We start from the raw sequence: 54,437 nt of genomic DNA, 5'->3' as shown, positions 1-54,437 counted from the left end.
CCGTCGTACGAGACCAACTACCGCGGGTCGACGCCGACGATGCGCTCCGCAAACTCGTCGAGGTCTACGGTCTGCCAGTGCCAGGTCTCGGCCACGGCCTGACCCACCTGTTCCCCGGCCCGGAGGCGCTCACCTCCGCAGAACTGGTGGCGCCCTTGGCGGTTGAGGTTGCCAACGGCAACATCATCCTGGAGGTGGGCGAGGACGCGGCCGAGCTCGTCCGGTCCCTGGAAACCGTCACGAGCCCGCCCGCCGCCCAAGAGATCGCCCTACGACTGGGCGCCCGCGACGCCTGGCCGCTCCCCACCCCCGCCAACCACCTCCACCCCTGGCGCTCCCTGGCCACCACGTACCACCAACTCATCCCCGCGTAGCTACCCGAAGTCGGTCAGTGGTTGGTCAGCTGCTCGTAGGTGCCGGTGGTGAGGAGTTCACGGGTGGCTGCGGTTGCCAGCGCGTAGGCGGCGCTGGTGACCGCCGGCCCCAGGCTGATCCGCACCACGCCGACCTCGGCGAGTTCGCGGACGGACGGTGCGCCCGGGCCGACCATCACGTTCAGGGGGAGTGGCGACTGCATCACCAGGTCGGCGATTGCCGACAGGTCGACCACGCCCGGAACGAAGAGCACGTCCGCGCCGGCGTCGGCGTACACCTTCGCCCGTTCGATCGTGCCGGTTTTGTCGCCGAACAGGTACGTGTCCGTACGCGCGTTGATCACCAATTCGGCCCCACCAGCGGACCGCGCGGCCCGGATCCGCTCGGCATGCACCTCGGGATCGTCGAGCACCCGCGCCGTACTGTCCTCGAGGTTCACCCCGACGGCACCCGCTTCGACGACCTCCTGCACAGTCCGCGCGACGTCGCCGTACCCGGCCTCGACATCCGCGGTCACCGGCACCGACACCGCGGCGCAGATCGCCCGCACCGCGGCGACCGCCGCCTGTCGATCCAGCCCACCGGCATCGTCGACTCCCTGCGCCCAGGCAACCCCGGCGCTGGTGGTCGCGATCGCCCGTGCGCCACCAGCCTCGATCGCCCGGGCCGAGCCGGCGTCCCACGCGTTCGGGAGCACCAGCGGCGGCTGCTGGTGGAGTTCGCGCAGCCGCCGCGCCAGGTCGTTCACAGGCTGACCAGCAGTTCGTGGTCGATCTCGACGAACTCGACGATCAGGTCGGCGAACCGCCCCGCGATCAGTTCCTGGTACGCCGCCGACCCGGTGTGCGCGTCGTACGCCGCATGGTCCGCGAAGTGCTCGACGAACAACAGGTAGTCGGGCTGCGCCGGGTCCCGGTACACGCGGAACGACAGCGTCCCCTCCTCGGCCTCCGGTCCCTTCGGCGCGAACTCCTGCACGATCGCCTCCGCGGCGGCCTGGTTGCCGTCCTTCAGCTTGATCGGAAACACCTTTGCCAGCATCACTTTCCTCCTTGACGGTTCTTGCAGTACGTCAAGGTTCGCGCGCCGGCCGCACCCCGGTCTGGCCATATCCGGTCATGTCCATCGGACCGCATAGCGAGACGATATGTCTCATTTATCAAGACTCTGCGCTAGCGTGGAAACCGTTGGCGAGGGCAAAGGAGCCTGGGATGAACAACGTGTACACGCACGGCCATCACGAGTCGGTGCTGCGGTCGCACCGCTGGCGGACCGCGGAGAATTCGGCCGGATACCTGCTGCCGCAGCTGCGGCCGGGGATGTCGCTGCTCGACGTCGGCGCCGGTCCCGGGACCATCACCGCCGACCTCGCCCGGCTGGTCGCGCCCGGCCGGACGACCGCGCTCGAGGCCGACGCCGCCGCGCTGGACATCACCCGCAAGGCCTTCGAAAACGTGGATGCCGACGTGGAGTTCGTGGTCGGCGACGTGCACGCGCTGGACCTGCCTGACGACACGTACGACGTCGTCCACGCCCACCAGGTGCTGCAGCACGTGGCCGATCCGGTGCAGGCGCTGCGGGAGATGCGCCGCGTCTGCAAGCCGGGCGGGCTCGTCGCGGTCCGCGACTCGGACTACCACGGCTTCGTCTGGTACCCGGAGTTGCCGGAGCTGGACGAATGGATGGACCTCTACCAGCGGATGGCCCGCGCCAACAAGGGCGAGCCGGACGCCGGCCGGCGCTTGCTGTCGTGGGCACAGGCCGCCGGCTTCGAACAGGCCGAGGTGACCACGTCGACCTGGTCGTTCACCAATCCGGAGGACCGCGCGTTCTGGGGCGGCATGTGGGCGGACCGCATTCTCAAGTCAGCGCTCGCGGATCAGGCCCGCGCTTCCGGCGTACCGGAGGAAACTCTCGACGCGATTTCCCGGGCCTGGCGGACCTGGACGGAAACCCCGGACGCGTTCATCTCGATCCTGCACGGCGAACTACTCTGCACGGCGTGAGCGCTGCCGCGAGATCTCGTAGAGTGCGGCCGTTGCGGCGTTCGCGGCGTTGAGGGAGCTGGCCGACCCGGTGATCGGGATCCGTACGAGGTGGTCGGCCGCCTCCTTCCACGCCGTACTCAGACCGGCCGTCTCGTTGCCGATCAGCAGCAGGACAGGCTGCGTGAAGTCGAAGTCGTAGATGTCCGTCGTCCCGTGCTCGTCGGTGCCGACCACGACGACCGGCGTACGGCGTACCCACTCGAGGACCTCGCGGTGCGACGGCATCCGGACTGCGGGAAGGGCAAAGAGAGACCCCGTCGTCGCGCGCACTGCCTTCGGGTCGTACACGTCGGCGGCATGCCCGGTCACGATCACCCCGTCGGCGCCGAACGCGTCGGCGGACCGGATGATCGACCCGATGTTCCCCGGCCCGGTCGGCCGATCGAACACCACGCCGAGGAACTTCGGCCCGACCTTGATCCGCTCCAGGTCGTCGGGCGGCAGTTCGAGTACGGCGATCAGCTCCGGGTCGTCCTTCTCGCCGAGCTCGGCGAGCAGCTCGGGCGCCATCGCGACCCGTTCGACGTGTGGCAGCCGTTGCAGGAGTTCCGAGGCCCAGCGGGACAACGGCCGCGACGCGTCGTGAATGACGGTCCGCACCGGCCAATCGTTGTCAACGGCAACTGAAATCGGGCGCACACCCTGGACCAGGAACTCGCCGGACCGCTGTCGCTTGGTCCGATTGGTCAGCGACGCCTGCCACACCTGGAACCGAGCGTTCCGCGACGAGATCCGTTGCACACCCCCACCTTACGTTCGTTTGCGTCTTCGGCCGCGGTGCTTGAGACGAAGGCCGCCCCACAGCAGTAGCGGTGGCAGCCAGAGAGCCAGGAGCCAGGGGAGACGCCACCAGCCGGGCGAGCCGTCGAGCTTCGGCTCGCCGGTAGCGACCAGCGGGCGGGCCGACGTCGACCACGCCAGGAACGCGTCCCCGATCGGCACCGCACCGAACAGGTACCGCTTCGTCTTCAGCCCGCTGAACGGTAGCCCGACCAGCTCGCCGGTCCGCGACAGCCGATCCGCGAGCGGGTCGTGCTGCGCCCGCGCCGCGCCCATCCCGACCACGGTTGCGGACAGGCTCGTTCCGAAAACCAGCGGCCCGGAGTCGACGTCACCCTTCCCACTGGCTCCCTTCGGGTACTCGCGAACGCCGAGCCCGGTGACGAACTTGTCCTTGAACACCTCGTACTGCGAACGCGCGAACGTCGGATCGACGTCGACCAGGAAACGCTGGATCATCGCCTGCGACGAACCGCGCGCACCCGACAGCTGTGGTGACGTCTGGTGCGGCAGCAGCCCGGTCGCCGGGTCGAGCCGCGACTTCGCGGCGGTCACCCAGTTCCGCGCGACCTGCCCGAAGCGTGGCGCGACCATCGCGTCGTACAACCGCAGCGACGCGATCGCGACCACCGAGTCGACCGGCCAGGCCTGGTCCGGATACGCCGGCAGGAAGGGTGTCGTCGCCGTCCGGAAAGCGGTGGCGATCGCTACCGAATCGCTGGTGAACCGCGACCGGTCCGCTGCGTCCGCCTGCCCGAGCGCGATCAGCCCGCCGCGGAGCCAGTTGGTCCAGCCCGCGTAAAAGATCCCGTACTCCGGCTGCAGCGCCGCGTCGAACGGCGCGGTCCCGTCCGGCGAGGCGATCCGGTCGAGTGCCCACCGCACCTCCGCGGTCGCGTCGACGGCGTGCGCCGGATCCGCGGTTCCGACCTGGACCCAGGTCAGCCCGTACAGCACGTTCAGGAAGAAATACCCTTCCGGAAACTGTTTCTGCGCGTTCCGATCCGCGCCGCCCTCGATTTCCGTACGGAGGAACGCCAGCTGCTTCAGCACGCCACGGGTGGGATCGGTCCACGGAAGGACCAGACGCGCGGTGCCCACCCCAGCCACCACCGTGGCAATCACCGCCACGCCGATCACGAACTTGCGCAGCACCTGGATCAATCTAGAGGGTCTTCGGCAACCAGCGGCGGACGAACGGATGACCATCCGAGGACCGGACCCGTCGCTCAGCTGTGTTGACCTGGAGCTCAGAGGTACCTACCTTCGTGCAGGAAAACGTGTTCCGAATTTCCTAAACCCAGGAGCCACGCCCTATGACCTCTCGTAGCCCGGCCGCCACCACGAAGGGCCGCCGGCACCCCCTCGGACTCGGTCAGGCCACCGTCACCGGCGGTTTCTGGGCGCCGCGGCAGGCGCGGAACGGCGCCGACGCGATCCCCGGCGGCCAGGACCAGCTCGAGAAGGCCGGCAACCTGCAGAACCTCCGGCTCGCGGCCGGGATCGGCGAAGGCGAGGCGATCGGCCCGGTGTTCGCCGACTCCGACGTCTACAAGTGGCTCGAGGCCGCCGCCTGGGAGTACGGCCGCAACCCCGACGACGACTTGCTGAAGCGGATCCGCGACCTGACCGCGGTGGTCGCCGCCGCGCAGCGCGAGGACGGCTACCTCGACTCGGTCGTCCAGCTCCGGTACGGCGACGAGGGCCGCTACCGGCAACTCGTCTGGAGCCACGAGCACTACTGCGCCGGCCACCTGATCCAGGCCGCCGTCGCGCAGGTCCGCTGCACCGGCGACCGGGCGCTCCTCGACGTGGCGATCAAGCTCGCCGACCACCTGCACGCGACCTTCGGCGACGGCAAGACGGTCGACGTCGACGGCCACCCGGTGATCGAGATGGCGCTCGTCGAGCTGTACCGGGAAACCGGTACGGCGGCGTACCTGGACCTCGCGAAGTGGTTCGTCGACGCCCGCGGGCACGGGATCATCGAGCGGCACGGGCATTCCCCGGCGTACTTCTCCGACCGGGTCCCGGTCCGCGAGGCGACCAGTGTCGAGGGGCACGCGGTCCGCGCGGTCTACCTGGCCGCGGGTGCTGCCGACGTCGCGCTCGAGACCGGCGACACCGAGCTGCTCGACGCGTTGAAGGTGCAGTTCGACCACATGTGGTCCACGAAGACGTACGTCACCGGCGGGCTGGGTGCGCGCTGGGACGGTGAGGCGTTCGGCGACGAGTACGAGTTGCCGACGGACCGTGCGTACGCGGAAACGTGTGCCGCGATCGGTGGCATCCAGTGGGCCTGGCGGATGCTGCTCGCGACCGGCGAAGCGGTGTACGGCGACGCGATCGAGCGGATGCTGTACAACGGTTTCCTGGCCGGGGTCTCGCTGTCCGGAACGGAATACTTCTACGTCAACCCGCTGCAATTGCGCGGGGCGGCGCACCCGGACGAGGGGCGCAGCCCGGCGCACGGACGGCGCGGCTGGTTCGACTGCGCGTGCTGCCCGCCGAACATCATGCGCACCCTGGCCAGCCTCGACGGCTACCTGGCGACCACTACCGACGACGCCATCCAGCTCCACCAGTACGCCACCGGCGTGATCAAGTCCGGCGAGATCGAGCTGACGGTCGAGACCAACTACCCGTGGGACGGCACGGTCCGCGTCACGGCATCTGCGCCGACCGCCGTCGAACTGCGCATTCCTGGATGGGCGGAGGGTGCAACTGTCAATGGACGTCCGGTGGACGCGGGTGGATACGCGCGGGCCGAGGGGACCGAGATCGAACTCGTTCTGCCACTCGAACCGCGCGTGGTGGGTGCGGACCCGCGGATCGATGCCGTACGCGGGTGTGTCGCGCTGGAACGCGGTCCGCTGGTGTACGCCGTCGAGCAGGAGGACAACGCCGCGAACGTCGACGACCTGCATTTGTTGCCTGAGGCACCGGTTGTACCTCAGGTCGCCGAGGTGCTGGACGGGGTGACGGTGCTGTTGGCCCGCGGACGTGCCGGCACTGGGCATCGCGACGGGTGGTCGTTCACCCCGGAGGCGGGTGACTCGGTCGGCGACGAGGTCGAGGTGGTGGCGGTTCCGTACTACGCCTGGGCGAACCGGCAGATCGGCGCCATGCGCGTCTGGCTGCCACGGGTGTAGCGGTCAACCGCTGGCTTTGAGCACCGGTCAACCGTCTCGTCGGGCGTGCGGTGGTTGGTGGGTGCTCAGAGTCGGGGCCGGATGACGTGGTCGGAGTGGGCGGCGGCGTGGGCGTCGCCGACCTGGCGGCACAGCTCCATCAGGTCGGCCTCGTTCAGCACGTGCTGCTTGGCCTTCGGGCCGAGCTCGGTGATGTGGTCGCGGGCGCGCAGCAACCGCTGGAACACGCGCTCCCGCTCCGCCGGGTCGTCGGTGTACTCGGGGTCCAGGTACGCGGTGGCGTCCCGGCGGATGTGGGCCATCGCGGTCTGCGTCCGCCCGCGCGTGCTGAACAGGGACGCGAAGATCGTGATCACCAGCACCACCAGGATCACGGCCAGCGAGAGGCCGGTACTGATCTCGCCGACCTCGACGTGTTCGCCGTCGTTCACGAACGGCAGGTTGTTCTCGTGCAGCGCGTGCAGGATCAGCTTCGCGCCGATCAGGACCAGGATCGCTGCGAGCCCGAACGACAGGTAGATCAGCCGGTCGAGCAGCCCGTCCAGCAGGAAGAACAGCTGCCGCAGACCGAGCAGGCTGAACGCGGTCGCGGTGAACACGACGTACACGTTCTGCGTCAGGCCGAAGATCGCCGGGATCGAGTCCAGCGCGAACATCAGGTCGGTGGCGCCGATCGCGACCATCACCAGCAGCATCGGGGTCAGCATCCGCCGCCCGTCGACTCGGGTGGTCAGCCGGTCCCCGTCGTACTCCTCGGAGGTCCGGAACAGCCGGCGGGCCAGCCGGACGACCAGGTTCTGCGCGTGGTGGGACTCCTCGGTCTCCGGCTTGAGCATGTTCCCGGCGGTCAGCAGCAGCGCGATCCCGAACAGGTAGAACACCCAGGAAAACGTGTGCAGCAACGCGGAACCGACGAAGATGAACGCGGCCCGGGCGATCAGGCTGACCACGATCCCGACCAGCAGCACCTTCTGCTGGTTCTCCCGGGGCACCCGGAAACCGGTCATGATGATCAGGAACACGAACAGGTTGTCCACCGACAGCGCTTTCTCGGTGATGTACCCGGCGAAGTACTCCGAGCCCATCTGGCTCCCGCCGAGCACCAGCGTGCCGAGCCCGAACAGGATCGCGATCCCGACGTACACCGCCGACCAGACGGCGGCCTCGCGCAAGGTCGGTACGTGCGCCGAGCGGACGTGGAAGAAGTAGTCGAACAGCAGCAGGCCGGCGATCGCCGCCAGCGTCAGCACCCAGACCAGCGGCGAGACCGTCATGTCCTAACCCAACCATGGCCGGCTCCCGCGTCTGCCCACTTGCAGAAAATTGCCTAAAAGGCATCTTTGCTCTTTGGGCAATTTCTGCTACCTTCGAGACATGGCCGAGGGTTTGCGGGAGCGGAAGAAGCAGGAGACGCGGATCGCGTTGAGCTGGGCGGCGGTCCGGCTCGCCGTCGAGCGCGGGTACGGCAACGTGCGGATCGAGGACATCGCCGCCGAGGCCGGGGTCTCGCTGCGGACGTTCCGCAACTACTTCGACAGCAAGGCGGACGCGATCGCCGCGCGCGAGGTGGACCGCAGCCTGCGGATCGCCGAGGAGCTGCGGGCGCGCCCGGCCGAGGAGCCGTTGTGGGTGGCGATCCGTGCCGCGGTCGAGAAGCATTTCGCGCTCGGCGAGGAGGGCCACGCCAAGCCGCTGGCACCGGACGACAAGTGGCTCGCGGGGATCCGGTTGATGATGACCGAGCCCGCACTGCAGGGCGCGATCGTCCGTGCGTATACCCGGGCCGGTGAAGAGCTCACCGCGGCGATCGCCGATCGCACCGGGACGTCCGGGATGTACCCGCGGCTCGTCGCCGAGGTGATCGGTGCGGCCCGGTCGGTCGTGATGAACGAATGGATGCGGGCAGATCCGCCGCGGTCGGTCGCCGAGCTGCTCTCGTCGGCGCTCGACCAGATCGAAGCCGGCCTGCCGGTCCCCGAATAACCAACTCTGAATAACCAACTCGATTACTTGACCCCTGGCAGGTCGCCGGGGAGGTCAGTCATGCCCACATGGAGGGGTGTCATGGATACGGATGTCGTTATCGCGGGTGCCGGCCCGAACGGATTGATGCTGGCCGCCGAGTTGCGGTTGGCCGGCGTACAGCCGATCGTGCTCGAGAAACTTCCGGAACGAAGCACGGTTCCGCGGGCGAACGGCCTGGTCGGACAGGTCGTCCGGATGCTCGATCGGCGTGGACTCTACGAACGGTTGAGCGGTACGCAGGGAGCACCGCAGCCGGCTCCGGGTTTCGTGTTCGGCGCGATGCCGCTGCGGCTCGATCTCCTCGAGGAGAACCCCGTCTACCTGCTGCCGGTTCCGCAGGTGCGGATCGAGGAAGTACTGCAGGAGCGGGCGCTCGAACTCGGCGCGGAGATCCGGCGCGGGCATGAGCTGATCGGCTTCACGCAGGACGCGGATGGTGTGACGGTCACGCTTTCCGGGCCGGACGGTGAGTACGAGCTGCGGACGAAGTACCTGATCGGTGCGGACGGCGGGCACAGCGTGACCCGGAAGCTGGCCGGAATCGATTTTCCGGGTGTCACGAACGACACGACGGTCTCCCGGACCGGAAGCGCGGAGGTGCCCGCGGAGTACGTCCGGAACGGCCTGCTGCACATTCCGGGGTACGGCGCGGTGCCGCCGTTCCTGCACCAGCGGACGGATCGCGGCATGTTCGTGTGGGCGCCGTTCCCGGGCCGGCTGCCTGCCATCAGTACGGTCGAGTGGGACGCGCCGCCGGACGGCGAGATGACATTCCAGGAGCTGCAGGAGAGCACGGATCGGGTGCTCGGTGTCCATCTTCCGTTGGCCGAGCCAACGGGTGACGGGGTACGGCAGTTGCGGCGGCTGGTCGGCGGGAACAGCCGGTTGGCGTCGAGTTTCCGTTCCGGACGGGTGTTGCTGGTCGGGGACGCGGCCCACGTGCATTCCGCGATCGGCGGTCAGGGGCTGAACCTCGGGCTGCAGGATGCGGTGAACCTGGCGTGGAAGGTGGCGGCCGAGGTGCAGGGCTGGGCGCCGCCGGGGTTGCTCGACACGTACGAGTCCGAGCGCCGGCCGGTCGCCGAACGGGTGCTGATGCACACCCAGGCGCAGTCCGCGTTGATTGCTCCGGGCAACGATGTGACCGCGCTGCGGAAACTGTTCGGCGAGTTCCTGGAAGACTCCGGAAACGTCCAGCGGATCGCCGAGCTGATCTCCGGCGCCGACATCCGGTACGCCGCCGGCGCGCATCCGCTGGTCGGACGGTGGGCGCCGGATCTGCAGGTGGACTCGGTGCGGCTGGCCGAGTTGATGCGGTCGGGCCGTCCGTTGCTCGTCGACCTCACCCCGGGCGGGGCGTTCGCCGGAACAGCTGTTCCGGACCAGGTCGAGGTCGTGAGCGGGCAGGGCGTACGGCCGATCGCGCTCCTGATCCGGCCGGACGGATACGTCGCGTGGGCTGCCGAGCAGGACGGGGACGCCGAGCAGGAGGGACTGCGGGACGCGCTCGCGCAGTGGTTTCAGGCGCGGCCCTTGACCAACGCGACCAAGTAGCGGCAGGCCGTCGTGCCGGGGTTGTGGAACGTGGTCGCCGAGGGTGGGCCGAGCTGGAGGCAGTCGCCGGCGTGCAGGTCGTGAACCTGTGATCCCTCGTGGAAGCGGAGGTTTCCGTCGAGGATCCAGAGTTGCTGGTACTTGAAGATGTACGCGTCGGCCGGATACGACACCGACGCACCGGGCGGCAGCTCCACCTCGACCAGTTCGAGTGGACCGTCGGTCACCGGGGACACCGCACGCCGGTGGTACCCGGTGACCGGGTCCGTCCACACCGGCTGGTCGGCCGCCCGGCGGAGCAGGTCGCCGGTGTTCTCGGCGCGGGCGACCAGCTCGGAAAGCGTCATACCCAGCGCGCCGGAAAGCTTTCCCAGTAGTACGGCGGTCGGCTGCGCCTCGCCGCGCTCGATCTTCCCGATCATCGCGCGGGACACCCCGGACCGCTCCGCGAGCGCGTTCACGGACAGCTCCTGTGCGACCCGTGCCTGCTGCACGGTGGTGGCCAGGGAACGAGACAGATCGTCAATCACGTTGCCACTATAGCGGCCGATGTAGCTACTATCGTGGCATGGTTCTGATCAGAGACGCCTCGGCCGCGGATGCCGAGGCCTGCGCGGCGATCTACGCGCCCTTCGTCACCGGCACCGCGATCACGTTCGAGCTCGAGCCGCCGGCGCCCGCCGAGATGGCCGAACGGATCGCGAAGGCCGTCGCCACCCACGCCTGGCTGGTCCTCGAGGACGACGGCCAGGTCGTCGGGTACGCGTACGGCGGCCCGATGAAACCGCGGCCCGCGTACCGCTGGTCCTGCGAGGTCAGCGTCTACGTCAGCCCCACCCATCACCGCACCGGCGCGGGCCGCAAACTGTACGACGCCCTCTTCGAGCGGCTGATCGCCCGCGGCTACCGCACCGCCGTCGCCGGCGTGACGCTGCCGAACCCCGCGAGCGAAGCCCTGCACAAGTCGCTCGGCTTCGAGCCGATCGGCGTCTATCGCAACATCGGCTGGAAACACGACAGCTGGCACGACGTCGCCTGGTCCCAACGTCCGCTCGCCGAACTCCCGGATCCCCCGGAAGAACCGCGCTAACGCGTCGGGTCGGTCATCGCCGGGCAGGTGCCGCCGGGAGTGGTGCTGAGTTCGAAGTGCCAGATTTCGTTGGTGTAGGTGCGGCACAGGCCGTACCGGTTGCCTTTGCGCTGCAGCCAGTGGTCGGCGTCGGTCGGGCCGATGTCGACCGCATGGCCGGTGAGGTGGTGCGATTCGGTCGGATCGGCGACGTACTCGAGTGCCTTCTTCCTGCTGCCGTACTTGATGATCGCCTTCTGCAGCAGCTCTTCCTGGTACTTCCTGCTCCGCCATCCGCTGGTGACCTGCATCCGGATGCCGTCCGCCTTCATCGCGGTCTCGGCCTGCTGCACCGCGTGGCGCAATGCGGGATCGAGCTTTGCGATCCCGGGCAGGTCGGTGTCGTACGCGGACGTGTGGTCGGGCAGTACGCCGTCCTCCGCGTTCGGCGGGCCCTTGTGGGTAGGGGCCGCTCCGGTCGAGGTGCTCCTGGATGTCGATGTGTTCTTGGATGTCGATGTGTTCTTGGGCTCGTTCTGGGCCGAGACCGCCGAACACGCGGCCATGGTGAGACCGATGACGGCGGCAACAATTGCGAACCCGGAAAGGATGCTCAGCCGGCGTTCGCGAAGACGGTTTCGACTGGTCAGCATGCCGACAGTCCATCCGAGGCGATGTTGCCGCAGCGTCTGCCGTTTCCTCTACGTTTTCGAAACCCTGACCCGGCAGGCAGCTGGCCCGGTGGGCGGGCGAGGATGGTCCGGTGAGTGACGAGCGCCGTTCAGGCGACCACCGGGTGACCGTACGTCAGGCTGTCGACGAGGACGACGCGGCCCTGCTCGCGATCGAACGCGTCGCGTGGGACGCCACGTCCGGGTTCCCGTCGTACCGCGAGACCCTGCAGGACACGTTCTTCACCCGGAGCGGGCCGGAGGCACACCTGGTCGCGGAGTACGACGGGAAGCTGGCCGGATATGTGCGACTGCAGGACAAGTACCCGTTCCCGGAGGGCGCCGGGGTGCTCGCGATCAACGGCATCGCGGTCGCCCCGGACGCACGCCGCCTCGGCGTCGCCAACGCGCTGATGGACGCCGTCACCGAAGAGGCCCGCCGCCGCGGCGCCCGCAAGATCAGCCTCCACGTCCACCACGTCAACGAAAACGCCCGCCACCTCTACGAACGCCACGGCTACGTAGTAGAAGGCATCCACCCCGCCGAATTCCTCATCGAAGGCGCACCGGTAGACGCCCTCGACATGGCCAAAACCCTCTAACGACTGAGGTTTCTGGAACCCGCTTCGACGTGCGGGGGAGGGTTTGCGGTTACGGGTTGAGGCCGTGGGCGCGGAGCCAGGGTTCGGGGTCGATGGGGGCGCCGCCGCCGGGGAGGACCTCGAAGTGGACGTGCGGGCCGGTGGTGTTGCCGGTCATGCCGATCCTGCCGACCATCGAGCCGGCCTCGACCGAGTCGCCGACGGAGACGTCGAACTCGGACATGTGGCTGTACGACGTGACCGTGCCGTCGGCGTGCCGGACCTTCACCTGGCGTCCGTACGCGCCTTCCCAGTCGGCCTGGATGACCTCGCCGGCCATCACGGACAGCACCGGCGTACCCATCGGGGCCGCGAAGTCGAGGCCGGTGTGGTTGTGCGCCCAGCGGCCGCCGGCCTGGTTGAAGCGGGCGGTCAGGTGGTAGCCGGTGGTCGGCAGCACGATCTTCGGCGCGGCAGCCTTCGCGATCGCGGCGACCTTGGCGGCTGCCGCCTTCGCTGCGGCAAGGGCCTTGGCGCTGTCGGCCGTCTTCTTCGCCGCGGCCGCCTTGGCGGCGGCCAGGGCGAGCGCCCGGCGCTGCGTCAGCGTCGCGTTCGCGGCCAGCTTCTCGGCGCGCTCCCTCGCCGCGGTCGAGGCGGCCGCCTTCTGCGCCGAGTCGAGCGACAGGTCGATCCGGGACGCGTCCCGGGAGCCGAGGTCGCGGCGGTTGACCCGAGCGGCGACCAGGGCGTCGGCCTGGGCCTGGCTCAGACCGGTGCCGGCGTTCGGGGTGTCCGAGCCGGAGGCGGCCGAGCTGAGCGCGACGGTAGTGGTGCCGGCCGCGGCCGCCAGGGCGGCGGTCAGACCGATGAGCTGATTACGGCGGGTGAAGCCGCGACGGGAGAAACGGTGCTTGGCCACCCGGCGCGGAGCAGCCGGACGACTGGACGCCTGCCGATCTGTGTTCGGCGCGTCTTGGTGAGTGGGCACGAGAAGCCTTCCGGGGAGGGGAGAAAGGGGAGGGGCGGCGGTACGCCGTTGAGGGGGTACGGCGACTGAAAGACCATAACGACGAGGTCACGGCCGCCTCAAACACAGGTTGCGGAAAGTTCAACGAAATCGGCCACGCTCAGTGAGGGCGTCCTGCCGCGTGGTCGATGCTCAGGCGTGATCGCGGCGGGTAGGAACGGCGCCGGATGCGTGACACGGATCACCCGGCGGTTGGCGCGGAGCAGCCCCTCTGGACCGGCATAGCCCGTCCAGATATTGAGAGCTTTGTCGACCCACTTACTATTCTTTCGAACCCGTCCCATACTGAAATGACACGACCGACGAGAGGGGACGGGCATGACGCGCAAGCCGCCGTACTACCGCCTCCACATCGACCTGCTCCGGGTCTCCAGCGCGCTCTGTCCACGCTGACCTGAGCCGTCGTACCCGCACCGTCACCCGCTGCTGCCCTTCGCCGCCGAAGGGCCCGCGAAGCCTGCCCACCGCCAGGGAGTCATCGTGTCCACTACTTCAGTCACGCCTGCGTCCGGAACGACCGGACCACCTGCCACCGCCGTACTGCCCGAGTCCGAGCTGCCCGTCGTCGCTCGCCGGCACCCGTGGCGCTGGGTCGGTGTCGCCGCCGTACTCGTCCTGCTCGCGATGTTCGTGCACGGACTCGCCACCAACCCGGGCTGGGACTGGCCGACCTTCTTCCAGTTCTTCGCCACCCGCACGATCTTCTCCGCGCTCTGGGTGACCGTGCAGCTGACCGTGTACGGAACGGTGCTCGGCTTCGTGCTCGGCGCCGTCCTCGCGTCGATGCGCCTGTCCAGCAGCCCGTTCCTGCAAGTAGTTGCCTGGGGCTACATCTGGGCGTTCCGTTCGATCCCGTTGATCGTGCAGCTGCTGTTCTGGTTCAACATCGCCTATCTGTACAAGGAACTGAGCCTGGGCATCCCGTTCGGCCCGGAGTTCGTGCACTTCAGTACGAACAACCTGTTCGGCCCGCTCGGCGCCGCCGTACTCGGGCTGGCGCTGCACCAGGCGGCGTACGCCGCGGAGATCATCCGGGGCGGAATCATTTCCGTGGACGGTCGGCAGACCGAGGCGGCTGCCGCGCTCGGGATTCCGAAACTGCGGCAGTTCTTCCGGATCGTGTTGCCGCAGGCGATGCGCTCGATCCTGCCGAACGGCGCGAACGAGGTGATCAGCCTGTTCAAGGGCACCTCGATCGTCTCGGTGATGGCGATCCCGGAACTCTTCTACCAGGTGCAGGTGATCTACGGCCGGAACAGCCGGGTCGTACCGCTGCTGATGGTCGCCACGGTCTGGTACATCGTGCTGACCACGTTGCTGTCAATCGTGCAGTACTACGTTGAGCGCCGGTTCGCGCGGGGTACGACGCGATGATCGACGTCCGGGGAGTACACAAGAGCTTCGGGGATCTCGAAGTACTGAAGGGGATCGACCTCCAGGTACCGGCCGGCGACGTGACCGTGATCCTCGGACCGTCCGGGTCCGGGAAGTCCACGCTGCTGCGCGCGATCAACCATCTGGAGAAGGTGGACCGCGGGCTGATCCGGATCGACGGCGAGCTGATCGGGTACCGACGGCGCGGCGACAAGCTGCACGAACTGCGCGAGCGGGAGATCCTCCGGCAGCGCTCGCAGGTCGGGTTCGTGTTCCAGACGTTCAACCTGTTCGCGCACCTGACCGTGCTGGAAAACGTTGTCGAGGCGCCGGTGTCGGCGCAGCGGCGCAAGCGCGGCGAGGTCCAGGCGTACGCCCGGGAACTGCTGGAGCGGGTCGGTGTCGGCGACAAGGCCGACGCGTACCCGCGGCAGCTGTCCGGCGGCCAGCAGCAGCGGGTCGCGATCGCGCGGGCGCTGGCGCTGAAACCGAAGGTGCTGTTGTTCGACGAGCCGACCAGCGCGCTCGACCCGGAACTCGTCGGCGAGGTCCTCGACGTGATCAAGGAACTCGCCCGCGACGGCGCCACGATGGTCGTCGTCACCCACGAGATCGGTTTCGCGCGGGAGATCGCCGACACGGTGGTCTTCATCGACGGCGGCCGGATCGTCGAGTCGGGTCCGCCGCGCGAGGTGCTCGACAACCCTGTCCACGAACGCACTCGCGCGTTCATCTCGAAGGTGCTCTGACTGATGAAACGGTTTCTAGTCCTTTCCCTTGCGTTGCTGACGCTTGTCGGTTGCGGATCGCAGGCGACAGCCGCCTCGTCCTCCGATACCGGTGTGAACACGTCCGCTTCGCAGAACCGGGTGACCACGACGAAGAACGACGCGGCCGCCGCGCTGTTGCCGGCCGAGGTCCGCGACCGCGGCACGTTGGTGGTCGGCGCCGGGTTCGGCAGCGGGAGCGTGCCGCTCGGGTTCTACGCCGACGACAACAAGACGCCGATCGGGCTGGAGGTCGACATCGCGTACCTGGTCGCGGAGGCGCTCGGGCTGAAGCCGGAGATCGAGGTGACGAGCTGGGAGAACCTGTTCGTCGGCCTCGACTCGGCGAAGTACGACGTCGGGTTCTCGAACATCACGGTGACCGAGAAGCGCAAGCAGAAGTACGACTTCGCGACGTACCGCAAGGACGACATCGCGTTCGAGGCGAAGAAGGGTGCCACCTGGCGGGTGACCAGCGGCAAGGACATCGCCGGGAAGACGATCGCGGTCGGGTCCGGAACGAACCAGGAGAAGATCCTGGTCGACTGGAACGAGGCGAACATCAAGGCCGGGTTGCCGGCGGCAACCATCAAGTACTTCCAGAAGAACACCGACACCTACCTGGCGCTGAGCTCCGGGCGGATCGATGCGTACTTCGGCCCGAACCCGTCGGTCGCCTACCACGTCAAGACGTCCGGCGAGACGGAAACGATCGGAAAGTTCTCCGGCGCCGGACCGACGCTGCAGGGGCTGATCGCGGCCACCACCAAGAAGGACGACGGACTGGTACGGGCATACCAAGCGGCGCTGAACGCCGTGGTCGCGGACGGCAGCTACGCCAAGGTCCTGTCCCGCTGGAACGTCTCCAACGAGGCGGTCGACAAGTCCGAAATCAACCCACCCGGTCTCCCACTCACTAGCTGAGGACAACTGATGAGAAAACGCTTGATGCTGGTGTCGGCAGTTGTTCTTCTACTGAGTGCCTGTGCCGATCCTCAGACCAGTACGTCCTCGAAGGCCTCCGATGTCGTGTTCGATACGTCGGCGAAGCAGACGCATGTCACGTCTGCGAAGGTGGGCTCGATTGCCGCGGAGCTGCCGGCGGCGGTGCGGGAGTCCGGGACGCTGGTGGTCGGCAACGGATCGGCGGGTGGCGGGCAGCCGCCACTCGGGTTCACCGCCGACGACAACAAGACACCGATCGGTGTCGAGATCGACATCGCGTACCTGGTCGCGAGCGTGCTCGGGCTGAAACCCGACATCGAGACGACCAGCTGGGAGAACCTGTTCCTCGGGCTGGACTCCGGGAAGTACCAGGTCGGAATCTCGAACATCGGCGTTTCCGAGCTGCGTAAGGAGAAGTACGACTTCGCGTCGTACCGGCTCGGGCTGCACGCGTTCGAGGCTAGGAAGGGCTCGGGCCTGAAGGTGACCGGTCCGGCCGACGTCGCCGGCAGGACTGTTGCCGTCGGCTCCGGAACGCTCCAGGAGGCGATCCTGGTCGACTGGAACAAGCAGAACGTCGCGGTCGGCCGCAAACCCGTGATCATCAAGTACTACCAGCAGTCCGCCGACACCTACCTCGCGCTGCAGTCCGGCCGGATCGACCTGTACCTCGGCCCGAACCCGAACGCCTCCTACCACGTGGCGACCCAGCACCAGACGGAGATCGTCGGCACCGTGTCGTCCGGCTACCCGGTCCAGGGCCTGGTCGCGGTCGCGACGAAGAAGGACAACGGCCTCGTCAAGCCGCTCGCGGACGCGCTGAACGCCGCCATCGCAGACGGCAGCTACGCCAGGGTCCTGGCCAAATGGGGTCTGCAGGCCGAGGCCGTCCCGAAATCGCTGATCAACCCGCCCGGCCTGCCGAAGAAATAGGAGAACTTCATGGCGACCATTGCAACGATCTCCAGTAGTCCGTCGGTGCCGTCGCGCACCGACGCGGTTCTCGACCATGTCATCAAGCGGCTGATCAGCCACGGGCACACTGTGACGCCGATCGTGCTGCGTGACCTCCCTGCGGAGCCTCTGCTACGCGGCCAGGCCGATCACCCGGCGGTCGCTTCGGCGGCTGCCGTACTGGAAGCCGCGGACGCCGTCGTCGTGACGACCCCTGTCTACAAGGCGGCGTACTCCGGTCTGCTCAAGGTGTTCCTCGACCTGCTGCCGCAGTACGCGCTGAAGGGCAAGACAGTGTTGCCGTTGGCAACGGGTGGCACGCCGGCGCACGTGCTCGTGATCGACTACGCGCTCCGGCCGGTGCTCACGAGTCTCGGCGCGGGCGCGATCGGTCAGGGGTGGTTCGTACTGTCCTCGCACATCCACCTGTACGACGGTGGCGGGCTGTTGCTCGATCCTGCTGCGTCGGTGCCGCTGTACCAGGTGACCGAGGCGTTCCTCGCGACTGTCGAGGGCGCCTCGGTGGTGGAAAGCGCGCCGCTGCAGTTGGGTGCGGTCGAGGCGGTTCGGGTACGGCCGGAGGATCCTGAGGCGGCGCCGTTGCTGGCGGAGCTCGTCGTCGAGTACAGCACGCGGTACGGGCGGTCGAACGAGAACACCCAGCTGACCGAAGTACCGCCGTCGGACTTTCACGCCGAGCACGGTGGGGCGTTCGTGCTGTTGCGGAACGGCAGTCAAACGGTTGCCGGCGGGGCGATCCGGCGGTACGACGACGAGACCGCCGAGGTGAAGCGGATGTGGACGTCGCAACTGCATCGACGGCAGGGCCTCGGTCGCCGGGTGCTTGCCGAATTGGAGGCGGTCGCGGCGGATCTTGGGTATCGGCGTCTGTACCTGACGACCGGTCCGCGACAGCCGGAGGCAGCGGGGTTGTATCTGGCGGCCGGGTTCGAGCCGCAGTTCGACACCGCGGCGGATCCGGAATCTGTCGGGCCCCTGCCGTTCGTCAAGGACATTCCGGTGGCGCTGAAGGTGGCGTCATGATCGTCGGGCTGGAGATCGACGGGGCCGGTGCGGACCCAGCGGCCTGGCGCGGCGCAGAGGTTGATCCACGGGCAGTGCTGACCGGCGAGCTCGCAGTGCGCGCGGCGCAGCGGGCGGAGGCGGCCGGAGTCGATCTCGTCACGTTCGCAGACGCGTTGGAGGCGCCGGAAGACGTCCGGGACCGGGTGAGTATCCGGCTCGACGCGCTCGGGCTGGCGGCGCGGGTTGCTCCGGTGACCGAGCGGATCGGGTTGTTGCCGACGATCACGGTGACGCATACGGAACCGTTCCATGTACAGGCCTCGGTGGCGACACTCGACCACGTCTCGGGCGGTCGCGCGGGGTGGGTGGCCGACGTGTCGACGTCTGTTGCGGCGGCCGCGGTGATCGGACGGCGCGAGGCGGCGCCGGCGGCGGAGACGTGGCGGGAGGCGCGGTACGTCGTCGACGTCAGCCGGCGGCTGTGGGACTCGTGGGAGGACGGCGCGATCATCCGCGATGCCCCGACCGGGCGGTACGTCGACCGGGAGAAGCTGCACTACGTCGACTTTTCGTCGCCAACGTTCTCCGTGAAGGGTCCGTCGATCGTCCCGCGACCACCCCAGGGGCATCCGGTGACCGCGATCTTCGTGCGTACGCCGGAAGCGCTGGAAGCGGCGGCTGACGCGGAGCTGGTGCTGCTGCTGGACACCGGCGAACTGGCGGATCAGGTCCGCGCGGTTCGTGGGGGATCGGGTGGTCCGGTGGTGCTGGTGTCTGTGGAGGTGCGGCCTGATGACGATGGGGTACACCGGCTGGTGGCGGCGATTGAGGGCTGGGCGGCGGCCGGTGTCGACGGGGTGCATTTGCGGCCGGCTTCGCTCGAGCTGGACGTGCCGGTGATTGCTGACCAGTTGTTGCCGGCGCTACGGGAGCGGGGGCTGGTCGGGCCTGCGGACCGGGGCGGGAGTCTGCGCGGACGGCTCGGGTTGGGACGACCGCGGAACACGTTTTCGGGGAGCACGCGATGACCAAGCAGATCCGCCTGGCCGCGCATTTCCCGGGCGTCAACAACACCACGGTGTGGTCCGATCCGGCGGCCGGATCGCAGATCGAGTTTTCCTCGTTCCGGAAACTCGCGGAAACGGCGGAACGCGGAACCTTCGACTTCTTCTTCCTGGCCGAGGGGCTACGGCTGCGCGAGGTCAACGGAAAGCTCCACGACCTCGACGTCGTCGGCCGCCCCGAGTCGCTGACCGTGCTCAGCGCGCTCGCGGCCGTCACCACCCACCTCGGCCTGGCCGCGACCGTCAACTCGACCTTCAACGAGCCGTACGAACTGGCGAAGCGGCTCGCCACACTCGACCACGTGTCCGGCGGCCGCGCGGCCTGGAACGTCGTCACCTCCTGGGACGCGTTCACCGGCGAGAACTTCCGCCGCGGCGGCTACCTGGACAAGGCCGACCGGTACGTCCGCGCCCAGGAATCGCTGCGGATCGTGCGGAAACTCTGGGACTCCTGGACCGGCGACGACCTCGTCCTCGACCAGGCGGCGGGTACGTTCGCCCGCGAAGGCGCTGGGGCCTTCGCGGACGACGGCCCGCACTTCAGCATCCGCGGGCGGTTCGGACTGCCGCCGTCGCCGCAGGGCCGGCCGGTGATCATCCAGGCCGGTGACAGCGACGAAGGCCGGGAGTTCGCCGCCGCGAGCGCGGACGTGATCTTCAGCCGGCACGGGACGTTCGCGGCCGGGCAGACCTTCTACAAGGACGTGAAGTCGAGACTGGCGAAGTACGACCGGGGCGAGGATTCGCTGAAGATCATGCCCGCGGTCACGGTCGTGGTGGCGGACACGGACGCCGAGGCGATCGAGAAGGCGGCCTACATCCGCGAACAGCAGGTTTCCGGGCCGACCGCGCTGGTGCTGGCGGAACTGCTGTGGGGACGGGACCTGTCGGCGTACGACCCGGACGGGCCGTTGCCCGCCGAGGATCCGGTGGTCGGATCGTCGGTGACGCAGGGGCGGGTCGGGTACAACGACCCGTTTCCGATCGTTGCCGAATGGCGGGCGCAGGCCGAGGCGCACGGGTGGTCGTTGCGGCAGACCGTGATCAACCAGCAGAACCGGCAGACGTTCATCGGCTCGCCCAGCACGGTCGCCGAGGCGGTCAACCGGCACGTACAGGAAAACGCGGCAGACGGTTTCGTACTGGTTCCGCATCTCACCCCAGGCGGTCTCGACGACTTCGTCGACCGGGTCGTCCCACTGCTCCGCGAGTACGGCGTCTTCCGGACCGAGTACGGCGGTACGACGTTGCGCGATCACCTTGGGTTGTCGCGATGACGGTTTCCGCGATGCGTCCGTGGAAGGGGCCGGCCGCGACGGTGGTGTTCGTGGGTGGTGGACCGCGGACGGTGGGGTTGCTGGAGCGGTTCGCGGCCAGTGCGAACGAGTTGCTCGGCGGTCGCGACGTACACATCCATGTCGTCGATCCGTATCCGGCCGGCGGCGGGCGGATCTGGCGGCGGGAGCAGTCCCGGCTGCTGTGGATGAACTCGATGACGTCGGACGTGACGATCTTCACCGACGAGTCGGTCGAGTGCGAGGGGCCGATCGTGCCCGGTCCGGACCTGGCGAGCTGGGTCGCCGGCGAGGGTGCGGTGATCCTCGAGCAGGCCGGGTTGGAGCCGCCCGGGCCGATGGACTTCCCGCCACGGCTGGTGCAGGCGGAGTACCTGGCGTGGGTGTGGGAGCGCGTCGTCCGCGATCTCCCCGCGACCGTCACCACGCACCGCGAGCGGGCCGTCGAGCTCACCGCGGACCAGCGGGTGGTGCTGGAGTCCGGGACCGAGATCGCGGCCGATGCGGTGGTCCTTGCCCTCGGCTACCTCGATCGGTTGCCGACGGCATCGGAATCCGCCTGGGCTGCGCAGGCCGCGGACGCGGGGCTGACCTACATTCCGCCCGGGTACACCGCGGATGTCGACCTGGACGGGTTGTGGCCGCAGGCGCCGGTGATCGTGCGCGGGTTCGGTCAGGCGTTCGTCGACCTGATGGTGCTGCTCACCGAGGGACGCGGCGGCTGGTACGACGAGTGCGACGGGCTGCTCACGTACCACCCGTCCGGCGACGAGCCGATCCTGTACGTCGGCTCCCGCCGCGGCGTCCCGTACCACGCGAAACTCGGCTACACGGTCGCCGGCACCAAACCTGTTCCCACCCACTACCTGACGAAGGAGGCGCTGGGAGACGGGCCGCTCGACTTCGATCGCGACGTACTACCGCTGATCGAGAAGGAGTTGGCTTACGCGCACCACAAGCAGCTGTTCACCGCCCACCCCGAACGTGTGCGCATGCCCTGGCCCGAGTTCGCGAAGGCCCTGGACAACTGGACGCCTGCAGCACCCGAGAACCATGCGGAGTTTGCGGCGGTTGTTGCCGGAGCGGTGCCCGATCCGGGGGATCGGTTTGTTCGGGGCGAGGTGGATCGGCCGTTGGACGGACTGTTCTTCGAGGGGCGGGACGGGTTCGAGCGGTTCATGGTCGAGCTGATCGAGGCGGATCTGTTGCGGCGGGCGGATTCGTCCTACTCGGCTGATCTGGCGGTGTTCAACGCATTGCTGAGCGTCTACAGCGTGTTGTCGCGGGCGATCACCGACGGGCAGTTGTCGGACGAGGACCGGGTGCGGCGGGTGGAGAGCGAGTGGCACGGGTTCTTCTCGTTCGTGGCCAGTGGGCCGCCGCCACGGCGGCTGGAGGAGTTGCTCGCGTTGCACCGCGCCGGCATCGTCCGGTTCGCCGGTCCGGACCTGGATGTTGCTATCGACAACGACCAGTTCGTTGCCCGGAGCCCCGGTGTGGCCGGGAAGATCACCGCCCGTGCGTTCGTCGAGGCCCGGTTGCCGCGCCCCGACGTACTCGCGGCCTCCGATCCGTTGCTGCGCGGCCTGCTGGCGTCCGGTGCGCTCGCCGCGGACGAACTGTTCGCGTCCGACGGCACCAGCCTCGGCGGCGGGCAGCTCAAGGCCGACTCCCGGTGCCGCGCGCTCCGTGCCGACGGCTCGGTCCACGAAAACCTGTTCCTGCTCGGCCCGTCCGTGTCCGGCTCGGCCGGATCGTCCGGGTTCTCCCGCCCGCACTTCAACGGTCCCGGTTTCCGGCAGAACGACGCCGTCGCCCGGGACCTGCTCGAACTTCTCGCCCCCACCGTACGGAAGGAAGAACGTCATGCCAGTTGAGTTCCTGGGCATCGCCGGGACCAACCCGGCCAGCGAGGTGACGCCGCGAACCGGCGGACCACTGGACCTGGAGTACACCTCCAAGCTCGCCCGTGCCCACGAGGACAACGGATGGGACCGGATCCTGTTCGCGTACCACTCCGGCTCACCCGACCCGGCTCAGGTCGCGGCGTACGTCGCCGGCCGCACCGACCGGATCAACCTGGTCGTCGCCCACCGGCCGAACGTCGCCTACCCGACGCTGACCGCGAAAACGTTCGCGACCCTGGACCACCTCAGCCACGGCCGGTTCGAGGTGCACGTGATCACCGGCGGCTCGACCGCGGACCAGGCCGCCGAGGGGGACTTCCTGACCAAGGACGACCGGTACGGGCGGACGCGCGAGTTCATCCAGATCCTCAAGCAGGCCTGGACGTCGGACCAGCGGTTCGACTTCGACGGAAAGCACTACCGGTTCGAGCAGTTCCTGGCCGACATCAAGCCGCTCCAGCGGCCGCGGCCGCGGATCTCGTTCGGCGGATCGTCGGCGGCGGCGTACGAGGTCGGCGCGGCCGAGGCGGACATCTTCGCGCTCTGGGGCGAACCGCTTGCCGGGACCCGCGAACAGCTCGCGACCATCGACGCCGCGGCGGCCGCGGCCGGACGGGCCGATCGGCCGACGATCCAGATCGCGTTCCGGCCGATCATCGCGGCCACCGAGGAACTCGCTTGGGAAAAGGCGGAAAACATTCTCGGCCGGATCAAGCACGTACAGGCAGGTGGCGTTCCGGCGAGTACCCGGCTGCGCTCGAAAACCCCGGAAAACGCTGGATCGCAGCGGTTGCTGAAGGCCGTCGCGGCCGGTGACCGGCACGACCGGGCGCTGTGGACCGCGCCGACCGGCCTGACCGGTGGCGGCGGAAACTCCACCGCACTCGTCGGAACGCCGGAAACCGTTGCCGCCGCGCTGCTCGACTACTACGACCTCGGCATCCGGATCTTCTCGGCCCGCGGCTACGACATCTACGACGACGCGATCGACTTCGGCCGGCACGTCATCCCGCTGGTCCGCTCCGAGGTCGCCCACCGCGAACAGAGGAAAGCGTCATGACCGTTGTTTCCGACCTCGAGCAGGACTGGCACACCTGGCACGCGGCCCGTGAGCGGGACCTCGACACCGACTACGGCTGGCTGTCGATCGTCGCGTTCGACTGGCTCCGACCGGCGCCCACCGCGATCGACGGGCTGCCCGGAAAGTGGTGGACGGCCGGGCAGGCGTACGCCGCGGCCTCCGGCGAACTGACCCTGGCCGGTGAACCCGTACACGGAACGGTTTCCGCAACCGTTCCGGAAGCCGGATCGCTCAGCTGGCTCCAGTACGGCGACCGCGTGGCCGAACTCGTCCTCCGCGGCGGCCGGTACGCGGTCCGTCAACGGGATCCGCACGCCGCCACGCGACAGGGCTTCAGCGGTGTACCGACGTACCAGCTCGACGACTCGTGGATCGTCACCGGCTACTTCAGTCCGTACGCGAAGGCGCAACGGGTTGAGGTGTCGACCGCCCGCGGCGACCTGCGTCAGAACGTCACCGCGGTCGGCACGGTGCACGTCGCGCTGGGCGGTACGACGTACGAGCTGGTGGCGACTGCTGCGGGCGACAGCCGGCTCAACGTCTCGTTCCACGACAAGACGAACGGCGAGGAGACCGCGCCCTGGCGGGTCGTCACGACCGGGCCGGTGCAGCAGGACGGGTCGGTGCGGATCGACTTCAATCGCACGATCAACCTGCCGTTCGCGTTCACGGCCTACGGGACGTGCCCCGCGCCCGTCCCGGGTAACCGCCTGGCCGTTCCGGTAACCGCCGGCGAGAAGAGGATGCGGTGAACTACGCCGGGCTGATCCCGAGCCGGGTCTGGAGTTAGCCGTACGTGGGTTCCTGCGGCCAGCCTTTGGGGGAGTCCTCCCAGTCCTCCTGGCGGCCGTACGGCGCCAGGTCGCTGACGACCGTACTGAACAACAGGCGGTCGACGCCGCGCTGACCGGTCGAGTACGTCCGGTACACGGTGTCGCCGTCGCGGAAGAACATGTTCAGCAGGAACCCGCCGCCGGCGCCGCAGTCCGCGGAGAACGTCGTACCGGCCGAGGACGCGAACGGGATGTGCTCCCAGCCCATCTGCTTCCAGTACCCGGCCATCTGCTCCAACGGCATGTCGGAAACCGTTGCCCAGGCGATTCCGTTGCGCGCCAGACCGGGCAGGTTGGTGACGTTCTTGGTGAAGTACGTGCAGCCGGGGCAGAAGTTGTCCGGGCCGGCGTTCATGAACTGGTAGAGCGCGAGCTGCTGCTGGTCGCCGAAGAGCTCGCGGAGCGTCACCGGGCCGTCCGGCGCGGCGAACGTGTACTCGCCGAACTCCACCATCGGCAACCGCCGCCGCTGCGCGGCCAACCGGTCCTCGGCGCGCGTGGCCTCCTTCTCGGCGGCGAGCAGTTCGGCGCGCGCCCGCTCCCACTCCGCGGCTGACACGACCGGGGGCATGGGCATGGCTGTCTCGGACATGACTGTTCCTTTCGTAGGTCCTGCCCTGATGACGAAGCTGCCCGGAGGTTCTCGACATCGGTCCGGAAAATGGTCAGGAGCACTGCCGGGGACCCGGTATGCTTTCCGGGACGGACTGAGGGGCCTGCAAGGCGCTCCTGACTCGATTTCACATCGGGCCGGGGGACCGTGTAATCTCTCTCCTCGGCCCGCCCCTTTAGCTCAGTCGGCAGAGCGTCTCCATGGTAAGGAGAAGGTCTACGGTTCGATTCCGTAAAGGGGCTCTGAGGACGGCATCCCACCTTCGGGTGGGGTGTTCGACTCACCCGGCGGGGTAGCTCAGGTGGTTAGAGCACACGGCTCATAATCGTGGTGTCGCGGGTTCGACTCCCGCCCCCGCTACCGACTCAGTACTTTCGAGAGTGCGATCACCCAAGTTGCGTACTCATTACATGAAGAGGTAGCAGTGGCCAAGTCGACCGACATCCGCCCGAAGATCACGCTGGCGTGCACGGTGTGCAAGGAGCGGAACTACATCACCAAGAAGAACCGGCGCAACGACCCGGACCGTCTTGAGCTGAAGAAGTACTGCCACCGCTGCAACGACCACACGGACCACCGCGAAACCCGCTGACCCCAAGGTCTCCCGCAAAGCCGCTCCGGTCTCCCGGAGCGGCTCTTGCTGTGTTGTCAGACGGTCAGGATGGGGCGGCCGGCTTCGTAGGCGGTGAGGCGGTCGTCACGTGGGGTGAGGCAGCACGAGCCGCAGAGGGCGCCTTGGCCTGCGTCGCTCGTGTAGTACAGGCAGCAGGTGTTCCGCAGGTAGACGAGCTTCCCGGCCGCCACCTCCACGTCGCCCAGCCGCGCCAGCCCGCCCGGCGCGTTCGCGACGAACGTCCGCCAGCGCTCCAGCAGGTACGACGGCTCGACCGTCACCTCCTCACGCGTGGCAGCACAGAACCCCATCGCACAGCCTGCCGCCACCCCGCCGTACACCTGCCGCAACCCCGCCCGCGTCCGCCGGTGCAGCTCCTCGGACAGCGGGAGCAGATGCTGGCGCAGTACGACGTCGTACAGCGTCTCCAGCCCACCCGGGAGGAACTCGGCCGAGCGGATCGCGACCGACGCGATCCCGTGGCCGTCGTGCGGGCGTACCCACAGGTTCTGCGGGCGGATGTCGAGGACCTGCCCGTCCAGCGCCCAGAGCAGCAACGCCGTCGCGGGCGCCCGCCCGGCGTAGAACGACATCATGCTGAGCGCGTTCGCATGCGCCGTACGGTGGCAACTGGCCTCGTCGTCCCGCTTCAGCAGCTCGGTCAGCTCGGGCCCGCCCGGTTCCAGCAGGCGATCCACCCGCAACCACTCGGAGCCCTCCGGCTCACCGATCTCCACCCGGTACCGAGGCGCGTACCTCGCCAGCGCCGCCACAGCCGTCACGATCAACCTTCCGTCGGAATCGTGGGCGGCGGAAACCCGAGCCATAGTGTGCCAGTAAGGTTTCCGGATATGACGATCGACGCCACGATGGTCGGCCGGAGCTACGCGGCCGCCGAGTCCTACCAGGTCGGCCGGGAGAAGATCCGGGAGTTCGCCGACGCGATCGGCGACGGTAACCCGGCGTACCGCGGTGACGACGCGATCGCCCCGCCGACGTTCGCGTTCGTGATCGGCAGCCGCGCGCTCGAGCAGCTGCTGAACGACGAGGAGCTCGGCCTCCGGCTGGACCGGATCGTGCACGGCGCGCAGAAGTTCAGCTACACCCGCCCGATCAAGGCCGGCGACGAGATCGCCGCGACCGCCACCATCACGACCGTGCGCAAGGCCGGTCCCGTCGAGGTGATCATGTACGAGACCGCCCTGACCACCGTCGACGGCGAGCCGATCGCCACGTCGACGTCGACCCTCTCGCACAACCGGGCGGACGCATGATCGAGGTAGGCACGGAGTTGCCGTCGCTGACCGTGACCCTGCGGCGCGAGGATCTGGTCCGGTACGCCGGCGCCAGCGGTGACTTCAACCCGATCCACTGGAACGACCGGATGGCCGCCGCGCTCGGTCTGCCCGGCGTGATCGCGCACGGGATGCTCACGATGGCCTCCGCCGTACGGGTCGTGACGGACTGGATCGAGGACCCGGCCGACCTGGTCGAGTACGGCGTACGGTTCACGAAGCCGGTCGTCGTACCGGACGACGACAAGGGCGCGACCGTGACGTTCTCCGCGAAGGTCGACAAGGTCACAGAGGGATTGGCCGAGATCGACATCACCGCGCTCGCGGGCGAGGAGAAGGTGCTCGGGCGCGCCAGGGCGGTCGTGCGGGTCCGGTGAACGAACACGTGCCACTGGCCGAATACACCACGCTGCGGATCGGCGGGTCGGCCGACAAGTTCGTCGAGGTCACGACCGAAGAGGACCTGATCGCCGCGGTCCGGGACGCGGACGCCGTCGGAGAACCGGTGCTGCTGCTGTCCGGCGGGAGCAACGTGGTGATCGGCGACGACGGGTTCCGCGGGACTGTCGTGAAGGTCGCGACGTCGGGGATCCGGGTCGACGCGGACATGTGCTCCGGCGCGATGGTCCGGGTCGCGGCGGGCGAGGACTGGGACGGGTTCGTCCAGCGCGCGATCGCCGAGGACTGGAGCGGGCTCGAGTCGATGTCCGGGATCCCCGGGCTGGCCGGATCGACCCCGGTACAGAACGTCGGCGCGTACGGGCACGAGGTCGCGGAGTCGATCGCATCCGTACGGGTCTGGGACCGTACGCTCGGCGAGGTGCAGACCGTCTTCGCCGCGGACTGCGGGTTCTCGTACCGGAACTCCCGGTTCAAGGCGGATCCGTCGCGGTACGTCGTACTCGAGGTCACCTTCCAGCTGAAGCTGGGTGACCTGTCGGCGCCGGTCGGGTACGCCGAACTCGCCCGCGTGCTCGACGTCGAACCGGATTCCCGCGCGCCGATGGGCGAGGTCCGCGAGGCCGTGCTCGGCCTGCGCCGCAGCAAAGGCATGGTGCTCGACCCCGCCGACCACGACACGTGGAGCGCGGGCTCGTTCTTCACCAACCCCATCCTCGACACCCCCGCCGAGGTCCCCGCCGGCGCGCCGCAGTGGCCGCAACCGGACGGCCGCGTGAAGACCAGCGCCGCCTGGCTGATCGAACACGCCGGCGTCTCGAAGGGCTTCACCATCGGCAACGCGGCGGTCTCCACCAAACACACGCTCGCGCTGACGAACCGAGGCCATGCCACCGCCAAGGAACTCCTGACCCTGGCCACGCACGTCCGCACCCAGGTCCAGCAGTCCTTCAACATCACCCTGGTCAACGAACCCGTCCTGGTGAACTGCACTCTCTAGCACGACTTCCTGAAAAAGATTTGCGCAAGGCTAGGCGTTAGCAGCCGCTCTCGCTAATCTTTTGCAGATGGCGGACAGGGAGCAAGCCGGCAGTCCGAGCCCGTTGCAGCTGGTCAAGCGGGCCCTGCCCGACCTGAACGGGGCGATGCAGCGGGTCGCGGAGCACATCCTCGCGAACCCGGACGAGGTCGCGCGCGGCTCGATCACCAAGCTGGCCGCGACCGCGCAGACCTCGGCCGCGACCGTGACCCGGTTGTCGACCCACCTCGGGTACGCCGGGTACCCAGCGCTGCGGACCGCACTGGCGATGGAGGTCGGCCGCGGCCTCGAGGCAGGGTGGGCGAGCGACATCGGATCGGCGATCGGCCCGGCGGACCCGCCCGAGCAGGTGCTGAACGTACTCGCGTCGACGCAGGCGAACGCATTGCGGAACGCGTTGTCCGCGATCGACCTCGGCGCCGCCACCCGGGTCGCGGACGCGATCGCCGGTGCCCGCCGTACTCATATCTACGGCGAGTGGGGCGATGCGGTCCCAGCGCGCGAGTTGTACATCCGGCTGCTCCGGATCGGTATCCCGGTGTGGTTCTTCGACGGGCCGCAGTCGTCGCAGATCGGCGCGGGCCTGCTCGGCGCGGGCGACGTCGCGCTGACCGTGACCCGGTCCGGGATCGATCCGACCACGCTCGACTACCTGAAGCGGGCCCGCGAGCAGGGCGCGCTCACGGTCGCGATCACCGGGATGCCGGGCGCCCCGATCGGCCGGGTCGCCGACGTCACGCTCGACACCGGTACGCCGAACGGCGCGAACTGGACCGAGTTCTTCGCCGGCCGCGCGAGCGACGTACTGACGGCCGGCCTGCTGTTCGTCCTGGTCGCCCAGCGGGTGCCCGACCATCTGACCGCACACCACCCGAACGGGCCCGGGCAGCCCGATACCTGAGAGGTTCGTCGATGCAGCAGCTCGAGGTCCGGTCCGATCTGACCGTCGTCGGCGGCGGGCTCGCCGGGATCTGCGCGGCGATCGGCGCCGCGCGGCAGGGGAGCACGGTGGCGCTGGTGCAGAACCGGCCGGTGCTCGGCGGAAACTCGTCCAGCGAGGTGCGGGTGTGGGTGTGCGGCGCGACCGCGCACGGCGTCCAGAGCTTCGCCCGTGAGACCGGCATCATGGGTGAACTGTTCGTCGAGAACCAGTACCGGAATCCGCTCGGAAACCCGTACTACTGGGACCTCGTGCTGCTGGAGGCGGTGCGCGCGGAACCGCGGATCACGCTGTACCTGAACACCGACGTACGTTCCGTCGAGGCGGAGGACTTCGAGATCCGTTCGGTGACGGGCTGGCAGCTGGGGTCGGAGAAGGAGATCCGGTTCGTCAGTCCGGCGTTCGTCGACTGCTCGGGCGACGGGCTGGTCGGTCTGCTCGCCGGGGCCGAGTTCCGCACCGGGCGGGAGCCGCGGTCGGAGTACGACGAGTCGTGGGCGCCCGACGTACCGGACTCGAACACGCTCGGCAGCACGATCCTGTTCTACTCCAAGGACGCGGGAGAGCCGGTGCGGTTCGTACCGCCGTCGTTCGCGAAGGACGTCACGGAGACCGCGATCCCGGAACGCCGCGTGATCCGGACCGACCTGAACGGCTGCGCGTTCTGGTGGATCGAATGGGGCGGCGAGCTGGACGTCGTCGACGACAACGAGGCGATCCGGGACGAGCTGCAGGCCGTCGTCTACGGGATCTGGGACTACATCAAGAACAGCGGGACCTTCGACGCGGACAACCTGACCCTGGAGTGGATCGGATCGGTACCCGGAAAACGTGAGTACCGGCGGTTCTTGGGCGACCACATACTGACCCAGCACGACGTTCTCGAACAGACCGAGTTCGACGACCGGGTCGCGTTCGGTGGCTGGTCGATCGACCTGCACCCGCCCGGCGGCGTGTACGCCTCCGAGCGCGGTTCGAAGCACTGGTTCCCGGACGGTGCGTACCACGTCCCGTTGCGTTCGTTGTACTCGCGGAACGTACGGAACCTGTGGTTCGCCGGGCGGAACATCAGCGCCAGCCACGTCGCGTTCGGGACAACCCGCGTGATGGCCACCTGCGCCGTGCTCGGCGAAGCAGCCGGCATCGGCGCATCCGTTGCTCTGCGCAACGGATTGACGCCGCGCGAACTGGCGTACGACCACTTCGGCCTGCTGCGCAACGCGCTGACCCGCGCGGACTCCTCGGTCCTCGGCGTCGTCGACGACGACCCGGCCAATCTCGCACTGACGGCAACCGCCACCGCTTCGTCGACCTTGACCCGGCCGGCCCTGGCGGTCTCGTCCGGAACGTTGCCGCTGACAACGGACATCGGTCTGGTGATCCCTGTGGATCCGGCCCTCAACGGGTTCGGCCTGCTGGTCGATTCGAACGGCGGCCAACTCACCGCCGAACTCCATGACCCGGTCGAACCGCAGAACTACCTCCCCGCGAAACTCGTCGACTCCTGCACCATCGACGTACCCGCCGGCGAGAAACGCTGGATCCAGGTCCCGCTGTCGTGGCACCCGTCCAGCCCGTCGAACGCTTTCGTGATCCTCCGGAAGACGCCGGAAATTTCAGTCCACACCGCAGCGACAAACCTCCCCGGCACCGTGCACTTCGCGCACCGGGAGCCCGCGGCGGACGACCAATGGACCGAACAGTTCCGCGCCTGGAAACACATCCTGCCCCGCAACGGTCTCTGCATCCGGCTGGGCGAGACCGCGGCGTACGACCCCGGCAAGGTCGTCGGCGGCTACGCCCGCCCGTACGGCGGCCCCAACCTGTGGTCCTCCGAAGACCTCGCCTCGGACCCCAACCCCTGGCTGGAACTCACCTGGCCCGAACCGGTCGAACTCTCAGAGATCGTCGTAATCCTCGACGCCGACGTCCAGGAAGACCTCATCAACCTCCACCACCACCGCACCCCCTTCGAATCCCTGCCAACCCTGCTCGCCGACTACGCCCTACAACTCCGCAACGGCAACGCGACCTGGCAGCCGATCGCGCAGGTGACGAACAACCACCACCGCACCCAACACCACCACCTGCCGACCCCCACCCCAGCCACCCACCTCCGCCTGACAACCCACCGCACCAACGGCGCGCCAAGGGCCCACGTGGTCTCGATCCGCGCGTACTAGCCGCGATGAGTGTGATGTAGATCTCATCCATCTGTTCGCCTGTGTCCTCTGGTGTAGATCAGGCGCGGGTGCAGTGGGGACGGTGTGGCGGCGTTTCTCGCAGGTCATCAAAGGAACGGCGCCTCCGCACGCACCAAACACTCGACGATCGTGCACCGAGACGACCGCGTGGAGCGTGACTCATCCGTTGTGCACCAGGGACAGCGCGGGACACTCGGGCCGAGGTTCTCGCAGGTCACACGCGCCTGCCGCACCATTTCGTGCACCAAATTCACCGAAATATGCACCATCGAGGCATGCCTGTTGGCTTTACTTCGCATCGGCTGCTGAGTAATTTCCGTCGCATTGCGCACTCGTGAGGAGTGCTCGACTGATTTGGAAGGCAAGAAATGTCAAGAGGTGTTCAGGTGACCCGGCGCAAGCTGCATTGGTGCCGCAGCCTGATCGTGGTGATTCTGGCCATTCGCGTGGCTTTGTTCCTGGTCGTGATCGCTCTCGTGGGGTGGCTGTGTCGGGACGATGCCGCCGCTGAGGTGACCGATCGGTTCCTGGCCGTCGTGGTGACAGCTACAGCGGTCGCTGTGGTCAGGCTGACCCGGGTCACTCCGATTCCAGCGGAGTGACATGTTCATCGCCGAGGCCGATCCGACCGCAGAGACCCCCAACTATCCGATGATGTTCGCCTCGCTGCTGACTACCTTCCGGGGCCGCACGGGGATGACTGTGCGCGAGCTGGCTGCGTTGGTGCGTTACTCGCACAGCCAGGTTGTGCGGGCAGAGCAAGGAGTCCGCGTCCCGACCTGGCCGATGGCCAGTACCTATTTGGCTGCCTGCGGGGTCGGTCAGCAGGCCATGACAGGCTGGCGAATCCTGTGGGAGGTCGCGCGGAGCGCTCAGGCCGAACTTCGGAAGGACCCGGGACTCACCGCGGAGCGCATCCCGTTCTGGGCGAAGGCCGCCCGCGACTGGCGGGCAGGCCAGGCCGCTGCATCAGGTCCCGATCCTTTGCATCTACTTCTGCGCGACATGACTCATTGGGAGGAGTTCGGCGCCGCGATCAGAGTACTGGCGGAGCGGTCGGGGCTGGTGTCGATCCGGGATATCGCGCTGCGATGTGGAGTGCCGAAGACCACGATGCATCGCTGGTTGATCGGCACGCGCCGACCGAGCAACATGCAGTTGGAGAAGCTCGTGAAGGCCCTCAGTGCGACTCCGAGCGAGCGTGCCGAATTCGCCGAAGCGTTCCGGCGCGTGACCGAGGCGTCCTGTGGCGAACCACATCCGCAGAGCGGGCTGCCGTGCGTGCGCGAGGACAGGCATCGAGGGTGGCACAGCACGCCCATGGGCATCCGGTGGCTCGATGACGGTTCGGTTCGCGCCGAGCTCAGCCCGGCACTGCAGTACTTCGACAGCAAGTTCGAGTGATGCGGTCAGTAGCGCCATTCGAGTTCGTTTTGCTGCATCCATTGGGTTAGTGGTTCGGCTGCTTTGCGGGATGGGGCCGCGCCGGTCAGGAGGTCCGTGAGGACCTGGCTTGGTGCGGCCAGGCGGAGGCCGGCTGGTGTTCTGCGGGTTCGCGCGTAGACGACGTCGGTTGCGGGCTCGGCGAGGACGATGGACTTGCTCCTGGCGGGTACGAGTTCCCAGGTCGTTGCGGCCAGCTGAGCGTCGGGGGTGTAGATCACTGTTGGGCCGTTCGGAGTCTTCGGGGCCCATCGCTGAGCCGCGTGGGTGCCGCTCAGTGCGTGCCGTACCGGTGTGCCGGGGATCCGGTCGAGCAGTCCCTGGACCCCGTGTCTGCTGCGCCAGTAGGTCGTCCGGACCTCCGTGCTGAAGCGGGAGTCCTGGCTCCAGCGATGAAGCAAGGTGAGCCAGTTCGGCACGGCGATGACGCCGGGGGCGCGGCGTTCGACAAGGTCGTCGCGTTCCAGGCGGTTGATGACTTGGCGGACCTGTGCGGCGTCGACGCCGGTCGTGGTGACCAGGTCGTGGGTTGTCCAGAGGCTGCGGAAGTCCAGGAGGGCGCGGATGACGAGGGCGGTTGTTCCGCCGGCGTACGGGGTGGTGGGAGTCATCAGCCGGCTCCGGTGTCTACGCCGCCGCGTGCTACCGGGATGCCGAGGGGAACGGTGGCGTACGTGGTCCACTCGTACCGTTTGTGGTCCCGGTTGAGCTTGATGAGGGCGACCTCGGTCAGCTCGGTTGCCGCGAAGCCACCGCTCAGCGCGTTCACCCGGCGCCGGAGCGGTTCTGCTTGTGCGTCCTGGTTCCAGTACCCCAAGGAGATGTGGGGATCGAGCTCGGGCAGCGCCGGGACGGAGTCGCGTCCCCAGACGTCCAGGATCGCGCCGCGGAGCTGGGCGCGGAGACGCCGCATCCGCTCGACTGGCGTCACCGGGAGTTGCAGGCTCTCGACGTCGACGACCGGGGCACCGATGCGGATCTCGAACGGCCGGAAATGCTCGAGCCGCCGCCGGGTCGCCTCGATGATCTCGTCGAGGTCCGCTTCGGGAACCTTGTCCGCGAACCCGACACCCTGCACGGTCAGGTGCAGCCACTGCGCCGGAACCGGAGTGACGCCGGGAAGCATCTCGACCAGCCGCTGGTAGGCCGCGTGCACCGCGAGGACCGTCGTGTCCTGCGGAAAGACGACGTGCCAGGTGTAGAACGATCGCCCTGGCCGCCAGTTGGGGCGCCAGTACCAATGATCGCGGACTTCGTTGATCACGTCTGGTCCTCTCTCGTGGATCGCGCGGGCGGCCGGGAAGAACGCGCGGCCTGTGGAGTGCGTGGGGGATAGGCGGGCTGCGAAGGGACGACGACTCGGCGGTCGGGGACGGTGAGACGAGCGGGCAGGCCTGGAAGCTGCGTGAACTCCGCGATGCGGTCCCGCAACGTGCGGGCTTTCGAGCTCCGTCCGTACGGCGCGGTGAGGGCGGCCACCTCCGCAAGCCGGTGGATCAACGGACGAACGCGATACTCGACCTGGGTGTCCAGCACCGGTTGGACGGCTTCGAGAGCTCCGTCGAGTTCCCCGAGGAGCAGCCGTGCCTTCGCCTGCTGCAGGCGGGCCATTCGTTCGGAGCCGACGTTCCTGAGCACGTACGGCGCTGCTTCGAACTGAGTGACGCTGTGATCCGCGTGCACTGCGGTACGTCGCGCGTCGCCGAGCGCCAGGTGGGTGTCCGCCCAGAACCCTTCGGCGCGCTCCGGCGTACAGAGGAAGATGCCGCCTGGTTCGGATGTTTCCTGGCGTACGGGCAGGTCTTCGGCGACCTGGAGGAGCTCGCGGGCCTTGTCGGCTCGGCCGGCTCGTGCGAAGTCGGCCGACGCGGCACTCGTCAGGAACAGACGTGACGTACCGGCGGCGTACCGCAGCCCGTCCTCGGCATACTCCGCGGCGCGGGTGAAGTCGTCCTGCCAGAACGCCGCGGTGTGCTGGGTGGCGCGGATCCAGCCGCGCAGCACGTCGTGATCAGCGGCCTCGGCGCATGCCCAGGCAGTTCGCGTATGTCCCTCGGCGATGTCGGGGCGGCCCAGATCGACCGACATCCAGGCGAGCAGGGTGATCGCCCAACCGGCCGCCGAGTACAGGTCGCGGGACTGCCGGGGAGACTGGTTGCCGGCGAGCAGGGCGAAGGCACGGTCGCGGATCGCGCGGCTCTTCTCGAACAGCTGCCTGGTCGGCGTCCGGAGATAGGAACGGGCGATCCGCTCGATGTCGGCCTGGAGCTGCTCGACGGTGAGCTCGCCGACGTTCGACTCCTCGGCGATCGACAACAGCGCGATCGACTCGTCGCCCGCGTTGATCAGGTCGTCCTCGTGGCCGGCCATCGACGGCGGTTCCGAGTCCGGTTCGACCGGCGAGCCGCCCGACGGCGGGAAGAATCCGAGATCGTTGTCAGAAGCAACATTGAGGACGTGGCGCAGCCCGGAGCGGTAGGCGGCGCCGGGCCAGCGGACGGCGCCGCGTTCGAGTTTCGCGATGTAGTGACCGTCGAGCTCGTACTTGATCTCGGTCGTCTCCCACAGCCAGGTGCAGATGAGGTCCGCGAGCTCGGCCCGGGACATGTGTTCGCCCGGTGCCCGGCGCGACGGAGTGCGCTCGCGCGCTGTGCGCAGCAGATCGTTGGGCCCTGACATGGCGGTAACTGTAAGGCGCTGAATACCCTCTGCGACGGGTAAATCGGGGGCTGTGGACGATCTGCCCCGTGATGCCCCGAGCTGCCCCGAAATCCTTGGGGGAAAGGGGGTTCGGGGCAGGGCAGGATCGGCTGCGGGCGAGTTTTGCCGGCTGAATCCTGCTTGCTGAGCGTGATCGGGGTGGGGCATCGCGGGGCAGATAGGGGCAGCCCCTCGACCTTTAGAGTGGCTGCATGCCCGAGGAAGCTGTGACGACGCTGCATGCCGAGCTGGATCGGTTCGGGCGGGTGGAGGAAGGGTTCGCGTTGCTCGAGGTGTTCCTCGAGGTCGCGCGACCGCGGTTGGGGGCGGTGGTGCTGGATCCGGTCGGGCTGCGGTTGCCGGCGGAGCTCACCGACGATCGGGCGCTCGTGCAGAGCCTGATCGACGAGATCGAGCAGGAGCCGGTCGGGAGAGCACGCGTGATCGAGCGTGGGTACGACATGGACGACGAGCAGGCACGCTGGGACTACGCGCGGCTCGCGTACTGCTCGAACCAGGCGACCGTGTGGAGTCGCCGCCAGCGCACGACGTACTTCGAGGTCGCCGCGCGTCAGAAGGCGACGTACTGGCTGCCGGACAGCTTGAAGGCCGAGTACTTCGACGCGCTGAGCGGCCGCGGCTGGGCCATCCCGGAGGACTGGCTGACCGCGGTTGCCAAGCGGCCGAAGCCCTGGTGGAAGCGCGGCGGGTTCAGCTGAGGACGGGGAGGTGGGTGAGGGCTGCGGCTACGGCGGACTGGATGTCGGCATCCTCCCAGTTTCGGTCGGTGATGGAGTTGGACAGGTAGGCGTCGTACGCGGCGAGGTCGAGGTGGCCGTGGCCGCAGAGGGCGGTGAGGATGACCTTCTCCTCGCCGGACTCCTTGCAGCGCAGGGCTTCCTCGACGGCGGCGGCGAGGGCGTGGGTCGGCTCGGGGGCGGGGACGATTCCTTCCGTACGGGCGAACTGGACGCCGGCGGCGAAGCACTCGGACTGGGGTTTGGCGACGGCCTCGAGCTCGCCGGTCTCGTACAGGTGGCTGATCAGCGGGCTCATGCCGTGGTACCGCAGGCCGCCGGCGTGGATCGGGTCCGGGACGAAGTCGTGGCCGAGGGTGTGCATCTTCATCAGCGGCGTCAGCCCGATCGTGTCGCCGAAGTCGTACGCGTAGGTGCCCTGGGTCAGCGACGGGCAGGCAGCCGGCTCGACCGCGCGCACCACCGGCGACATCCGGCCGGCCCACTTCTCCCGCAGGAACGGGAACGCGAGACCGCCGAAGTTCGACCCGCCGCCGGTGCAGCCGACGATCAGGTCGGGGGTCTCGCCGGCCATTGCGAGCTGGATCAGCGCCTCCTCGCCGATGATGGTCTGGTGCAGCAGCACGTGGTTGAGCACCGAGCCGAGCGCGTAGTGCACCTCGGGATCCTGGACCGCGGCCTCGACCGCCTCGCTGATCGCGATACCGAGCGACCCGGTGGAGTCCGGGTTCTCGGCGAGGATCTTCCGGCCGGCCTCGGTCAAATCCGACGGGCTCGGGTGCACGGTCGCGCCGAAGACCTGCATCATGGTCCGCCGGTAAGGCTTCTGGTCGTACGACGCGCGCACCTGCCAGACCTCGCAGTCCAGCCCGAACTGCGCGCAGGCGAACGCCAGCGCCGTCCCCCACTGACCCGCGCCGGTCTCCGTGGTGAGCTTCCGGACACCGGACTTGGCGTTGTAGTACGCCTGCGGGACCGCCGTGTTCGGCTTGTGCGAGCCGGCCGGGGAGACGCCTTCGTACTTGTAGTAGATGTGCGCCGGCGTATCCAGCGCTTTCTCGAGCCGGTGCGCCCGGTACAGCGGGCTGGGCCGCCACAGCCGGTAGACGTCGAGCACCTCGCCCGGAATGTCGATGTACTGCTCCTGTGAAACCTCCTGCAGGATCAGGTCCATCGGGAACAACGGCGCCAGATCCTCCGGCCCGATCGGCTGCCCTGTCCCAGGGTGCAACACCGGCGGTGGTGGCGTCGGCAGATCGTGGAGCACGTTGTACCACCGGGTCGGCAGCTCGTCCTCCGGCAGCAGGATCTTCGTCGGCGTCATGACGCAAAGTTATGCCCGCGCCCAGGCCCTCACAATGACCCGAACCAGAACTCGATCAGCACTTCTCCGGACTTCAGGCAGGTACGGCCGCCGGGGCTCCGAGCCATTCGTCGATTTCGGTGAGGAGGGATTGCTGGGTTTCGGGTGGGGCGGTGGAGGCGAGGACCGAGGAGCGGGCGAGGTCGGCCAGTTCGGGGTCGGTGAAGCCGTGGACGGTGCGGGCGGTTTCGTACTGCTCTGCCAGGCGGGAGCCGAAGAGCAGGGGGTCGTCGGCGCCCAGGGCGATCCGGGCGCCGGCTTCGTAGAGTTCGCGGAGGGGGACGTCTTCGGGGCGGTGGTAGACGCCCAGGGAGACGTTGGAGGCGGGGCAGACCTCGAGGGCTATCTGGGCGTCGACGATGCGCTTCAGGAGATCGGGGTCCTCCACCGAGCGGACGCCGTGGCCGATGCGGCCGGCGCCCAGTTCGTCCAGGCAGGTGCGGACGGTCGCGGGGCCGCAGAGCTCGCCGCCGTGGGGGGCTGCCAGGAGGCCCGCGTTGCGGGCGATGCGGAAGGCGGGGGCGAATTCGGACGTCGTACCGCGGCGTTCGTCGTTCGAGAGGCCGAAGCCGACGACGCCGCGGCCCACGTACTGCGTGGCCAGACGGGCCAGCGTACGGGCGTCGAGCGGGTGGCGGGTGCGGTTCGCGGCGATCACGACCTGCACGTCGATCCCGGTCGACGCGGCCGCGTCGCGGGCCGCGTCCAGGACCAGGTCGGTGAACTCGGTGATGCCGTGGAAGCGGTTCGCGTACCCGGACGGGTCGACCTGGATCTCCAGCCAGCGCGAGTCGTCGGCACGGTCGTCCTCGGCCGCTTCGCGGACCAGGCGCCGTACGTCGTCCTCCGTACGCAGCACCGACCGGGCGATGTCGTACAGCCGCTGGAACCGGAACCAGCCGCGCTCGTCCGCGGCGGACAGGTCCGGCGGCCACTCGGTGCGCAGCGCGTCCGGCAGCCGGACGCCGTGCTTGTCGGCCAGCTCGACCAGCGTCAGGTGCCGCATCGACCCGGAGAAGTGCAGATGCAGGTGTGTCTTCGGCAGCACCCGCAGATCCCGCTGCGTCATTACCGAAGGTTACCGACGCACACCGCCCGGCGAGAAATCGGCGTCCGTCGTCAGCTCAGCAGCTTGGCGATCCGGCCGAGGCCTTCGGCGAGGTCGTCGTCGCCGAGCGCGTAGGACAGGCGCAGGTACCCCGGAGCGCCGAACGCCTCACCCGGTACGACTGCCACCTCCGCCTCGTCCAGGATCAGGTCCGCCAGCTCCGACGAGGAGGTAGGCGTCCGCCCGGCGATCTCCTTGCCGAGTACGCCCTTGACCGACGGGTACGCGTAGAACGCCCCGGTCGGCTCCGGGCACTCGATGCCGGGGATCTCGTTGAGCATCCGGACCATGGTCCGCCGGCGCCGGTCGAACGCGACCTTCATCTCGTCGACCGCGGTCAGGTCGCCGGACACCGCCGCGAGCGCGGCCCGCTGGGCGACGTTGCAGACGTTCGAGGTCTGGTGCGACTGCAGGTTGGTCGCGGCCTTGACGACGTCCTTCGGGCCGATCATCCAGCCGACCCGCCACCCGGTCATCGCGTACGTCTTGGCGACCCCGTTGAGTACGACGGTCCGGTCGGCGAGCTCCGGTACGGCGACCGGGATCGACGTGGCCCGCGCGTCGCCGTACGTCAGGTGCTCGTAGATCTCGTCGGTGATCACCCACAGGCCGTGCTCGAGCGCCCAGCGGCCGATCGCCTCGACGGCCTCGGGGCTGTCGACGGCACCGGTCGGGTTCGACGGCGAGCAGAACAGCAGCGCCTTGGTCCGTGGCGTCCGGGCCGCCTCGAGCTGCTCGACGGTGACGCTGTAGTTCTGCGTCTCGTCGGCGAGCACTTCGACCGGTACGCCGCCCGCCAGGCGGATGGTCTCCGGGTACGTCGTCCAGTACGGCGCGGGCAGCAGCACCTCGTCGCCCGGGTCGAGCAGCGTCGCGAACGCGTTGTACACCGCGTGCTTGCCGCCGTTCGTGACGAGCACCTGCGACGCGTCGATCTCGTACCCGGAGTCGCGCTTGGTCTTGGCCGCGATCGCCTGCTTCAGCTCCGGCAGGCCGCCGGCCGGACTGTACCGGTGGTTCTTCGGGTCCCGCGCCGCCGCGACCGCGGCCTCGACGATGTAGTCCGGCGTCGGGAAGTCCGGCTCGCCGGCGCCGAACCCGATCACCGGGCGCCCGGCCGCCTTGAGCGCCTTCGCCTTGCTGTCCACCGCCAGCGTCGCCGATTCACTGATGGCGCCGATCCGCGCCGAGATCCTGGAACCCATGCACCCCATCCTGGCAGCACGGCTCACGACGTCCCACGGGGTATCCACCAGGTGATGCGGACCGGCGGGAACACCCGGGGGGTGTGGTCCGTTGGGAGCACGTGGAGGCTGTATGGTTCTCATCGCGGTGCGGCGCCCGGCCAGGTAATTCGGTACAGGGGTCGTGCGGGTAAGGGCCTCAGTTCGACCATGCGGCTTGCACCCCGTACACTCTTCTAGTCCGGGCGTTGATGGCCCTGATCCGGCATGCCCGAGATCAGGTCCGACGCGGCGTCCGGATGGATTGCAGAGGGCACTAGCTCAACTGGCAGAGCATCGGTCTCCAAAACCGAAGGTTGGGGGTTCAAGTCCCTCGTGCCCTGCAAATCCTGACCGGCGCAGGGCCGGTCAGGCCGCCGCTAGCGAAAGAGGTAGGTCGTGACGGAGACGCGCACCCCGGCACCGTCCGGCGCCGGCAAGCCCGCCGAGGGCAAGCAGGGCAGGGGCCTGCTGCGCTTCTACCGGCAGGTGGTCGCCGAGCTCCGCAAGGTCGTCTGGCCGACTCGCAAGCAGCTCTCCACTTACTTCGCGGTCGTGCTGACCTTCGTGGTGTTCGTGATCGCGATCGTCTCGGTCCTCGACCTCGTCTTCGGCTGGGCGATGTTCAAGGTCTTCGGCTGAGGAACAACCGCCAGACCAACGTAGGTCCCGGGCTCCCGGCCCGACCCGAAGCAGACAAGACCCCGAACCACAGATGACGGAGTACGACGTGTCCGAGCGCGACGACGAGGTCCTCGACTACGAGGACGAGTTGGACGTATCCGACTCCGACGACCTCGATCTCGACTTCGACGAGAACGACACCGACGACGATGACCTGTTCGCTGCCGACGACGATGACGACGACCCGTTCGCGGACCTCGACGACGAGGACGGCGACGAGGACGAGGCGGACGTCGCCGTGGACGAGGACGACGACGAGTACTCCGCCGACGACGAGGCGGAGCCGCCGCGGCCGGACGCGGACACCTCCGACGACGAGCCGGTCGTCGTGGTCCCGGCGGCCGACGAGGCCGAGGACGCCGAGGTGGTGACCTCCGAAGACGTCGAGGACGCCGAGGAGGAACTCGCCGAGGAGACCGCGGAGACCGCGCCGCTGACCACCGCCGAGCCGGCCGCCGCGCCGGACGAGGTCGTCTTCTCCAGCGCCGACGAGGACGCCGACGAGGCCGAGCCGGACGACGAGGAAGAGCCGGAAGAGGCGGAGCCCGAGGAGCCGGGTGACCCGCTCGAGGAGCTGCGGAACCGGCTGCGTTCGCAGTTCGGCGACTGGTACGTCGTACACACGTACTCAGGGATGGAGAACCGGGTCAAGGGCAACCTGGAGAACCGGATCAACTCCCTGAACATGGAGGACTACATCTTCGAGATCATCGTGCCGACCGAGGAGGTCGCCGAGATCAAGAACGGGCAGCGCCGGATGGTGAAGCGGACGGTGCTGCCGGGCTACGTGCTGGTCCGGATGGATCTGACCGACGAGTCCTGGTCGACCGTACGGCACACGCCGTCGGTGACCGGTTTCGTCGGGAACAGCCAGAAGCCGGTCCCGCTCAGCCTCGAAGAGGTGGAGAAGATGCTCGCTCCGGCCGTCGTGGCGGCGGCCGAAGCGGCGGCAGCCGAAGCCGGTGCCGCACCCGCCAAGACCGCGGCCAAGAAGAAGGTCGAGGTCGCCGACTTCGGTGTCGGTGACTCGGTCATGGTGGTCGACGGGCCGTTCGCGACCCTGCACGCCACAGTCACGGAGATCAACGCCGAGGCCCAGCGGATCAAGGCCCTGGTGGAGATCTTCGGCCGGGAGACCCCGGTGGAACTCAGCTTCAACCAGATCCAGAAAGTCTAAGGACCCGACAGAATGCCTCCCAAGAAGAAGATCGCTGCCCTGGTCAAGGTGCAGCTCCAGGCCGGTGCCGCGACACCGGCCCCGCCGGTCGGTACCGCGCTCGGTCCGCACGGCGTCAACATCATGGAGTTCTGCAAGGCGTACAACGCCCAGACGGAGTCCATGCGCGGCAACGTGGTCCCGGTAGAGATCACCATCTACGAAGACCGCTCCTTCACGTTCGTCACCAAGACGCCGCCGGCGCCGGAGATGATCAAGAAGGCCGCGGGCCTGCAGAAGGGCTCCGCCGTTCCGCAGCGCGACAAGGTCGGCAAGATCACCAAGGACCAGGTCCGCGAGATCGCCACCACCAAGATGCCGGACCTGAACGCCCGCGACATCGACGCCGCGATGAAGATCATCGAGGGTACGGCGCGCTCCATGGGCGTCGTCGTCGACGGCTGATCGCACCCCAACTTCACGCAGTAGTGGCAGGGCGAAGTGCCGCCCGGAGACCACACCCCAGAGAGGAACAGCAGTAATGGCACAGCGCAGCAAGGCTTACCGCGCCGCCGCGGAGAAGATCGACTTCGATCACCTGTACACCCCGCTCGAGGCGGTCCGGCTGGCCAAGGAGGCCGCCGGCAGCAAGAAGTTCAACTCCACCGTGGACGTGGCGATGCGTCTCGGGGTCGACCCTCGCAAGGCCGACCAGATGGTGCGTGGCACCGTCAACCTTCCGCACGGTACCGGCAAGACGGCTCGGGTCCTCGTCTTCGCCACCGGTGAGAAGGCCGAGCAGGCGAAGGCCGCCGGCGCCGACTTCGTCGGCGAGGACGACCTGATCAAGAAGGTGACCGACGGCTGGCTGGACTTCGACGCCGTCGTCGCCACCCCTGACCTGATGGGCAAGGTCGGCCGCCTCGGTCGCGTCCTCGGCCCGCGTGGTCTGATGCCGAACCCGAAGACGGGTACGGTCACGCCGGACGTCACGAAGGCGGTGACGGACATCAAGGGCGGCAAGATCGAGTTCCGGGTCGACCGGCACGCGAACCTGCACTTCATCATCGGCAAGGCGTCGTTCGACGAGGCCCAGCTGGTGGAGAACTACAGCGCCGCGCTCGAGGAGATCCTGCGGTTGAAGCCGGCCAGCTCGAAGGGCCGCTACATCAAGAAGACGGTCTTCTCGACCACGATGGGTCCGGGTGTCCAGGTTGACCCCAACCTGACCCGCAACCTCACCGAGGAGCAGGTCGAGGCCTGAGCCTCTCCTTTCTTCACCAGAAGCCCCCGCCACCGGCGGGGGCTTTCTGTTTCCCGCGACTCGGGTCAGCAGCGCACGGGCGTGAGGAGGTCGGGGGTGAGGGAAGACGGGGCCGGGACACCGATCAGCCGCAGGGTGTGGTCCAGTTCGTCGGCGAGGTCCGTGAGCAGGCGGATGACACCCTCGGACGAGCCCACGCTCAAGGCCCAGAGTGCGGGGCGGCCGACGAACACAGCGCGGGCGCCGAGGGCCAGTGCGGCGAGGATGTGTTCGCCGCGGCGGATGCCACCGTCGACGTACACCTCGACGTTGGTTCCGGCGACAGCCTCGGCGACCTCCGGCAGGGCCTGCGCGGTCGGGATCGAGCCGTCGAGCTGGCGCCCGCCGTGGTTCGAGACGATGATCCCCGCGGCGCCCGCGTCGGCGCAGCGTTTGGCGTCGTCGCTGCGCAGGACGCCCTTGACCACGATCGGCAGGCCGGTGCGTTCGGCGAGCCAGCCGATCACGTCCGGGTTCAGGTCGTCGGCCTTGGCGAGGTCGTCGTCGGTCCAGTCGCCCTCGGGCAGGTTGGCCAGGAACTGGTCTTCCCGAGCCAGGTCCCAGACGGTTTCACCCTCGTCCTCCTTACGTCCGACGACCGGGGTGTCGACAGTCAGTACGACGGCCCGCGCGCCGGCCTCGACCGCCGCGTCGAGCATCTGCCGGGTGATGTCGCGGTTCCGTACGACGTAGATCTGCAGCCACCACGGCACTCCGGTCGCGCCGAGCTCGGCGAACGAAGTACCGGCGTTGCTGGAGACGCCGAGTACGGACCGCGCCGCGCCGACACCGCGGGCCATCGCGAGCTCGCCGTCCGGGTCGGCCATCCGCTGCATCGTCGACGGCGCGACCAGGATCGGTGCGTCGACGGGCGTACCGAGCACCGTCGTCCGGAGGTCGATGGTGGAGACGTCGTTCAGGACGTGCGGGCGGAAGCGGTACGCCGACCAGGCCTCGACAGCTTCGCCGACGCTGACGCCGCCGGCGGAGCCTTGCCGGAAGTAGCGGTGTACGGCTTCCGGCAGCTTTTCGGCGGCCGCGCTTTCCAGCGTGTCGATCCATCGCATGCGGCCCATCGTCGCACCCGGCCCGGGCACGGCGGGAAGGATATTCACCACAGCAGGTAGACCACAGCAGGTACAGTTGTGGGTATGACGCAGTACGGGCAGCGATTTCTGCGCCCCGGCCGGCACGACGGTGCCGACGGGGTGAGCTGCTGGTGCGCTCTCTCCTGAGGTGACCGCGGCCGACCGGGGTGGATCCCCCGTCGAGACCGTCATCCTGGAGAAGCACTCATGTCTGTCATGTCTCTTGAAGAACTGCACGCCGCCCTGAAACTCCGCGATCTCAGCGATCCGGCCCAAGGCCCGCACGCGATCCAGCTCGTCGTCGACGCGATCCGGACCGCGCTCGAAAAGGTCTGGCCGTACACCGAGATCTGGACCCGCCGCGACCATCCCGTCGTACCGCTCACCGACAACTACGACAACCTCGGCTACGCGCCCGACGCCGTCACCCGCGAGGCCCGTTACACGCGCTACGTCTCGGACACCGACGTACTGCGAAGTCACACCTCGGCGATGATCCCGCCCGCGCTCCGCGAGCTGGCGAGCTCGGACGCGTCCGACGTACTGATGATCTGCGCCGGCATCTGTTACCGCCGCGACTCAGTCGACTGGCAGCACACCGGTACGCCGCACCAGCTCGACCTGTGGCGGCTCAGCCGCAACGTGACGCTCGGCGAACCGGAGCTGGAGGAGATGATCGCCCGGCTGGTCGACACCGTCCTCCCGGGCCAGACGTACCGTACGGTCCCGGCCGTGCACCCGTACACGATCCACGGCCGGCAGATCGACGTACTGCTCGACGACCAGTGGATCGAGATCGGCGAGTGTGGAGTCGCGGCGCCGCACGTACTGGGGCTCGCCGGGCTGGACGAGAGCTGGACCGGACTGGCGATGGGTTCGGGTCTGGACCGGTTGGTGATGCTCCGGAAGGGAATCCGCGACATCCGGCTGCTCCGGTCCACCGACCCGCGGGTGGCCGAGCAGATGCTGGATCTCCTGCCCTACAAGGCCGTTTCGTCGATGCCGCCGGTACGCCGGGACCTGTCGGTCGTGGTGGACGCGGCGGCGGACGTGTCGGACGAAGTACTCGGCGACAAGGTCCGGGCCGCGCTGGGCCCGGACGCGGATGCCGCGGAGTCGCTGGAGGTGCTGGGCGAAACGTCGTACGACGACTTGCCGACGAGTGCCCGTGACCGGCTCCAGCTGACCCCGGGGCAGCGGAACCTGCTGGTCAGGCTGGTCCTGCGACCGGTGGACCGTACGCTCACCGACGCGGAGGCGAATGTCCTGCGGGACAAGGTCTACCGCGCGTTGCACGAAGGCCCGGTGCTGGAGCTGATCAGCGCCTGAGCTCGCGGGCCGCGACCACGAACGCGCACACAGCCAGTGGCAGCTCGAGCAGGAGCGCCTCGGTCAGTGAGAGGGTCCGGTCGAAGCCGGCCGCTGCGGTGCTGACGTCGAACCAGGCGTCGGCCACCAGCAGCGTGCCGGCCGCCATCGCGGTCAGGGTGGCGTACCGGTTGCGCTTGTGCAGCAGGTACGCCGTGAGACCCGCGGCGATCGCGGTCGCGCAGTCGAGGCCGATCCAGGTCACCTTCCAGTGGCCGGCCTGATAGGTGCTCGGCAGCGTGGCCGCGAGGATCAGGCACCACGGGAGGAGCACGGCCGCGACACCGGCCGCTACCATCGCGGCCAGGCCGCCGGGGGAGCGGCGGGGACGGATCCGGCCGTCCAGCCGGCCCTCGGTGATGTAGTCCTCGAGGGCGTCGGCTACGCGGTCGTCGATCGCGTCGCCGAGCTTCTGGTCCAAACCGATCTTGCCGGGGAAAGTAGCTGTCGTCGTCATGTCATCAAGCCTTCCGGCGAGCGCCTTCCGGCGCAGTCCGGTCAGCCCACGAACCGGGGTGGGGATAACCCCCGGCGGGTTCGGTGGGATGTCCTCATGCCGCCCGGGCGGCCGACCACGTAAGTTGTGACCGCGAGCAACGGGGAGGTGATCCGGATGAGCGTTGCAGCGAATCCGGTTCCCCGGACACCTTGGCGGCTCTGGCGGTCGCCGTACTTGTGGTTGGCAACGATCCACATCCTGGGCGACTCGGTGGTCGTACTGACCTCGGGCGTACTGGTGCTGTGCGCGACGATCGTGGTCCTGCTCGGGCTGCCGTTCGCGGCGATCGGGATCCCGCTCAGCGTCTGGGCCAACCGATCGGTTTACGGCATCGCCGGCTGGGAGCGGGCCCGGGCCCGGATCACCCGCGGTCAGCAGGTGACGGCGCTGTTGCCCCCGCCGCGGACCGGTTCGCGGCGGGAGGACGCGCGGCAGGCGATCAACGACCCCGGCCTGTGGCGGCAGTTCGGGTACTACGTCGCACTGTTGCTGCTGGCAACCGTCTGGATCTTCGCCGTGGTGGTCGCCTGGTCGATCCCGCCGGTGCTGATCGCGCTGCCGGCGTACTACTGGCACTTCGCCGCGGGACAGGCGCAGCTCGGGCCGTTCACGATCGACTCGACGACGCGCGCTTCGGTGGTCGCGGTGATCGCGGCGCTCTTCCTCTTCTTCGTCTCGCCATTGATCGTGCGGGCCGCGTCGGCGTTCGACGGCTGGCTGGTGAAGGAGCTGCTCGGGCCGTCGGAGTCCGGCGTTCTCGCCGAGCGGGTGCATCAGCTGGTGCAGAGCCGGCAGCAGGTGGTCGACTCGGTCGAGGCCGAGCGGCGGCGGATGGAGCGCGACCTGCACGACGGTGCCCAGCAGCGGCTGGTGTCGCTGGCGATGACGCTCGGCCGGGCGAAGAACCGGCTCGGCGACAGGGATCCGGCGGTCCGGCAGCTGATCGACGAAGCGCACTCGGAGGCGATGCAGGCGATCACCGAGATCCGCGACCTGACCCGCGGCCTGCACCCGCCGGTACTGACCGACCGCGGGCTGGACGCGGCGCTGTCGGCGGTCGCGGCCCGCTCGGTGGTACCGGTCCGGCTGAGCGTGGACGTACAACCCCGGCCCTCGTTGACGATCGAGTCGATCGCGTACTTCGTCGTGACCGAGGCGCTGACGAACGTCGCCAAGCATGCCGACGCCGCCTCGGTGGAGGTCCGGGTGACGCGGGCGGGCGACGTACTGCGGGTCGAGGTGCGGGACGACGGCCGCGGGGGTGCCGATCCGACGGGAGGCAGTGGATTGCGCGGGCTGTCCGATCGGGTGGCCGGCGTGGACGGACGGCTGACGGTGGACAGTCCACCGGGCGGCGGCACGACGCTGATCGCGGAGGTGCCCTGTGGCTGAGGAGGTTCAACGGATGCGGGTCGTGATCGCCGAGGACTCGGTGCTGCTGCGCGAGGGGATCGTGCGGCTGCTCGAGGAGCAGGACTGCGAGGTGGTCGCGGCGGTCGGCGACGGCGACGCGTTGCTGAAGGCGGTCGAGGCGCAGCGCCCGGACGTCTGCGTGGTCGACGTACGGATGCCGCCGACGTTCACCGACGAAGGACTGCGGGCGGCGCTGGTGATCCGCGAGCAGTACGCCGACGTCGGTGTGCTGGTGCTGTCGCAGTACGTCGAGGAGCGGTACGCGAGCGAGCTGATCGGCGGGAACCCGGGCGGCGTCGGGTACCTGCTGAAGGACCGGGTCGCGGACGTGGACCAGTTCATCGACGGGCTGCGCCGGGTCGCGGACGGTGGCGCGGCGCTGGACCCGGAGGTGATCTCGCAGCTGCTGGTGCGGTCCCGGAAGGTGGATCCGCTGGCTGTGCTGAGCCCACGGGAGCAGGACGTTCTGCGCGCGATGGCGGAGGGGAAGTCGAACGCCGGGATCGCGCAGGCGCTCGTCGTCGGTGAAGGCGCGGTCGAGAAGCACATCAGCAACATCTTCCTGAAGCTCCAGCTGTCGCCGACCGACGGCGAACACCGCCGCGTGCTCGCCGTCCTCAGATACCTGGGGACGTAAATGACGGTGCTGATGCCGCGACTCCGTCGCGGCGGGTCATGGGGCTGGAACTCCCGGTCTTCCCTCGTCGCTCCGGTCGCTTCGCTCCTCAGTCCAGACCGGGAGGCCCCATGACCAGAGCTCAGCGCACGATGCTTCTGGTGGGGTTGCTGCCGATGCTCGCGGTTGTCGTGGGTGCGGCGGCGGTGACGATCGCGACGATCCCCGGGAAGTTGCCGTACAACTACTCGGCCGCGTACGTACCGGCCGCCGACGGGGTGCAGATCACGTCCGACGTGTCGACGCAGGTGGAGCCGAGCTTCGACGGTCAGGTGCACGTCACCGTCGACGGTTCGTACGCGGCGCAGAAGCCGGACGTCCGGATCTCGACGGTGGGACGGGAGCTGGTCATCCGTACGACGTGCCCGGACTCCCACTGCAACGTCGACCTGACCGTGGACGTGCCGGCCGCCGCCGCGGTCAAGGCGAAGGTCGAAGGGGCCTCGGTCGACGTGGCCGGGGTGGCGGCCCCGCTGACGGTGAGCGTCAGCGACGGCTCGGTCGACATGGCGCAGCTGCGGAGCCCTCAGGTCTCGGTGGACACGCAGCGCGGTTCGATCACGATGATCTTCGACAAATCGCCGGATCAGGTGTCGGCGACGTCGAGCGACGGGTCGATCCTGGTGCAGGTGCCGCGAACGACGACGTACGCGATCGACGCGGTCGCCGCGCAGGGGTCCACCGACCTGAGCGTCCCGAGCAACCCGACGGCCCCCCATCACCTGTATCTGCGCAGCAGCTACGGGAGCATCACGGTGCAATAGCCGCGCAGAACGCCTTCGCCTTGGTGGTGATCGCGTCCCAGTTCGCGGCGGCCACGTCGGCGGGGGAGACGACGTCGGTGCCGGCGCTGACCGCCAGTGCTCCGGCGTCGATGAAGTCGCGCGCGTTGCCGGCGTTGACGCCGCCGGACGGGATCAGCGGTACGCCGGGGAACGGGCCGTTGAGGTCCTTGAAGTACTTCGGGCCGAGCTGGTGCGCCGGGAAGATCTTCACCGCGGTGGAACCGAGCGCGAGCGCGGTCATCACCTCGGACGGCGTGAACGCGCCGAGGACGACCGGGACGCCGGCTGCGCGCGCGGCCTCGGCGATCGCGGCCGCCTCCGGGCCCTGACCGGGGGTGACGAGGAACTGGGCGCCGGCGTTGATCGCCTGCGTGGCCTGGTCGCCGGTCTGCACCGTACCGGCGCCGACGACCGCACCCGTCTCGGCGGCGGTGGCGGCAGCGCGCTCGAGGTGCCGGGGAAGCTCCGGCGTGGTGTACGTGAGCTCGACGACATGGATGCCGCCGGCAACCAACGCGGCGCAGAGGTCGCGGGCGTCGGAGATCTCCGGGGCGCGGACCACGGTCAGAACCCGGTCGGCACGCAGCAGGTCCAGGGTGTTCACAGGGGGTTCCTTTCGGTTCGCCGTACGGCGTGGCCGGGGCGGGCGTCGGTGCGGTGGCCCTCGTCGATGACGGGTACGCCGTTGACGAGTACGTACGGGATGCCCTCGGCCGGCTGCCGGGGTTCCGGGAAGGTGGCCGCGTCGCGAACCGTGTCCGGGTCGAACAGGACGAGGTCGGCGGCGTATCCCTCGCGGACCAGACCGCGGTCGGTGAGCCGGAGCCGGCGGGCGGGGCGGCCGGTGAGGTGGTGGACGCAGTCGGCGAGCTCGAGGACGCCGAGCTCGCGGACGTAGCGGGCGAGGTACCGCGGGAAGGTGCCCCACGAGCGCGGATGTGGTTTGCCGCCGACCAGGATTCCGTCCGAGCCGCCGGTGTGCGACGGGTGCCGCATGATCGTGCGTACGTTTTCCTCATGGCCGACGTGCTGCAGGATCGACGTGGCCAGGTCGTCGGCGAGCAGGATCTCGTAGAACACGTCGGCGGCCGGCTTCCCGGAACGCGCGGAAAGAGCGGCGATGGTGTTCCCGACCGCTTCCGACAGCGTTTGATTGCGCACGCCGCCGATCTCGATCGTGTCCCACTCGACCACGCAGCCGTGGCAGCCGTCGGTGCCGACCTGTTCGAGTTCGTACGTGATCCGCTCGCGCGCGGCCGGATCGCGGAGCCGGGCGAGCTGCGCGTCGGGTCCACCCTCGGCGGTCCAGCTCGGCAGCACCGCGGACAGGGTGGTTGCCCCAGGCAAGTACGGGTAGGTGTCGGTGGTGACGTCGACGCCGGCCGCCAGCGCCTTGTCGATCATCTCGACCAGCTCCGCCCCACGGCCCGCGTTCGGCGCGAAGTTCATCACCGCGTGGGTCAGGTGCAAGGCGCAGCCCGAGCGGCGGGCGACCTCGATCATCTCGCCGTACGCCTCGAGTGCGCCCTTGCCGTACGAGCGCTGGTGCGGTGCGTAGTACCCGCCGTACTCGGCGACGACGGAGCACAGCTCGACCAGCTCGTCGGTGTCGGCGAACATGCCCGGCGTGTACGTCAGCCCGCTGCTCATCCCGACCGCCCCGTCCCGCAGCCCGTCGGCGAGCAGCTGCTTCATCCGGGTCAGCTCGTCCGCCGTCGCCGGACGGTTGGAGGTGCCAACGACCATCATCCGCAACGTGCCCTGCGGGACCAGGTACGCCGCGTTGCACGCGATGCCCTGGTCGAGCCGGTCGAGGTATCCGGCGACGGTCGACCAGGAGAAGTCGAAGTCGTCGGGCTCGCCGTTCCAGCCGGCGATCTGGCGCCGTACGACGGCCCGGGTCGGGTCGTCGATCGGTGCGAACGACAGCCCGTCCTGGCCGAGCACCTCGAGCGTGACGCCCTGGCTGACCTTCGCGGTGTGGTCCGGGTTCACCAGGATCTGCAGGTCCGAGTGCGCGTGCATGTCGATGAAGCCGGGCGACAGCACCAGCCCGTCCGCGTCGATCGTACGCTCCGCGGCCGGGAGATCGTTGCCGATGGCCACGATCCGGCCGGCGTCGACGGCCACGTCCGCGTGGTAGCCCGGCGAGCCGGAGCCGTCGACGATCAGCGCACCCGTGATGGTGAGCATCTCAGAAGAACGTCCGCACCAGGTCGACCACGACCGGGTCGGCCGCATCCGCGTCGTCGACGACCGGGATCAGGCCCCACTTGTCGAAAGCAGTACACGGGTGTGACAGCCCGACCCGGAGTTCATCGCCGATCACCACCGGTACGTCCGTGAAGTGCAGAAAACCGTGCTGGTCGTTCAGATTGGTGACCGTCATCCCGGTGGCGGCCAGAACGTCCGAGTCGGAGGAGGAGCGCGGCCGGATCAGCTGCGGTTCCGGCCAGTCCTGGTCGAACGGGAAGTCGCGTCGCCCGGCGTCGAAGATCGCCAGGCCCGGCTCCGGCTGCGAGGTGATCCGGATCCAGCCGTGCATCGCGGCCACGAGCTGCTCGCCGTCCGTCCGCGGGTGCTCCCCGAGCGGCGACACCCGCCGGTACAGGCCGTCGTCGTGGGAGATGTACGCACCGGAACGCAGTACCACCCGGGCGCCGTCACCGGCCTCCGACGCGAGCACCTTCGCGACCTGCTCGAAGTACTGACTACCGCCCGCGCTGACGATCGGTACGACGTCCGCGTCGTACAGCGGGCGCAGCCGGTGGTGGACGCCGGCCAGGTCCCGCAGGTACGCGCGGACCTCCTCGAGGTTCGCCTCGTCGACGCCGTGCCCGATGGCGCCCTCGTACCCGGCGACACCGGCCAGCCGGAGCGTCGGCGCGTCCTTGATCGCCTGGCCGACGGCGAGGGCGGTCTCCAGGTCGCGGGCGCCCGTCCGCCCGCCGATCCCGCCGACCTCGACCATCACGTCGAGCGGGCGGGCGTCCGGGCCGACGTACGCCGAGCGCGCCGCCTCCATGATCTCGACGGTACGAACCGAGTCCGCCCAGACCGAGACCTCGAAGGCGGGGTCGGCCGCGAGCTCGTCGGCGATCCAGCGCAGCTGCAGCGGGGAGATGACCGCGTTGGCGATCAGCACCCGCTGGACGCCGTACGCGCGGGCGACGCCGAGCTGGAACGCGTTGGCGAGCGTGATCGCCCAAGAGCCGGCGTCCAGCTGCATGGCCCAGAGCGCGGGCGCCATCGTGGTCTTGCCGTGCGGCGCGAGCTCCACGCCGTGCCGCGTGCACCAGGTCGCCAAGGTGTCCACGTTGTGCCGCAGGCCGGCCGCCGAGAGCGTCATCAGCGGAGTCGGGAGCTGGGACAGCCGGGGCTTGTCGGCCAGGATCTCCGCGACGGTCCGGCCCCAGAAACCGGGCGGCAACGCCTTGTCCCGCCAGCTCACCTGCTGGTCGGCAAGAGCGGCAACAGCGTCGGCATCGTACGCAGGCATCAGACCCCCTGGGGTTCGGGATTGCAGAATACGCAACGCTGATTGCGTATTCTGACTCGTCGGTTGTAACATCGCGGCCGAAGTCGCGTCAACGCACGCCCTATCCCATCACCTCACCCAGGAGCGCCGATGCCCGAGACGGCCGCCATCTGCGTGGGCGAAGCGATGATCATGCTTTCGGGCGGCGCCGGACCGCTGTCGGACGTCGAGGTGTTCCGGCGGTCGGTCGGCGGTGCGGAGTGCAACGTGGCCGGCGGGCTGGCCGCACTCGGCGTACCGACCGGGTGGATCTCACGGCTGGGCGACGACGGCTTCGGTCAGCACGTACTGCGGGACCTGCAGGCGCGCGGCGTCGACGTCGGCGGAGTGGAGCTGGACCCGGTACGGCCGACGGCGCTGTACGTGAAGGAGTCCGACGGCGGGCGGTCCCGGATGCAGTACTACCGGACCGGATCGGCTGCTGCTGCGATGGAGCCCTCGTTCTTGGACCGGCCTGACGTACGTGAGCGGTTGTCGCAGGCGAAGCTGGTGCACACCACCGGTATTACTGCGGCTATCTCTTCGTCCAGCTCGGACATGTTGGAGCGGCTGGCCACTGAGCCGCGGGAGTTCTTGCTGAGCGTCGACCTGAACTGGCGGCCGGTGTTGTGGCGGGAGCGGGATCCGGAGCCGTTGTGGCGGTTGCTGAAGGCTGCTGACATCGTGCTGATCGGTGCGGACGAGGCTGAGGTCTTCGCTGGTACAGGGGATGCAGATGAGTTGTACGAGCTGCTAAAGGTTCCTGTGTTAGTGGTGAAGGACGACGCTCATAGGGCGATTGTTCTCGAGCCGGGTGGGCGCACTGAGGTCCCAGCGCTGTCTGTAGAAGTGGTGGAGACGGTTGGAGCGGGGGATGCGTTTGCGGCGGGTTTCCTCGCCGGGACCTTGCAGGGGTTGTCCATGGTGCAGCGCTTGCGGTTGGGGCATCTCTCGGCTGCGGCGGTGTTGACGAGGCCCGAGGATCATGCGCCGCCTCCGGCCGTGGCTGAGCGGGAGCGGTTGCTGAACGCCACCGACGAGGAGTGGGCGGCGACGAAGATCGGTGCGGCATGAGTCAGAGCCTCGCCCGGGCGCTGCAGATCCTCACAAGTCTTGGTGAGGGCGAGCGGTCGCTGGACCAGTTGGCCGCCGAGCTCGGCGTACACAAGACCACCGTGCTGCGGTTGCTGCGCACCATGGAGGCCGACCGGTTCGTACGGCGGGACGCGTCGCACAGGTATCGCCTCGGCTCGCGGTTGTTCGCTCTCGCGGACGTCGCGCGCGAGCAACAGGTCGTACGGCAGGTTGCTGCACCGCATCTGCGGGAGCTGAACCAGAAGACCGGTCAGACGGTCCACCTGGCGGCGTGGGAGAACGGTGAGGTCATCTACGTCGACAAGCTCGACAGTGTGCGCTCGGTGCGCATGTACTCGCAGGTCGGCGTACCGGCCGCTCTGCACTGCACCGCGGTTGGCAAGGTGCTGCTGGCAGCGCAGCCGAAGCGGCAGCGGGAGGCGGTGCTCGCGACGCTGGACTACAAGGCCTACACGCCGAACACGATCACCGACCCGGACCGGTTGCGGGACGAGTTGCTGACCACCAAGGAACGCGGCTGGGCGCAGGACAAGGCCGAGCACGAGTCGTTCATCAACTGCATCGGTGCGCCGCTCAAGGACGCCACAGGCCGCGTTGTCGGGGCCGTGTCGTTGTCCGTGCCCGACG

The 54,437-nt window shown here is 68.6% G+C and carries 58 protein-coding genes and 3 tRNA genes (2 of these 61 cut by a window edge); 40 read left to right on the top strand and 21 right to left on the bottom strand.

Translation table 11 applies throughout. The features are described 5' to 3' along the window. A protein-coding gene (locus ACZ5BU_RS05875) for an AlkA N-terminal domain-containing protein (protein WP_465695843.1) crosses the window boundary here: on the top strand, positions 1-374 show its 3' end. 901 nt of this gene lie to the left of the window's left edge; the window shows 374 of its 1,275 coding nt (coding positions 902-1,275); its start codon lies beyond the left edge, outside the window; its stop codon occupies positions 372-374. Between the two features lie 14 nt (positions 375-388). Here ACZ5BU_RS05875 and ACZ5BU_RS05870 read toward each other — a convergent pair whose 3' ends face one another. Then, complete coding sequence (locus ACZ5BU_RS05870) at positions 389-1,123, bottom strand: isocitrate lyase/PEP mutase family protein (protein WP_465695841.1); 735 nt, start codon at positions 1,121-1,123, stop codon at positions 389-391. Continuing rightward, a complete protein-coding gene (locus ACZ5BU_RS05865; protein ID WP_465695840.1) occupies positions 1,120-1,416 on the bottom strand; it encodes a putative quinol monooxygenase in 297 nt (98 codons plus the stop codon). The genes ACZ5BU_RS05870 and ACZ5BU_RS05865 overlap by 4 nt, the downstream gene beginning before the upstream one ends. A gap of 170 nt (positions 1,417-1,586) precedes the next feature. Here ACZ5BU_RS05865 and ACZ5BU_RS05860 point away from each other — a divergent pair, with 170 nt between their 5' ends. After that, on the top strand, positions 1,587-2,381 hold the full coding sequence (locus tag ACZ5BU_RS05860) for a methyltransferase domain-containing protein (RefSeq protein WP_465695838.1): 795 nt from the start codon (positions 1,587-1,589) through the stop codon (positions 2,379-2,381). Here ACZ5BU_RS05860 and ACZ5BU_RS05855 read toward each other — a convergent pair. Next, a complete protein-coding gene (locus ACZ5BU_RS05855; RefSeq protein ID WP_465695836.1) occupies positions 2,364-3,164 on the bottom strand; it encodes a TrmH family RNA methyltransferase in 801 nt (266 codons plus the stop codon). The genes ACZ5BU_RS05860 and ACZ5BU_RS05855 overlap by 18 nt on opposite strands. 9 nt (positions 3,165-3,173) lie before the next feature. Next, positions 3,174-4,358 (bottom strand): hypothetical protein, encoded by a 1,185-nt coding sequence (locus tag ACZ5BU_RS05850; protein ID WP_465695835.1) that lies wholly within the window; start codon positions 4,356-4,358, stop codon positions 3,174-3,176. Positions 4,359-4,519: 161 nt separating this feature from the next. On the opposite strand from ACZ5BU_RS05850, the gene ACZ5BU_RS05845 reads away from it, so the two are divergent. After that, positions 4,520-6,355 (top strand): glycoside hydrolase family 127 protein, encoded by a 1,836-nt coding sequence (locus tag ACZ5BU_RS05845; RefSeq protein ID WP_465695834.1) that lies wholly within the window; start codon positions 4,520-4,522, stop codon positions 6,353-6,355. A 65-nt stretch (positions 6,356-6,420) separates the two neighbouring features. On the opposite strand, the gene ACZ5BU_RS05840 is transcribed toward ACZ5BU_RS05845, so the two are convergent. Beyond that, positions 6,421-7,629 carry a TerC family protein gene (locus ACZ5BU_RS05840; protein ID WP_465695832.1) on the bottom strand — a complete coding sequence of 403 codons (1,209 nt, stop codon included), beginning with the start codon at positions 7,627-7,629 and terminating at the stop codon, positions 6,421-6,423. A 100-nt stretch (positions 7,630-7,729) separates the two neighbouring features. Here ACZ5BU_RS05840 and ACZ5BU_RS05835 point away from each other — a divergent pair, with 100 nt between their 5' ends. Together ACZ5BU_RS05835 and ACZ5BU_RS05830 are read left to right on the top strand one after the other, a co-directional pair. Beyond that, positions 7,730-8,338, top strand: a complete 609-nt coding sequence (locus tag ACZ5BU_RS05835) for a TetR/AcrR family transcriptional regulator (RefSeq protein WP_465695831.1) — start codon at positions 7,730-7,732, stop codon at positions 8,336-8,338. An 81-nt stretch (positions 8,339-8,419) separates the two neighbouring features. Then, a complete protein-coding gene (locus ACZ5BU_RS05830) occupies positions 8,420-9,934 on the top strand; it encodes an FAD-dependent monooxygenase (RefSeq protein ID WP_465695829.1) in 1,515 nt (504 codons plus the stop codon). Here the strand turns inward: ACZ5BU_RS05830 and ACZ5BU_RS05825 are convergent. After that, entirely contained in the window at positions 9,901-10,464 is a 564-nt protein-coding gene (locus ACZ5BU_RS05825; RefSeq protein WP_465695828.1) for a helix-turn-helix domain-containing protein, read from the bottom strand. The two genes, ACZ5BU_RS05830 and ACZ5BU_RS05825, sit on opposite strands and share 34 nt — an antisense overlap. 38 nt (positions 10,465-10,502) lie before the next feature. On the opposite strand from ACZ5BU_RS05825, the gene ACZ5BU_RS05820 reads away from it, so the two are divergent. Further along, positions 10,503-11,024, top strand: coding sequence for a GNAT family N-acetyltransferase (locus ACZ5BU_RS05820; protein ID WP_465695827.1), 522 nt, complete (start codon positions 10,503-10,505; stop codon positions 11,022-11,024). Here the strand turns inward: ACZ5BU_RS05820 and ACZ5BU_RS05815 are convergent. Continuing rightward, a complete protein-coding gene (locus tag ACZ5BU_RS05815) occupies positions 11,021-11,656 on the bottom strand; it encodes a M15 family metallopeptidase (RefSeq protein WP_465695825.1) in 636 nt (211 codons plus the stop codon). The two genes, ACZ5BU_RS05820 and ACZ5BU_RS05815, sit on opposite strands and share 4 nt — an antisense overlap. A 110-nt stretch (positions 11,657-11,766) precedes the next feature. Here ACZ5BU_RS05815 and ACZ5BU_RS05810 point away from each other — a divergent pair, with 110 nt between their 5' ends. Next, complete coding sequence (locus tag ACZ5BU_RS05810; protein WP_465695824.1) at positions 11,767-12,276, top strand: GNAT family N-acetyltransferase; 510 nt, start codon at positions 11,767-11,769, stop codon at positions 12,274-12,276. A 49-nt stretch (positions 12,277-12,325) separates the two neighbouring features. Here the strand turns inward: ACZ5BU_RS05810 and ACZ5BU_RS05805 are convergent, their stop codons facing one another. Then, complete coding sequence (locus ACZ5BU_RS05805; protein ID WP_465695823.1) at positions 12,326-13,243, bottom strand: M23 family metallopeptidase; 918 nt, start codon at positions 13,241-13,243, stop codon at positions 12,326-12,328. A 357-nt stretch (positions 13,244-13,600) separates the two neighbouring features. Between ACZ5BU_RS05805 and ACZ5BU_RS05800 the strand changes: the two genes are divergently transcribed. The 11 genes from ACZ5BU_RS05800 to ACZ5BU_RS05750 all read left to right on the top strand — a co-directional run bounded on the left by ACZ5BU_RS05800 (position 13,601) and on the right by ACZ5BU_RS05750 (position 24,447). Next, on the top strand, positions 13,601-13,675 hold the full coding sequence (locus ACZ5BU_RS05800) for a putative leader peptide (protein ID WP_420488556.1): 75 nt from the start codon (positions 13,601-13,603) through the stop codon (positions 13,673-13,675). An 87-nt stretch (positions 13,676-13,762) separates the two neighbouring features. Then, on the top strand, positions 13,763-14,656 hold the full coding sequence (locus tag ACZ5BU_RS05795; protein ID WP_465695821.1) for an amino acid ABC transporter permease: 894 nt from the start codon (positions 13,763-13,765) through the stop codon (positions 14,654-14,656). Next, positions 14,653-15,405 (top strand): amino acid ABC transporter ATP-binding protein, encoded by a 753-nt coding sequence (locus tag ACZ5BU_RS05790; RefSeq protein ID WP_465695820.1) that lies wholly within the window; start codon positions 14,653-14,655, stop codon positions 15,403-15,405. The genes ACZ5BU_RS05795 and ACZ5BU_RS05790 overlap by 4 nt, the downstream gene beginning before the upstream one ends. Positions 15,406-15,498: 93 nt before the next feature. Further along, complete coding sequence (locus ACZ5BU_RS05785) at positions 15,499-16,347, top strand: ABC transporter substrate-binding protein (RefSeq protein WP_465695819.1); 849 nt, start codon at positions 15,499-15,501, stop codon at positions 16,345-16,347. A 9-nt stretch (positions 16,348-16,356) separates the two neighbouring features. Next, positions 16,357-17,301 carry an ABC transporter substrate-binding protein gene (locus tag ACZ5BU_RS05780; RefSeq protein ID WP_465695818.1) on the top strand — a complete coding sequence of 315 codons (945 nt, stop codon included), beginning with the start codon at positions 16,357-16,359 and terminating at the stop codon, positions 17,299-17,301. A 9-nt stretch (positions 17,302-17,310) separates the two neighbouring features. Then, positions 17,311-18,366 (top strand): NADPH-dependent FMN reductase, encoded by a 1,056-nt coding sequence (gene ssuE / locus ACZ5BU_RS05775; RefSeq protein WP_465695816.1) that lies wholly within the window; start codon positions 17,311-17,313, stop codon positions 18,364-18,366. Continuing rightward, complete coding sequence (locus ACZ5BU_RS05770; RefSeq protein ID WP_465695815.1) at positions 18,363-19,376, top strand: LLM class flavin-dependent oxidoreductase; 1,014 nt, start codon at positions 18,363-18,365, stop codon at positions 19,374-19,376. Before ssuE ends, ACZ5BU_RS05770 begins: the two co-directional genes overlap by 4 nt. Beyond that, positions 19,373-20,689, top strand: a complete 1,317-nt coding sequence (locus ACZ5BU_RS05765; RefSeq protein WP_465695814.1) for an NtaA/DmoA family FMN-dependent monooxygenase — start codon at positions 19,373-19,375, stop codon at positions 20,687-20,689. Before ACZ5BU_RS05770 ends, ACZ5BU_RS05765 begins: the two co-directional genes overlap by 4 nt. Positions 20,690-20,700: 11 nt before the next feature. Continuing rightward, positions 20,701-22,584 (top strand): FAD/NAD(P)-binding protein, encoded by a 1,884-nt coding sequence (locus ACZ5BU_RS05760; RefSeq protein ID WP_465695812.1) that lies wholly within the window; start codon positions 20,701-20,703, stop codon positions 22,582-22,584. Continuing rightward, complete coding sequence (locus tag ACZ5BU_RS05755; protein WP_465695811.1) at positions 22,574-23,674, top strand: LLM class flavin-dependent oxidoreductase; 1,101 nt, start codon at positions 22,574-22,576, stop codon at positions 23,672-23,674. The genes ACZ5BU_RS05760 and ACZ5BU_RS05755 overlap by 11 nt, the downstream gene beginning before the upstream one ends. After that, positions 23,671-24,447: a DUF1684 domain-containing protein gene (locus ACZ5BU_RS05750; protein WP_465695810.1), complete on the top strand. Its 777-nt coding sequence runs from the start codon at positions 23,671-23,673 to the stop codon at positions 24,445-24,447. Before ACZ5BU_RS05755 ends, ACZ5BU_RS05750 begins: the two co-directional genes overlap by 4 nt. 34 nt (positions 24,448-24,481) lie before the next feature. Here ACZ5BU_RS05750 and ACZ5BU_RS05745 read toward each other — a convergent pair whose 3' ends face one another. Further along, positions 24,482-25,120 carry a DUF899 family protein gene (locus ACZ5BU_RS05745; RefSeq protein ID WP_465695808.1) on the bottom strand — a complete coding sequence of 213 codons (639 nt, stop codon included), beginning with the start codon at positions 25,118-25,120 and terminating at the stop codon, positions 24,482-24,484. Between the two features lie 190 nt (positions 25,121-25,310). Between ACZ5BU_RS05745 and ACZ5BU_RS05740 the strand changes: the two genes are divergently transcribed. From ACZ5BU_RS05740 to rpmG, 3 genes are all read left to right on the top strand, one after another. Further along, positions 25,311-25,383 (top strand) — tRNA-Thr (locus tag ACZ5BU_RS05740). A 44-nt stretch (positions 25,384-25,427) separates the two neighbouring features. After that, a tRNA-Met gene (locus ACZ5BU_RS05735) sits at positions 25,428-25,501 on the top strand. Positions 25,502-25,565: 64 nt separating this feature from the next. Next, a complete protein-coding gene (gene rpmG, locus ACZ5BU_RS05730; protein ID WP_130384703.1) occupies positions 25,566-25,733 on the top strand; it encodes a 50S ribosomal protein L33 in 168 nt (55 codons plus the stop codon). Between the two features lie 56 nt (positions 25,734-25,789). Here rpmG and ACZ5BU_RS05725 read toward each other — a convergent pair whose 3' ends face one another. Then, positions 25,790-26,536, bottom strand: coding sequence for a (2Fe-2S)-binding protein (locus tag ACZ5BU_RS05725; protein WP_465695807.1), 747 nt, complete (start codon positions 26,534-26,536; stop codon positions 25,790-25,792). A gap of 69 nt (positions 26,537-26,605) precedes the next feature. On the opposite strand from ACZ5BU_RS05725, the gene ACZ5BU_RS05720 reads away from it, so the two are divergent. From ACZ5BU_RS05720 to ACZ5BU_RS05690, 7 genes are all read left to right on the top strand, one after another. Further along, positions 26,606-27,028, top strand: a complete 423-nt coding sequence (locus ACZ5BU_RS05720; RefSeq protein ID WP_465695806.1) for an FAS1-like dehydratase domain-containing protein — start codon at positions 26,606-26,608, stop codon at positions 27,026-27,028. Then, positions 27,025-27,426, top strand: a complete 402-nt coding sequence (locus ACZ5BU_RS05715) for a MaoC family dehydratase (RefSeq protein ID WP_465695804.1) — start codon at positions 27,025-27,027, stop codon at positions 27,424-27,426. The genes ACZ5BU_RS05720 and ACZ5BU_RS05715 overlap by 4 nt, the downstream gene beginning before the upstream one ends. Beyond that, positions 27,423-28,448, top strand: coding sequence for a UDP-N-acetylmuramate dehydrogenase (locus ACZ5BU_RS05710; protein WP_465695803.1), 1,026 nt, complete (start codon positions 27,423-27,425; stop codon positions 28,446-28,448). Before ACZ5BU_RS05715 ends, ACZ5BU_RS05710 begins: the two co-directional genes overlap by 4 nt. Positions 28,449-28,515: 67 nt before the next feature. Beyond that, positions 28,516-29,388, top strand: coding sequence for a MurR/RpiR family transcriptional regulator (locus tag ACZ5BU_RS05705; protein ID WP_465695801.1), 873 nt, complete (start codon positions 28,516-28,518; stop codon positions 29,386-29,388). 11 nt (positions 29,389-29,399) lie between these two features. After that, complete coding sequence (locus ACZ5BU_RS05700; protein ID WP_465695800.1) at positions 29,400-31,610, top strand: FAD-dependent oxidoreductase; 2,211 nt, start codon at positions 29,400-29,402, stop codon at positions 31,608-31,610. 407 nt (positions 31,611-32,017) lie between these two features. Next, on the top strand, positions 32,018-32,233 hold the full coding sequence (locus ACZ5BU_RS05695; protein ID WP_465695799.1) for a hypothetical protein: 216 nt from the start codon (positions 32,018-32,020) through the stop codon (positions 32,231-32,233). A 1-nt stretch (position 32,234) separates the two neighbouring features. Further along, positions 32,235-33,035 (top strand): helix-turn-helix domain-containing protein, encoded by an 801-nt coding sequence (locus ACZ5BU_RS05690; RefSeq protein WP_465695797.1) that lies wholly within the window; start codon positions 32,235-32,237, stop codon positions 33,033-33,035. Positions 33,036-33,040: 5 nt separating this feature from the next. On the opposite strand, the gene ACZ5BU_RS05685 is transcribed toward ACZ5BU_RS05690, so the two are convergent. From ACZ5BU_RS05685 to ACZ5BU_RS05675, 3 genes are read right to left on the bottom strand one after another with little or no spacing between them, the layout of a single operon-like run. Then, complete coding sequence (locus tag ACZ5BU_RS05685) at positions 33,041-33,685, bottom strand: hypothetical protein (protein ID WP_465695796.1); 645 nt, start codon at positions 33,683-33,685, stop codon at positions 33,041-33,043. Further along, complete coding sequence (locus ACZ5BU_RS05680; RefSeq protein ID WP_465695794.1) at positions 33,685-34,338, bottom strand: 2'-5' RNA ligase family protein; 654 nt, start codon at positions 34,336-34,338, stop codon at positions 33,685-33,687. The genes ACZ5BU_RS05685 and ACZ5BU_RS05680 overlap by 1 nt, the downstream gene beginning before the upstream one ends. After that, positions 34,335-35,753 carry a hypothetical protein gene (locus ACZ5BU_RS05675; RefSeq protein ID WP_465695793.1) on the bottom strand — a complete coding sequence of 473 codons (1,419 nt, stop codon included), beginning with the start codon at positions 35,751-35,753 and terminating at the stop codon, positions 34,335-34,337. The genes ACZ5BU_RS05680 and ACZ5BU_RS05675 overlap by 4 nt, the downstream gene beginning before the upstream one ends. A 233-nt stretch (positions 35,754-35,986) precedes the next feature. Here ACZ5BU_RS05675 and ACZ5BU_RS05670 point away from each other — a divergent pair, with 233 nt between their 5' ends. Further along, on the top strand, positions 35,987-36,493 hold the full coding sequence (locus ACZ5BU_RS05670) for a hypothetical protein (protein ID WP_465695791.1): 507 nt from the start codon (positions 35,987-35,989) through the stop codon (positions 36,491-36,493). Here the strand turns inward: ACZ5BU_RS05670 and ACZ5BU_RS05665 are convergent. The 3 genes from ACZ5BU_RS05665 to ACZ5BU_RS05655 form a co-directional block, all read right to left on the bottom strand. After that, complete coding sequence (locus ACZ5BU_RS05665; RefSeq protein WP_465695790.1) at positions 36,486-37,856, bottom strand: TrpB-like pyridoxal phosphate-dependent enzyme; 1,371 nt, start codon at positions 37,854-37,856, stop codon at positions 36,486-36,488. The two genes, ACZ5BU_RS05670 and ACZ5BU_RS05665, sit on opposite strands and share 8 nt — an antisense overlap. Positions 37,857-37,929: 73 nt before the next feature. Continuing rightward, the gene (locus ACZ5BU_RS05660) at positions 37,930-38,964 is read right to left on the bottom strand and encodes an adenosine deaminase (RefSeq protein WP_465695788.1); all 1,035 of its coding nucleotides are present in this window, start codon (positions 38,962-38,964) and stop codon (positions 37,930-37,932) included. Between the two features lie 50 nt (positions 38,965-39,014). Next, positions 39,015-40,208 (bottom strand): pyridoxal phosphate-dependent aminotransferase, encoded by a 1,194-nt coding sequence (locus ACZ5BU_RS05655; protein WP_465695786.1) that lies wholly within the window; start codon positions 40,206-40,208, stop codon positions 39,015-39,017. Positions 40,209-40,497: 289 nt separating this feature from the next. Between ACZ5BU_RS05655 and ACZ5BU_RS05650 the strand changes: the two genes are divergently transcribed. The 5 genes from ACZ5BU_RS05650 to rplA all read left to right on the top strand — a co-directional run bounded on the left by ACZ5BU_RS05650 (position 40,498) and on the right by rplA (position 43,330). Next, positions 40,498-40,570, top strand: a tRNA-Trp gene (locus ACZ5BU_RS05650). A 55-nt stretch (positions 40,571-40,625) separates the two neighbouring features. Then, positions 40,626-40,868: a preprotein translocase subunit SecE gene (secE, locus tag ACZ5BU_RS05645; RefSeq protein ID WP_465695785.1), complete on the top strand. Its 243-nt coding sequence runs from the start codon at positions 40,626-40,628 to the stop codon at positions 40,866-40,868. Between the two features lie 370 nt (positions 40,869-41,238). Further along, the gene (gene nusG / locus ACZ5BU_RS05640) at positions 41,239-42,087 is read left to right on the top strand and encodes a transcription termination/antitermination protein NusG (protein ID WP_465696718.1); all 849 of its coding nucleotides are present in this window, start codon (positions 41,239-41,241) and stop codon (positions 42,085-42,087) included. A gap of 12 nt (positions 42,088-42,099) precedes the next feature. After that, the gene (gene rplK / locus ACZ5BU_RS05635; RefSeq protein WP_387653417.1) at positions 42,100-42,531 is read left to right on the top strand and encodes a 50S ribosomal protein L11; all 432 of its coding nucleotides are present in this window, start codon (positions 42,100-42,102) and stop codon (positions 42,529-42,531) included. Between the two features lie 76 nt (positions 42,532-42,607). Next, positions 42,608-43,330, top strand: coding sequence for a 50S ribosomal protein L1 (gene rplA, locus ACZ5BU_RS05630; RefSeq protein WP_465695783.1), 723 nt, complete (start codon positions 42,608-42,610; stop codon positions 43,328-43,330). Between the two features lie 65 nt (positions 43,331-43,395). On the opposite strand, the gene ACZ5BU_RS05625 is transcribed toward rplA, so the two are convergent. After that, positions 43,396-44,436, bottom strand: coding sequence for an alpha-hydroxy acid oxidase (locus tag ACZ5BU_RS05625; RefSeq protein ID WP_465695782.1), 1,041 nt, complete (start codon positions 44,434-44,436; stop codon positions 43,396-43,398). Positions 44,437-44,664: 228 nt separating this feature from the next. Between ACZ5BU_RS05625 and srmL the strand changes: the two genes are divergently transcribed. After that, entirely contained in the window at positions 44,665-45,786 is a 1,122-nt protein-coding gene (gene srmL, locus ACZ5BU_RS05620) for a PheS-related mystery ligase SrmL (protein ID WP_465695781.1), read from the top strand. Here srmL and ACZ5BU_RS05615 read toward each other — a convergent pair. Further along, entirely contained in the window at positions 45,776-46,282 is a 507-nt protein-coding gene (locus tag ACZ5BU_RS05615; RefSeq protein WP_465695779.1) for a hypothetical protein, read from the bottom strand. The genes srmL and ACZ5BU_RS05615 overlap by 11 nt on opposite strands. Positions 46,283-46,438: 156 nt before the next feature. Between ACZ5BU_RS05615 and ACZ5BU_RS05610 the strand changes: the two genes are divergently transcribed. The 3 genes from ACZ5BU_RS05610 (at position 46,439) to ACZ5BU_RS05600 (ending at position 49,177) form a co-directional block, all read left to right on the top strand. Beyond that, the gene (locus ACZ5BU_RS05610; protein WP_465695778.1) at positions 46,439-47,716 is read left to right on the top strand and encodes a sensor histidine kinase; all 1,278 of its coding nucleotides are present in this window, start codon (positions 46,439-46,441) and stop codon (positions 47,714-47,716) included. Between the two features lie 13 nt (positions 47,717-47,729). Then, a complete protein-coding gene (locus ACZ5BU_RS05605; RefSeq protein ID WP_465696716.1) occupies positions 47,730-48,374 on the top strand; it encodes a response regulator transcription factor in 645 nt (214 codons plus the stop codon). Between the two features lie 110 nt (positions 48,375-48,484). Further along, complete coding sequence (locus ACZ5BU_RS05600) at positions 48,485-49,177, top strand: DUF4097 family beta strand repeat-containing protein (protein WP_465695777.1); 693 nt, start codon at positions 48,485-48,487, stop codon at positions 49,175-49,177. On the opposite strand, the gene ACZ5BU_RS05595 is transcribed toward ACZ5BU_RS05600, so the two are convergent. Genes ACZ5BU_RS05595 through ACZ5BU_RS05585 form a run of 3 tightly spaced genes read right to left on the bottom strand, consistent with a single transcriptional unit; the run spans position 49,164 to position 52,697 of the window. After that, the gene (locus ACZ5BU_RS05595) at positions 49,164-49,802 is read right to left on the bottom strand and encodes a bifunctional 4-hydroxy-2-oxoglutarate aldolase/2-dehydro-3-deoxy-phosphogluconate aldolase (RefSeq protein WP_465695775.1); all 639 of its coding nucleotides are present in this window, start codon (positions 49,800-49,802) and stop codon (positions 49,164-49,166) included. The two genes, ACZ5BU_RS05600 and ACZ5BU_RS05595, sit on opposite strands and share 14 nt — an antisense overlap. Beyond that, positions 49,799-51,391: an N-acyl-D-amino-acid deacylase family protein gene (locus ACZ5BU_RS05590; RefSeq protein WP_465695774.1), complete on the bottom strand. Its 1,593-nt coding sequence runs from the start codon at positions 51,389-51,391 to the stop codon at positions 49,799-49,801. Before ACZ5BU_RS05590 ends, ACZ5BU_RS05595 begins: the two co-directional genes overlap by 4 nt. 1 nt (position 51,392) lies before the next feature. Further along, positions 51,393-52,697, bottom strand: a complete 1,305-nt coding sequence (locus ACZ5BU_RS05585; RefSeq protein ID WP_465695773.1) for a type III PLP-dependent enzyme domain-containing protein — start codon at positions 52,695-52,697, stop codon at positions 51,393-51,395. Between the two features lie 129 nt (positions 52,698-52,826). Between ACZ5BU_RS05585 and ACZ5BU_RS05580 the strand changes: the two genes are divergently transcribed. After that, on the top strand, positions 52,827-53,789 hold the full coding sequence (locus tag ACZ5BU_RS05580; protein ID WP_465695771.1) for a sugar kinase: 963 nt from the start codon (positions 52,827-52,829) through the stop codon (positions 53,787-53,789). Further along, positions 53,786-54,437, top strand: partial view of an IclR family transcriptional regulator gene (locus ACZ5BU_RS05575; RefSeq protein WP_465695770.1) — the 5' portion only. The gene runs 83 nt beyond the window's last position; 652 of the gene's 735 nt are visible here — the first part of the coding sequence; its start codon is at positions 53,786-53,788; its stop codon lies off the right edge, out of view. The genes ACZ5BU_RS05580 and ACZ5BU_RS05575 overlap by 4 nt, the downstream gene beginning before the upstream one ends.

This window comes from Kribbella sp. NPDC031520 (assembly GCF_055580825.1).
The sequence above is the reverse complement of the archived record's forward strand: the minus strand, read 5'-3'. Positions and strand labels throughout refer to the sequence as shown.

Excerpts from the sequence above, each read along its gene's own strand:
- ACZ5BU_RS05715 (WP_465695804.1), top strand. The coding sequence starts at position 27,025 with ATGATCGAGGTAGGCACGGAGTTGCCGTCGCTGACCGTGACCCTGCGG.
- ACZ5BU_RS05765 (WP_465695814.1), top strand. The coding sequence starts at position 19,373 with ATGACCAAGCAGATCCGCCTGGCCGCGCATTTCCCGGGCGTCAACAAC.
- ACZ5BU_RS05745 (WP_465695808.1), bottom strand. The coding sequence starts at position 25,120 with ATGTCCGAGACAGCCATGCCCATGCCCCCGGTCGTGTCAGCCGCGGAG.
- ACZ5BU_RS05600 (WP_465695777.1), top strand. The coding sequence starts at position 48,485 with ATGACCAGAGCTCAGCGCACGATGCTTCTGGTGGGGTTGCTGCCGATG.
- ACZ5BU_RS05685 (WP_465695796.1), bottom strand. The coding sequence starts at position 33,685 with ATGACTCCCACCACCCCGTACGCCGGCGGAACAACCGCCCTCGTCATC.
- ACZ5BU_RS05700 (WP_465695800.1), top strand. The coding sequence starts at position 29,400 with ATGCAGCAGCTCGAGGTCCGGTCCGATCTGACCGTCGTCGGCGGCGGG.
- ACZ5BU_RS05665 (WP_465695790.1), bottom strand. The coding sequence starts at position 37,856 with ATGACGCCGACGAAGATCCTGCTGCCGGAGGACGAGCTGCCGACCCGG.
- ACZ5BU_RS05670 (WP_465695791.1), top strand. The coding sequence starts at position 35,987 with ATGCCCGAGGAAGCTGTGACGACGCTGCATGCCGAGCTGGATCGGTTC.
- ACZ5BU_RS05585 (WP_465695773.1), bottom strand. The coding sequence starts at position 52,697 with ATGCCTGCGTACGATGCCGACGCTGTTGCCGCTCTTGCCGACCAGCAG.
- ACZ5BU_RS05705 (WP_465695801.1), top strand. The coding sequence starts at position 28,516 with ATGGCGGACAGGGAGCAAGCCGGCAGTCCGAGCCCGTTGCAGCTGGTC.
- ACZ5BU_RS05815 (WP_465695825.1), bottom strand. The coding sequence starts at position 11,656 with ATGCTGACCAGTCGAAACCGTCTTCGCGAACGCCGGCTGAGCATCCTT.
- ACZ5BU_RS05860 (WP_465695838.1), top strand. The coding sequence starts at position 1,587 with ATGAACAACGTGTACACGCACGGCCATCACGAGTCGGTGCTGCGGTCG.
- ACZ5BU_RS05835 (WP_465695831.1), top strand. The coding sequence starts at position 7,730 with ATGGCCGAGGGTTTGCGGGAGCGGAAGAAGCAGGAGACGCGGATCGCG.
- ACZ5BU_RS05605 (WP_465696716.1), top strand. The coding sequence starts at position 47,730 with ATGCGGGTCGTGATCGCCGAGGACTCGGTGCTGCTGCGCGAGGGGATC.
- ACZ5BU_RS05660 (WP_465695788.1), bottom strand. The coding sequence starts at position 38,964 with ATGACGCAGCGGGATCTGCGGGTGCTGCCGAAGACACACCTGCATCTG.
- ACZ5BU_RS05865 (WP_465695840.1), bottom strand. The coding sequence starts at position 1,416 with ATGCTGGCAAAGGTGTTTCCGATCAAGCTGAAGGACGGCAACCAGGCC.
- ACZ5BU_RS05750 (WP_465695810.1), top strand. The coding sequence starts at position 23,671 with ATGACCGTTGTTTCCGACCTCGAGCAGGACTGGCACACCTGGCACGCG.
- ACZ5BU_RS05675 (WP_465695793.1), bottom strand. The coding sequence starts at position 35,753 with ATGTCAGGGCCCAACGATCTGCTGCGCACAGCGCGCGAGCGCACTCCG.
- ACZ5BU_RS05625 (WP_465695782.1), bottom strand. The coding sequence starts at position 44,436 with ATGCGATGGATCGACACGCTGGAAAGCGCGGCCGCCGAAAAGCTGCCG.
- ACZ5BU_RS05845 (WP_465695834.1), top strand. The coding sequence starts at position 4,520 with ATGACCTCTCGTAGCCCGGCCGCCACCACGAAGGGCCGCCGGCACCCC.
- ACZ5BU_RS05820 (WP_465695827.1), top strand. The coding sequence starts at position 10,503 with ATGGTTCTGATCAGAGACGCCTCGGCCGCGGATGCCGAGGCCTGCGCG.
- rplA (WP_465695783.1), top strand. The coding sequence starts at position 42,608 with ATGGCACAGCGCAGCAAGGCTTACCGCGCCGCCGCGGAGAAGATCGAC.
- ACZ5BU_RS05615 (WP_465695779.1), bottom strand. The coding sequence starts at position 46,282 with ATGACGACGACAGCTACTTTCCCCGGCAAGATCGGTTTGGACCAGAAG.
- ACZ5BU_RS05770 (WP_465695815.1), top strand. The coding sequence starts at position 18,363 with ATGATCGTCGGGCTGGAGATCGACGGGGCCGGTGCGGACCCAGCGGCC.
- ACZ5BU_RS05580 (WP_465695771.1), top strand. The coding sequence starts at position 52,827 with ATGCCCGAGACGGCCGCCATCTGCGTGGGCGAAGCGATGATCATGCTT.
- ACZ5BU_RS05830 (WP_465695829.1), top strand. The coding sequence starts at position 8,420 with ATGGATACGGATGTCGTTATCGCGGGTGCCGGCCCGAACGGATTGATG.
- ACZ5BU_RS05610 (WP_465695778.1), top strand. The coding sequence starts at position 46,439 with ATGAGCGTTGCAGCGAATCCGGTTCCCCGGACACCTTGGCGGCTCTGG.
- ACZ5BU_RS05780 (WP_465695818.1), top strand. The coding sequence starts at position 16,357 with ATGAGAAAACGCTTGATGCTGGTGTCGGCAGTTGTTCTTCTACTGAGT.
- ACZ5BU_RS05720 (WP_465695806.1), top strand. The coding sequence starts at position 26,606 with ATGACGATCGACGCCACGATGGTCGGCCGGAGCTACGCGGCCGCCGAG.
- ACZ5BU_RS05590 (WP_465695774.1), bottom strand. The coding sequence starts at position 51,391 with ATGCTCACCATCACGGGTGCGCTGATCGTCGACGGCTCCGGCTCGCCG.
- rplK (WP_387653417.1), top strand. The coding sequence starts at position 42,100 with ATGCCTCCCAAGAAGAAGATCGCTGCCCTGGTCAAGGTGCAGCTCCAG.
- ACZ5BU_RS05840 (WP_465695832.1), bottom strand. The coding sequence starts at position 7,629 with ATGACGGTCTCGCCGCTGGTCTGGGTGCTGACGCTGGCGGCGATCGCC.
- ACZ5BU_RS05690 (WP_465695797.1), top strand. The coding sequence starts at position 32,235 with ATGTTCATCGCCGAGGCCGATCCGACCGCAGAGACCCCCAACTATCCG.
- srmL (WP_465695781.1), top strand. The coding sequence starts at position 44,665 with ATGTCTGTCATGTCTCTTGAAGAACTGCACGCCGCCCTGAAACTCCGC.
- ACZ5BU_RS05760 (WP_465695812.1), top strand. The coding sequence starts at position 20,701 with ATGCGTCCGTGGAAGGGGCCGGCCGCGACGGTGGTGTTCGTGGGTGGT.
- ACZ5BU_RS05790 (WP_465695820.1), top strand. The coding sequence starts at position 14,653 with ATGATCGACGTCCGGGGAGTACACAAGAGCTTCGGGGATCTCGAAGTA.
- ssuE (WP_465695816.1), top strand. The coding sequence starts at position 17,311 with ATGGCGACCATTGCAACGATCTCCAGTAGTCCGTCGGTGCCGTCGCGC.
- ACZ5BU_RS05655 (WP_465695786.1), bottom strand. The coding sequence starts at position 40,208 with ATGGGTTCCAGGATCTCGGCGCGGATCGGCGCCATCAGTGAATCGGCG.
- ACZ5BU_RS05755 (WP_465695811.1), top strand. The coding sequence starts at position 22,574 with ATGCCAGTTGAGTTCCTGGGCATCGCCGGGACCAACCCGGCCAGCGAG.